This is a genomic window from Paenibacillus mesotrionivorans, assembly GCF_046098205.1.
GTDB classification, from domain to species: Bacteria; Bacillota; Bacilli; order Paenibacillales; family NBRC-103111; genus Paenibacillus_AR; species Paenibacillus_AR mesotrionivorans.
The window spans coordinates 1-57671 of sequence record NZ_JBJURJ010000008.1; the positions used below are offsets into that span (position 1 = coordinate 1).

The 57671-nt window shown below is 52.3% G+C and carries 50 protein-coding genes and 1 pseudogene (1 of these 51 running past the window's edge); 7 read left to right on the plus strand and 44 right to left on the minus strand.

Features of this window, described 5'->3' with window-relative positions:
• Nucleotides 1-18 precede the first annotated feature (18 nt).
• The 8 genes from ACI1P1_RS13170 to ACI1P1_RS13205 form a co-directional block, all read right to left on the minus strand.
• Nucleotides 19-855 carry an FAD-dependent oxidoreductase gene (locus ACI1P1_RS13170; RefSeq protein ID WP_416216860.1) on the minus strand — a complete coding sequence of 279 codons (837 nt, stop codon included), beginning with the start codon at nucleotides 853-855 and terminating at the stop codon, nucleotides 19-21.
• 459 nt (nucleotides 856-1314) lie between these two features.
• Nucleotides 1315-2346 carry a LacI family DNA-binding transcriptional regulator gene (locus tag ACI1P1_RS13175; protein ID WP_416216861.1) on the minus strand — a complete coding sequence of 344 codons (1032 nt, stop codon included), beginning with the start codon at nucleotides 2344-2346 and terminating at the stop codon, nucleotides 1315-1317.
• A gap of 72 nt (nucleotides 2347-2418) precedes the next feature.
• A complete protein-coding gene (locus tag ACI1P1_RS13180) occupies nucleotides 2419-2988 on the minus strand; it encodes a YdeI/OmpD-associated family protein (RefSeq protein WP_416216862.1) in 570 nt (189 codons plus the stop codon).
• A 20-nt stretch (nucleotides 2989-3008) separates the two neighbouring features.
• Nucleotides 3009-3524, minus strand: a complete 516-nt coding sequence (locus ACI1P1_RS13185; RefSeq protein WP_416216863.1) for a DinB family protein — start codon at nucleotides 3522-3524, stop codon at nucleotides 3009-3011.
• An 82-nt stretch (nucleotides 3525-3606) separates the two neighbouring features.
• Nucleotides 3607-4524 carry a helix-turn-helix transcriptional regulator gene (locus ACI1P1_RS13190; protein ID WP_416217131.1) on the minus strand — a complete coding sequence of 306 codons (918 nt, stop codon included), beginning with the start codon at nucleotides 4522-4524 and terminating at the stop codon, nucleotides 3607-3609.
• A 22-nt stretch (nucleotides 4525-4546) separates the two neighbouring features.
• Nucleotides 4547-5050, minus strand: coding sequence for a hypothetical protein (locus ACI1P1_RS13195; RefSeq protein WP_416216864.1), 504 nt, complete (start codon nucleotides 5048-5050; stop codon nucleotides 4547-4549).
• Between the two features lie 26 nt (nucleotides 5051-5076).
• Entirely contained in the window at nucleotides 5077-6102 is a 1026-nt protein-coding gene (locus tag ACI1P1_RS13200) for an SGNH/GDSL hydrolase family protein (protein ID WP_416216865.1), read from the minus strand.
• On the minus strand, nucleotides 6099-7058 hold the full coding sequence (locus tag ACI1P1_RS13205; RefSeq protein WP_416216866.1) for an MBL fold metallo-hydrolase: 960 nt from the start codon (nucleotides 7056-7058) through the stop codon (nucleotides 6099-6101). Before ACI1P1_RS13205 ends, ACI1P1_RS13200 begins: the two co-directional genes overlap by 4 nt.
• Nucleotides 7059-7190: 132 nt before the next feature.
• Between ACI1P1_RS13205 and ACI1P1_RS13210 the strand changes: the two genes are divergently transcribed.
• Complete coding sequence (locus tag ACI1P1_RS13210) at nucleotides 7191-7412, plus strand: cysteine-rich CWC family protein (protein WP_416216867.1); 222 nt, start codon at nucleotides 7191-7193, stop codon at nucleotides 7410-7412.
• Nucleotides 7413-7767: 355 nt separating this feature from the next.
• Here ACI1P1_RS13210 and ACI1P1_RS13215 read toward each other — a convergent pair whose 3' ends face one another.
• The 5 genes from ACI1P1_RS13215 to ACI1P1_RS13235 form a co-directional block, all read right to left on the minus strand.
• Nucleotides 7768-9744 (minus strand): S-layer homology domain-containing protein, encoded by a 1977-nt coding sequence (locus tag ACI1P1_RS13215; RefSeq protein ID WP_416216868.1) that lies wholly within the window; start codon nucleotides 9742-9744, stop codon nucleotides 7768-7770.
• A 36-nt stretch (nucleotides 9745-9780) separates the two neighbouring features.
• On the minus strand, nucleotides 9781-12369 hold the full coding sequence (locus ACI1P1_RS13220) for an Ig-like domain-containing protein (protein ID WP_416216869.1): 2589 nt from the start codon (nucleotides 12367-12369) through the stop codon (nucleotides 9781-9783).
• Nucleotides 12370-12391: 22 nt separating this feature from the next.
• Nucleotides 12392-17062 (minus strand): pectinesterase family protein, encoded by a 4671-nt coding sequence (locus ACI1P1_RS13225; RefSeq protein WP_416216870.1) that lies wholly within the window; start codon nucleotides 17060-17062, stop codon nucleotides 12392-12394.
• Between the two features lie 657 nt (nucleotides 17063-17719).
• Nucleotides 17720-19417, minus strand: coding sequence for an alpha-L-rhamnosidase-related protein (locus ACI1P1_RS13230; protein WP_416216871.1), 1698 nt, complete (start codon nucleotides 19415-19417; stop codon nucleotides 17720-17722).
• A 112-nt stretch (nucleotides 19418-19529) separates the two neighbouring features.
• Nucleotides 19530-21065: a glycoside hydrolase family 31 protein gene (locus ACI1P1_RS13235; RefSeq protein ID WP_416216872.1), complete on the minus strand. Its 1536-nt coding sequence runs from the start codon at nucleotides 21063-21065 to the stop codon at nucleotides 19530-19532.
• Nucleotides 21066-21181: 116 nt separating this feature from the next.
• Here ACI1P1_RS13235 and ACI1P1_RS13240 point away from each other — a divergent pair, with 116 nt between their 5' ends.
• Nucleotides 21182-22051, plus strand: a complete 870-nt coding sequence (locus tag ACI1P1_RS13240) for a helix-turn-helix transcriptional regulator (protein ID WP_416216873.1) — start codon at nucleotides 21182-21184, stop codon at nucleotides 22049-22051.
• Between the two features lie 5 nt (nucleotides 22052-22056).
• Here ACI1P1_RS13240 and ACI1P1_RS13245 read toward each other — a convergent pair whose 3' ends face one another.
• The 9 genes from ACI1P1_RS13245 to ACI1P1_RS13285 form a co-directional block, all read right to left on the minus strand.
• Nucleotides 22057-22557 (minus strand): NUDIX domain-containing protein, encoded by a 501-nt coding sequence (locus tag ACI1P1_RS13245; protein WP_416216874.1) that lies wholly within the window; start codon nucleotides 22555-22557, stop codon nucleotides 22057-22059.
• A gap of 12 nt (nucleotides 22558-22569) precedes the next feature.
• Nucleotides 22570-23091, minus strand: a complete 522-nt coding sequence (locus ACI1P1_RS13250; RefSeq protein WP_416216875.1) for a DNA topology modulation protein — start codon at nucleotides 23089-23091, stop codon at nucleotides 22570-22572.
• A 34-nt stretch (nucleotides 23092-23125) separates the two neighbouring features.
• A complete protein-coding gene (locus ACI1P1_RS13255; protein WP_416216876.1) occupies nucleotides 23126-23536 on the minus strand; it encodes a hypothetical protein in 411 nt (136 codons plus the stop codon).
• Complete coding sequence (locus tag ACI1P1_RS13260) at nucleotides 23511-24083, minus strand: GNAT family N-acetyltransferase (protein ID WP_416216877.1); 573 nt, start codon at nucleotides 24081-24083, stop codon at nucleotides 23511-23513. The genes ACI1P1_RS13255 and ACI1P1_RS13260 overlap by 26 nt, the downstream gene beginning before the upstream one ends.
• A gap of 2 nt (nucleotides 24084-24085) precedes the next feature.
• The gene (locus ACI1P1_RS13265) at nucleotides 24086-25072 is read right to left on the minus strand and encodes a BadF/BadG/BcrA/BcrD ATPase family protein (RefSeq protein WP_416216878.1); all 987 of its coding nucleotides are present in this window, start codon (nucleotides 25070-25072) and stop codon (nucleotides 24086-24088) included.
• 44 nt (nucleotides 25073-25116) lie between these two features.
• The gene (locus tag ACI1P1_RS13270) at nucleotides 25117-25599 is read right to left on the minus strand and encodes a DinB family protein (RefSeq protein WP_416216879.1); all 483 of its coding nucleotides are present in this window, start codon (nucleotides 25597-25599) and stop codon (nucleotides 25117-25119) included.
• A gap of 72 nt (nucleotides 25600-25671) precedes the next feature.
• Nucleotides 25672-26310 carry a hypothetical protein gene (locus ACI1P1_RS13275; RefSeq protein ID WP_416216880.1) on the minus strand — a complete coding sequence of 213 codons (639 nt, stop codon included), beginning with the start codon at nucleotides 26308-26310 and terminating at the stop codon, nucleotides 25672-25674.
• Nucleotides 26311-26583: 273 nt separating this feature from the next.
• Nucleotides 26584-27960, minus strand: coding sequence for a glycoside hydrolase family protein (locus ACI1P1_RS13280; protein ID WP_416216881.1), 1377 nt, complete (start codon nucleotides 27958-27960; stop codon nucleotides 26584-26586).
• Nucleotides 27961-28489: 529 nt separating this feature from the next.
• Nucleotides 28490-30325: a right-handed parallel beta-helix repeat-containing protein gene (locus tag ACI1P1_RS13285; RefSeq protein ID WP_416216882.1), complete on the minus strand. Its 1836-nt coding sequence runs from the start codon at nucleotides 30323-30325 to the stop codon at nucleotides 28490-28492.
• A 255-nt stretch (nucleotides 30326-30580) separates the two neighbouring features.
• Here ACI1P1_RS13285 and ACI1P1_RS13290 point away from each other — a divergent pair, with 255 nt between their 5' ends.
• Entirely contained in the window at nucleotides 30581-32359 is a 1779-nt protein-coding gene (locus tag ACI1P1_RS13290; protein WP_416216883.1) for an aminopeptidase P family protein, read from the plus strand.
• A gap of 58 nt (nucleotides 32360-32417) precedes the next feature.
• Here the strand turns inward: ACI1P1_RS13290 and ACI1P1_RS13295 are convergent, their stop codons facing one another.
• From ACI1P1_RS13295 to ACI1P1_RS13375, 17 genes and pseudogenes are all read right to left on the minus strand, one after another.
• Nucleotides 32418-32927, minus strand: a complete 510-nt coding sequence (locus ACI1P1_RS13295) for a GNAT family N-acetyltransferase (RefSeq protein WP_416216884.1) — start codon at nucleotides 32925-32927, stop codon at nucleotides 32418-32420.
• Nucleotides 32924-33475 carry a GNAT family N-acetyltransferase gene (locus tag ACI1P1_RS13300; RefSeq protein WP_416216885.1) on the minus strand — a complete coding sequence of 184 codons (552 nt, stop codon included), beginning with the start codon at nucleotides 33473-33475 and terminating at the stop codon, nucleotides 32924-32926. The genes ACI1P1_RS13295 and ACI1P1_RS13300 overlap by 4 nt, the downstream gene beginning before the upstream one ends.
• Nucleotides 33476-33632: 157 nt before the next feature.
• A complete protein-coding gene (locus ACI1P1_RS13305) occupies nucleotides 33633-34283 on the minus strand; it encodes a pectate lyase (RefSeq protein WP_416217132.1) in 651 nt (216 codons plus the stop codon).
• 231 nt (nucleotides 34284-34514) lie between these two features.
• A complete protein-coding gene (locus ACI1P1_RS13310; RefSeq protein ID WP_416216886.1) occupies nucleotides 34515-35045 on the minus strand; it encodes a hypothetical protein in 531 nt (176 codons plus the stop codon).
• Nucleotides 35046-35275: 230 nt separating this feature from the next.
• Nucleotides 35276-35767 (minus strand): pyridoxamine 5'-phosphate oxidase family protein, encoded by a 492-nt coding sequence (locus ACI1P1_RS13315; protein ID WP_416216887.1) that lies wholly within the window; start codon nucleotides 35765-35767, stop codon nucleotides 35276-35278.
• Nucleotides 35768-35805: 38 nt separating this feature from the next.
• Nucleotides 35806-36624, minus strand: a complete 819-nt coding sequence (gene coaW, locus ACI1P1_RS13320; RefSeq protein ID WP_416216888.1) for a type II pantothenate kinase — start codon at nucleotides 36622-36624, stop codon at nucleotides 35806-35808.
• Between the two features lie 140 nt (nucleotides 36625-36764).
• Nucleotides 36765-37308: pseudogene (locus ACI1P1_RS13325) on the minus strand (HAD-IIIA family hydrolase).
• 32 nt (nucleotides 37309-37340) lie between these two features.
• Nucleotides 37341-37907, minus strand: coding sequence for a hypothetical protein (locus ACI1P1_RS13330; RefSeq protein ID WP_416216889.1), 567 nt, complete (start codon nucleotides 37905-37907; stop codon nucleotides 37341-37343).
• Between the two features lie 204 nt (nucleotides 37908-38111).
• The gene (locus ACI1P1_RS13335; protein WP_416216890.1) at nucleotides 38112-38582 is read right to left on the minus strand and encodes a GNAT family N-acetyltransferase; all 471 of its coding nucleotides are present in this window, start codon (nucleotides 38580-38582) and stop codon (nucleotides 38112-38114) included.
• Between the two features lie 42 nt (nucleotides 38583-38624).
• The gene (locus tag ACI1P1_RS13340) at nucleotides 38625-38954 is read right to left on the minus strand and encodes a low molecular weight protein tyrosine phosphatase family protein (protein ID WP_416216891.1); all 330 of its coding nucleotides are present in this window, start codon (nucleotides 38952-38954) and stop codon (nucleotides 38625-38627) included.
• 37 nt (nucleotides 38955-38991) lie between these two features.
• Nucleotides 38992-39402: a cytidine/deoxycytidylate deaminase family protein gene (locus ACI1P1_RS13345; protein WP_416216892.1), complete on the minus strand. Its 411-nt coding sequence runs from the start codon at nucleotides 39400-39402 to the stop codon at nucleotides 38992-38994.
• 46 nt (nucleotides 39403-39448) lie between these two features.
• Nucleotides 39449-39814, minus strand: coding sequence for a cupin domain-containing protein (locus ACI1P1_RS13350; protein ID WP_416216893.1), 366 nt, complete (start codon nucleotides 39812-39814; stop codon nucleotides 39449-39451).
• Between the two features lie 676 nt (nucleotides 39815-40490).
• Nucleotides 40491-41051: a GNAT family N-acetyltransferase gene (locus ACI1P1_RS13355; protein WP_416216894.1), complete on the minus strand. Its 561-nt coding sequence runs from the start codon at nucleotides 41049-41051 to the stop codon at nucleotides 40491-40493.
• A 160-nt stretch (nucleotides 41052-41211) separates the two neighbouring features.
• Entirely contained in the window at nucleotides 41212-42009 is a 798-nt protein-coding gene (locus ACI1P1_RS13360) for an SDR family oxidoreductase (protein ID WP_416216895.1), read from the minus strand.
• 99 nt (nucleotides 42010-42108) lie between these two features.
• Nucleotides 42109-43017 carry a helix-turn-helix transcriptional regulator gene (locus ACI1P1_RS13365; protein WP_416216896.1) on the minus strand — a complete coding sequence of 303 codons (909 nt, stop codon included), beginning with the start codon at nucleotides 43015-43017 and terminating at the stop codon, nucleotides 42109-42111.
• A 118-nt stretch (nucleotides 43018-43135) separates the two neighbouring features.
• Nucleotides 43136-45337, minus strand: a complete 2202-nt coding sequence (locus ACI1P1_RS13370) for an LTA synthase family protein (RefSeq protein ID WP_416216897.1) — start codon at nucleotides 45335-45337, stop codon at nucleotides 43136-43138.
• A gap of 480 nt (nucleotides 45338-45817) precedes the next feature.
• Nucleotides 45818-46885: an ABC transporter substrate-binding protein gene (locus ACI1P1_RS13375; RefSeq protein WP_416216898.1), complete on the minus strand. Its 1068-nt coding sequence runs from the start codon at nucleotides 46883-46885 to the stop codon at nucleotides 45818-45820.
• Nucleotides 46886-47099: 214 nt separating this feature from the next.
• Here ACI1P1_RS13375 and ACI1P1_RS13380 point away from each other — a divergent pair, with 214 nt between their 5' ends.
• Nucleotides 47100-48218, plus strand: a complete 1119-nt coding sequence (locus ACI1P1_RS13380; protein WP_416216899.1) for a FecCD family ABC transporter permease — start codon at nucleotides 47100-47102, stop codon at nucleotides 48216-48218.
• Entirely contained in the window at nucleotides 48218-49009 is a 792-nt protein-coding gene (locus ACI1P1_RS13385) for an ABC transporter ATP-binding protein (RefSeq protein WP_416216900.1), read from the plus strand. The genes ACI1P1_RS13380 and ACI1P1_RS13385 overlap by 1 nt, the downstream gene beginning before the upstream one ends.
• Before the next feature lie 46 nt (nucleotides 49010-49055).
• Here the strand turns inward: ACI1P1_RS13385 and ACI1P1_RS13390 are convergent, their stop codons facing one another.
• On the minus strand, nucleotides 49056-49514 hold the full coding sequence (locus ACI1P1_RS13390) for a GNAT family N-acetyltransferase (protein ID WP_416216901.1): 459 nt from the start codon (nucleotides 49512-49514) through the stop codon (nucleotides 49056-49058).
• Nucleotides 49515-49546: 32 nt separating this feature from the next.
• Complete coding sequence (locus ACI1P1_RS13395; protein ID WP_416216902.1) at nucleotides 49547-51523, minus strand: glycoside hydrolase family 31 protein; 1977 nt, start codon at nucleotides 51521-51523, stop codon at nucleotides 49547-49549.
• 128 nt (nucleotides 51524-51651) lie between these two features.
• Here ACI1P1_RS13395 and ACI1P1_RS13400 point away from each other — a divergent pair, with 128 nt between their 5' ends.
• Nucleotides 51652-52539 (plus strand): helix-turn-helix transcriptional regulator, encoded by an 888-nt coding sequence (locus ACI1P1_RS13400; protein ID WP_416216903.1) that lies wholly within the window; start codon nucleotides 51652-51654, stop codon nucleotides 52537-52539.
• Nucleotides 52540-52812: 273 nt separating this feature from the next.
• Here the strand turns inward: ACI1P1_RS13400 and ACI1P1_RS13405 are convergent, their stop codons facing one another.
• Complete coding sequence (locus ACI1P1_RS13405) at nucleotides 52813-54582, minus strand: glycoside hydrolase family 2 protein (protein ID WP_416216904.1); 1770 nt, start codon at nucleotides 54580-54582, stop codon at nucleotides 52813-52815.
• Between the two features lie 149 nt (nucleotides 54583-54731).
• Here ACI1P1_RS13405 and ACI1P1_RS13410 point away from each other — a divergent pair, with 149 nt between their 5' ends.
• Nucleotides 54732-55640 (plus strand): ArsR/SmtB family transcription factor, encoded by a 909-nt coding sequence (locus tag ACI1P1_RS13410; RefSeq protein WP_416216905.1) that lies wholly within the window; start codon nucleotides 54732-54734, stop codon nucleotides 55638-55640.
• On the opposite strand, the gene ACI1P1_RS13415 is transcribed toward ACI1P1_RS13410, so the two are convergent.
• Nucleotides 55630-57444: a sensor histidine kinase gene (locus ACI1P1_RS13415; RefSeq protein WP_416216906.1), complete on the minus strand. Its 1815-nt coding sequence runs from the start codon at nucleotides 57442-57444 to the stop codon at nucleotides 55630-55632. The two genes, ACI1P1_RS13410 and ACI1P1_RS13415, sit on opposite strands and share 11 nt — an antisense overlap.
• A gap of 28 nt (nucleotides 57445-57472) precedes the next feature.
• On the minus strand, nucleotides 57473-57671 hold the 3' portion of the coding sequence (locus ACI1P1_RS13420; RefSeq protein WP_416216907.1) for a helix-turn-helix domain-containing protein. 1268 nt of this gene lie beyond the right edge of the window; only the last 199 of its 1467 coding nucleotides appear in the window; its start codon lies beyond the right edge, outside the window — the gene reads right to left on this strand; the stop codon is at nucleotides 57473-57475.

Consider the following 57671-nt stretch of genomic DNA (forward strand, 5'->3'; position numbering starts at 1 on the left):
CAGGTGACAACGTTCAAATTAACCCATATTTAGGAATATTGGATAATTCCATGTTAGGTTTGACGCATCGCTAGTGCGGGTCAGCTCATGCCGGATATCCTCCGCATCGTGGATGGTATGCCATGGAACTCCAATTTCCAGCCACCAGTAACCGCCCCGCAGCTCCTTGGGAAGCCGGCCGTCCTCATAAAAGTAGCTTGCATCCTCATGTTTTACCGCCCAATCCGGTGCAATGAAGGGAACCGGCCTGCCCATGTCCCGGGCCCGGAAATGAATGGAGTTGCCCATGGTATCCCGGCTGGCTTGCTCCGGCGCATGGTATTCGCCGAATTCCTCACGCCCTTCCGAGCCCATTCTCCATTCGCAGCCCGCCAGATCCGCCACTACCCCGTCCCCGGTGCAATCGATGAAGGCGGCAGCCGTGAAGGTAATCTCCGTTTCGGCATTGGACACCCGTCCGGTAACGGATCGGATGATGCGGTCGCTGCTCTTTTCCAAGGCAAATACGGTGGTGTTAAGCCGAATGGTCAGGTTGGCCGTGCTGGCCGCCATATTGTACATGGTCATATCCCATACGCTGTTGGTCCAGCCGTTCTCCCAGATTTCCTCGTGATTGGCTGCCCGTTCCTCAATCAACAGCTCGGAAATAATGCCCGTTTCCCTGGCATAAGCGTGAAAGGCCGCAGCTCCATGGGGTGTAACCCTGATCTCCGACGAGCTGTTGCCCCCGAAGACGGGTCGATCCTGGATCAGACAGGTCTTTGCCCCATGGCGCGCAGCGGATACGGCAGCACAGAAACCCGCCAAACCGCCGCCAATGACCACTACATCATACTGTTCTGTTGCAGACTTCACATGTAACCCTCCCAAAGTTTGAATTAAAACGTTTTAAATTATGTCTGGATGAATGCTATACCCAATGAACATCTTGATAAACATCCTCTTTCATCCTTCCTGCTTACGATTTTATACGAAGGTCCGGCACGGGGTCAACGAAAATTTTAAAACGTTTTAAACCGGGTGAATTATTCGCCACGCGGCCCTTGCTTTCCACCTGCGAAAAAAAACCCATAAGGGAAGCTACTCTTCCCTTATGGGTTCCACAAGCCCGAAAAACGATAGATAGCGGTATGTTACTTTCCTTTATTCCCCTCATTCACAGCCTTTTTCCGGGATAACACGCCAATAGCGGAAATCCGCCTGGCCTTATTTCGGGTTTCTCTCCAGTTTGGCCGAAATAGAAGAAGTTCGCCTTCCGCTATCCCAGAGCGCCGCTCTTCACCTGTGATACACGGGACGAGACGGTTCTGTACCCTACCCTACCGAACCGCTCCCTCCTGGCACACTTGTGCTCTGCCTTTGGACCAGACTGACATCCACCCAGGTCTCCCTCTCTACGTTGTTCCCATCCAGCAGCCCAATCACGGCTTGGGCGGCGGCGAAGCCGATGGCATCATGTGCAACATGCACCGTGGTCAGCGGCACCTTTAGCAGATGGGTGTTGGGGATATTATCCACGCCAGCCACGGAAATATCCTCCGGCACCCGCAAGCCTGCATCCAGCAGCGCCTCCAGCGCACCGATGGCAATGAGATCATTGCCCCCGATCACTGCACTGGGTAAAGCTGCGCCGGACTGGATCAGCTTCCGCATGGCTAGATAGCCGGACTCCTGATAATAATCGGCATAATAAACCCGGTTTTCCGGCACCGGCAGTCCTGCTTCCGCAAACGCCCTGCGGAATCCGGTCATCCGCAGCTCGGAGGAAGCCAGCTTCGGCGAGTAGCCGATAAACGCAATATCCTTATGCCCCAGCCTAATCAGGTGCCGCGTCAAGAGCTCCATGCCTGCTGCATAATCCGCATTGACGGAATAACCCAGCTCTCCGCATGGCCGGTTAACAAACACCAAGGGTTTGGACTCACCCACAATCCCCACCGCCGTGTCCAATGGCATACGCAGCCCCATGAAAACTGCCGCATCGTACCCCTTGCCTGCCGCTATAGCTTGCAGCTGCTCCTGCTCCATATCCGCTGTGGCGATTTGCAGCATCATATGATAGGGAGATTCCGACAAGCCCCGGGACAAGTGCTTCAACGTTTCGAAATAGAATGGGCTGTTGAAATAGTCGTATTGGGGTCCCGACATAAAAACCAGAACATTATTGGATTTGCCCCCTTGAAGGCCTTGAGCCAGCCGGTTCGGGACATAATTCATTTGTTTGGCCAGCTGCTGAATCTTCCGTTTGGTAGTCAGACTAACCCCTGGCTTATCGTTCAGGGCAAGCGATACTGTGGCCGGCGATACCCCCGCCAGCTTGGCTATATCCTGGATTTTCGATGACATGCTCCACTCCCGCTCCCGCCGTTCTTTTATTTCCTGATTATAAAACGTTTTAAAGCGGGAAGTCAAAGCCCATCACTCCTCCAGCAACCGCCCATTATCATGCCATTGACCAACCATCTTGTTTTCCCTGATGTTGGCAATGAACTTATCCAGTCTGCTCCGGAACAGCTCCGGCTGCTGCTTGCAGCTCTGGATGGTGTCGATCCTGATGCGCCGGTACAGCTCCGGAAACGCAAAGAAGTTGCCATAAACAGCTTCCTCCTCCTGCAACCTTTGCCAGATAACCGGATCAATCCGGAATGCTTCCGGGGACATATCGGGAAGCACCTTCCGCCCTTCCTCTCTCATCAGCCCAAGACGCTCCAGCCGCCTGACGCGCTCCTTGTTCAGCTCCGTCCAAGAGCTGGTTTTACTGCGGGGAGACAGCCGCTGTGCCGTTTGGGTCTCCGACAGCTTCTTTTTCACCCCGTCAATCCACCCGACACATAACGCCTCCTCCACCGCGTCCAGATAAAGCAGCTTCCCCGGCTCCGGCACCATACTTACGATGACCCAGCAGCAGTTCTCCGTAGTGCTATGTTCCGCGAGCCAATCCCGCAAGGATTCCCGCGTTGTAGCCGCAAGCAGATTTTGGACCTCCATACCGGGGCCAGCCTCCTTCTCTATATAGCTTCCACAGACTCCTGATACCAAAAAAAGGCGTAATCGTTCATGGCAGTGGCATACCCAAGCTGACGGAGCATGGTGGATATATTGCCTCTGTGGTAGGTGCCATGATTGACCAGATGGAGCAGTATCTCCGATAAACGGGTTTGGCGCACGCCGGCAAACGGATTATCCAGCAGAAGGGTTTGCTCCAGATCAGTCTGGTCCCGCAGCCACTGTTGAAATAGACCCGACAGCTCCGCGTATAAGTCCATATATTGCTCCACCGTATCCAGGATGCTCGTATTCAGCGGCCGGCATTCCTCGAAGGCTTCCCGCATGCCGGTTCCCGTCACTACCAGATACCACATTTTATCCACGGCATAAATATGGCTGAGCGCATGGGCGAGAGTGGGAAACGAGCTGTTCACCTCCAGACTCAGCACATCGGACGGAAGCTCCCGGATTTTCTCCAAAATCACTTGATTGGCCCACACATGATAGGCGTACATTGTTGCCGGATGATTGGTCATATAACGGTCTCCTTTACGACTCTTGGGATGAATTTCTTGGAACCTGCTCCCATTATAAAAAAAGAAGTATGACAACAGGCTGTCACACTTCTTCATAGAATCGCAAAGCTTGCTGCAGCTGCTGCTTCAGAATTCCCCGCAAGGCAGGCGGCTCCATCACTTCCGCCCCGCTTCCGAAACCCAACAGCATTGACCATAACCATTGTGCTTCCAAAGGCCGGTAAACCCTGAGCCGAAGCGTCATGCTGCCATCGGCATGGAACTCCTTTTCCGACTGATGAAACTGGTCCAGCGCTTCCGCCATTGCTTGCGGTTTTACCCGGACCACCACATCCTCCAGTTGGGCTTCATAAGCTCCGGAAGTTGCTTCAACTTCTCGGGATAATTCCTGCTGCGGCGCAAAGGTCTCCCTTGTCAGGCGCAGATTGAGCATCCGGGATAACCGGAACTCCCGCTGCTCCTTCCGGGAACGGCAGAATCCGGTAACGTACCAGTTGCCGAATTTAAATTGAAGCCCTGCCGGCTCCAGGTCCCGGGTGGTGCGTTCATTCTTGGCACTCACATAATCGAAAGAGACGGTTAGGCGCTGAGAAATAGCCGCGCGCAGCTGCGGCAGAGCCTCCGGGTCTGTGCGGCGGGTGTCCAAATTCACGGCCACGCTGGGAGCTTGGTCATCCGGCCCTAACGTTTGCATCCGCTCAATGGTTCCTTGTGCCCGTTCATCCTCAAAGACGGAGGCGAGCCCTCTGAGAACGGTAACCACCGAAGCCACGTCATAGGAACCAAGCAGCGTTTTATCCATTTTATATCCGTCCATCATGCCGTACCCGCCGTTCATCCCCTGATAGGAAACCACCGGAAAGCCTGCGGCACAAATCACATCAATATCCCGGTAGATGGTTCTTGGGGAAACCTGGAACTCTTCGGCCAACGTGGATGCGGACAGCACCTCATGATTCAACAGCTTGTAGATGATGGAGATAAGCCGCTCCAGCTTGATCGTAAACCCTCCTTTCTTTGGATTATTTCCAGGTTTTAATGAGCTGATTATCCAATCCATAGGCGTTTACGGACTTGACAATAGACGCGGCGCCCAACTCGGACGAATCCCGGTAAATCTCCGGCATTTTCACCACAAAAGTATTCTGGCTTGCATTCACTTCCTGGATATCCCCATTTTTGTACTCCACCAGAAACGACCGCACGGGAATGTCCGTATAAAGCGCCCCCCAAACGAAGTTGCCTCTGTCCGGTTTCTTCTCTGCCACCACCAGAAAAGCAGGACCATTCATGGTACTGGCTGTCCATCCGGAGCTTCCGCGGTCATTTTTATAATACAATCTCCCGTTCCATTCCCGGTATACCCCCAGCACATACTGGGTTTTGTCCTTGAACATAACCAGACGGTTCTGGGCATCCTGGTTGACAATCTGTACGGGCGACTTGAACTCAGCATTTACAGCCTCCTCCAAGGTGCGGAATCCGTAGATATCCTCCCAAAGAATGAAGATTCCTAAAGCTAACATACAAACCCCAATAACCAGCTTTCTCTTCACGCGCGCCACTCTCTATTCCGCTGAGTCAGGATGTTTCGCAGCACCGGGTAAATAGTTTCGGCCATCCGCATAAAGCCCAGATCATTGGGATGGCAGCCGTCCACCGTACAGGCTTCCCTGTCCTTCCGGCCAAAATAGGTTTCCCCGTCGATAAAATAGACATTGAGGTCACCGGAGGCTTGTGCGTTTTCGTAGGTGCGGCGGATGGTACTACGGCGTAGTACGGCCGTTGCCGGGTCCTGGTCGAAGTCTGGCTTCGTTAGGAACAACACCGGCAGCTCCGGCTGCGCTTGGCGGATCGTCCGGAAAAACGGCTCATGGGTTTTCTTCAGATGCTCCGGATCGGGTGCGTTATGGTCGTAATCATAGATAAACACACTCATCTCCAAACCGGCAATATAAGCCGCCAGCTCCGGCTCCCCCTTGGCCGAACCCGAAAACCCCAAATTGGTGTAATCCGCATCCAGCCATTTGGACAACAAAGCCGTATATGCATTGGCTGCCCGGGAGGCACAGCCGCCTTCGGTAATGGAGGAGCCGTAGAAGACCATCGGCCGTTCAAGCCCATACGGAGTAGCCGCCTCCACCCGGGCATCCTCCTCCAACTCGATGAGGACATCCTCCAGCTCTTCATTTCTCGGCAGGTGGATAATAATATCCTCCATTACCTTATCCTTGGTAAAAGTCAGGCTGCCCGTTTTGCTCACATAATCCTTAGGGACGGCGATTCCGGCGTACCGGACAGCGTTGCCCCGCCCCACATACACATCCGCTCCGGCGGAGCCAGATAGAGGAATTGCCCAATCTACCACGTTGGTCCGCAATAACGTCCGGATCGTCACAGTGGTGGAGTCAGTGCGAAACCTGATCCGTCCCCCTGTTGGATGAACGGCTCTTGCCGCCACTCCATCCGATACCTGCTCCAACATGGCTTCCGGAAGCCGCCAAAACTTTCCCGGCAGCAGCTGATGCACCAAGCCGCAAATTTGAAACGGATGCTCTGTACAGGAATATTGCTTCATACGCCGCTTCCCTCCTTGAGTTCTGCCGAATACTGATCGAACAACCAGCGGAAATTCCATTCGAATACATGGGAGCTTCCCCACTCATCATAGGGTTCCGGTATGCCTTGAGCGAGCCAGTGCTCGAGGGATAAACCGCTTGCCGCTGCTTTGCGCGCATAAACCAGGATGTCCTGGAGATAGTTCTTCATATCCGTTAAACTGCCGGGTCCGACTACCTGTCCGTGTCCCGGTATGATGCAGCCGACAACCAGCTCTTGCTCCAGCCTCTCCAGGATCCGCAGCCAGGATGCTGAGTCCCCGTTCAGCATGGCCGGATGGTGGCTGCCCAGAACCAGATCGCCGGCCACCAGCACCTTTTCCTCCGGTACATACACAAAAGCGTCGCTTTGGGTATGGCCTCCCCCGTAGGACATAATCTGGGCCGTGCGGGCAGAGCCGTGTAGGGTTAGCCGCTCTGTGAAGGTAAGCTGTGCCATCACTCTTGTAATGGTTGGAACAGCCAGGAACAGTTGCTCCTTGTCCGCTATTTCCGCTTCCAGAGCAGCTTTGATACGGTCGTCTGTTTGTTTGGCCTTTGTTTCGGCGAATCCGGTGATCTGCTTACGCAGGGCAGACTGCCATACCTCCACAACGGGAACACCAAAACCCTGCAGCAGCTCCTTGGTCCCTTGGGTTGAAATAATGGTGCTGCCCGGGAAGGCCTGGTTTCCATAATGATGGTCGCCATGAAAATGGGTATTCACCACGATGCCCACCGTTCTGCCAGTAAGTGCCTCCGCCGTTTCTCTTAAGGCCTCCCCCGCTTGCGGCAGCATAAAGCTATCCACCACAACCGTCCGGTCGCCCAAGTCCAGAATTGCCGCATTCCCAAGAGCGCCTGAGCCGGGAACCACAATTGCCGCCCAGATTCCTTCCGCTGCCTGCTCTATGGTAAAAAAATCACTTGCTCCCACGTATATGTATACCTCCGCTTTCCGTTGTGTCGATAGCAGGCATCTGCCTCTCTACCTTTCTTTATATCCCTTTTCCGGCCATTTTGCTATACTCAATTTATTAAAGTTACCCCAGCAAGGAGGCGCTTCGATTTGACTCATCCAGACTCCCATACCGGTGAAGACACATGCCCTCTCTGCGGACAGGCCAACGGGTGCGCAGTGACCGCAGGAGAAGATCCATACAGCTGCTGGTGTATGACCGCCCGGATTCCCCAGGCCTTGCGGGACCGTGTTCCGGCAGAGCGCCTCGGGAAGGCGTGTATATGCCGGGATTGCTTGGAGGCGTATCGGAAAGAGAACGGCAGTCACTGATTCTATAGCAGCATACCTCCCCGTTTGCAAAAAAAGAGGACTGTCCCCCGCCATTTGTCATGACTTGGGGACAGTCCTCGGTAATGGTTGCCTAACGGACAGAGAAGCCGCTATTTGGTGAAAATCCGCCGTTTTATGAATCTCGCGGACTCAGCAGCCGTTATTCGGGCAAAAGGAGCCGGCTTGAGCGATTTTCCGGAACAATAGCGCATCCTGTGTCCGTAAAATCCGCAAAAGTACATGTTGGGAGCAAATAACGGCTCTGGAGTCCGGCTCCCCGCCAGCCTGACCAGCTGGCCAGGCTGAACTGCCGACCAACTGGATAGCCTTCCCCCGCGTGCCTCTTCGCTTCTGTCTACAGCTTATTGAAAATTCGGTACATAATCACTGCGGTTTCTGCGCGGGTTGCCTGGTCCAGAGGAGCCAAGGCTTCTCCCTTGCCGGCTACAATCCCGGCTTTGACCATAGCCGCAATACTTTCCTTGGCATATGCAGCCACATCCGCGCTGTCGTGGAAGGAGTCAAGCTCCGCGGCGCCGCCGGATTTGCCGATTACCTCCGCCAACTGAAGTGCTCTGGCGCTCAGCACCATCAGCTCCTGCCGGGTAATGGAATCCCGAGGATGGAACGAATTTCCGTCTGCACCATTGCTGATTCCCAGCTGTTTGGCAATGCCCAGGGCTTCATAATAATAGTCGGAAGGGCTAGTATCACTGAAATTGCCGGTGAAATCGGTGTTCAGTCCCAAGGTGCGGACCAAGAGAACTAGGAAATCCGCTCTGGTAATGGGTGCCGCAGGGGAAAATTCCGATTCCGAGCTGCCCTCTATAATGCCCTTGGAGGCCAATACACCGATAGCCTGCTCCGCCCACTTATAGTCCACGCTGTCGGCGAAGCTTTTCACTACATACGTCAAAGCAAATTGACCGGATGGGGCTGCGGTAAAGGTGACCATACCCGTACCCGCATCATATTTGGTATTGGGGATTTTACGGAGATTGCCTTCCTCATCCGCATATTGGATGACCAGATGCTCCGGGTTTTCTCCAGCTTTAGGCTGGTATGGAATGGAAATCTTGACCCGTGCTGCTTGTTGTCCGGGGTCAATAGCTTTTCCTCCCGCCTTCAGCACCAACTCCAGTACCGGCCGGTCACCTGCTGCAGCTTTTAGAGCAGGATCTGTTATCCCAGATGGGCCGATGGCTCCCATTACAAGGGAAACCGAGGAACTTCCACCCGCCTGCTGCGGTTGAAGCAAATTGCCGGCCAGCTCAACCGCTCCCACGGGTGTGGTCACCTTCATCACCTGGCTGGCATTGCTGCCGGTTACGGCACTTGCCGGAAGCACCGGCTCATAAGCCTTGGCTCCCGCTACCTCACCGATTACGATCTCAACCCTCTTGATGCCATTGCTGTCCGCCGTTGCCTTGGCAAATGCGCTGCTGATGGCATCCGGGGTAATCTCCGCTTTAGCAGTGGTGCCGTCAAGGACAGCAGCTGCCTTAATCGCTGCGGCTCCACTCGGCGAAGCTGCTGGAGTGGCGGCAGGTGTTGCCGTTGGTGTTGGCCCACCCGAGGACGGCTCAGATTCCCCCTCCGAATCAGACGTTGGTGTCGACGTTGCCGTCGGTGTTGCCGTTGGTGTTACCGTCGATGTCGGTGTCGGCGTTGCCGTTGGTGTCGGCGTCGGTGTTGGCGTCGGTGTTGGCGTCGGTGTTGGCGTCGGTGTTGGCGTTGCTGTCGGTGTCGGCGTTGCACCGCTGACAATCAGCTTCAGCTCCACTTTCTGCGCGGTCCCGTTCACCACGCCGGACACGGTGAATTCACCTGGCGTTTCCGTTCCCGGTACATCCGGCCATTGTACGCCGACCTCCCGGTTGGCACCGCTGTCGAACACCGCAATGGCGGTGCTGGGCAGCACAGCGCGGGCCCCTTTTGCCACTGTAACGGCCTTCATTGCCTTAAAGCCGGTGATTGTCTCCTCCTTTTCAATACTGAAATCCTGGAGCATCACCTTCGCTGCCCCCGGGGTGCTGACGTAACCGGCATAATCGCCTTTGGGCAGCAGCGTGGAAAAACGCACCTCTCCGCCCGCTGCTATTCCCTGATCCATATAAGCGATGGACCGGGTTTGCTTCTGCATCACCACAATGGACACTTGCGAGTTGCCTGCCGCGCCTTTTACAAAGAATGATGCCAGATTCTGCTCCACGGACTGGCTGACCGTTACCTGCAATTCCGCAGCCTGCCCTATTCCTCCATTGGCAAAGACCATTGCCATAACCAGCAATGCTGCAAAAGCCCGCATGAGTTGTTGCCCTGTTTTCTTCATACGCCCTCTCCTGTCCTAAAAAACTTGGTCCCTGCTCTATTCCACAACAGCTACATTGGATATGACATCCGCTGCCGCATTCACGTTACTCACAACAAAGGCCTTTACCTTCAGCCCCTCCAGATTCAGCGGGGTACTGAAGCCCGCTTTGACGGTTTTGGTCTGATCCAGCCCAAATTTGGATTTGACATAGGTGGTGCCCAAGACTTCATCATTGGCACCGTACAGTTGAATGGCTATGGCTGCTTCCTCCAGAGCAACAGAGTGATTCTTGACAGTCACCGAAGCGACAGCCGTTAAGCCCGGAGTCAAACTCTCCACCGGTTCACCCCAAGCATCCGTAAGCTTCAGCCCCAGAACGGTGAAGGAGTCTGACAGCCTAATATTGCTGAACTTTGCCGTGTTGTAGTACACATCCCCATTTTGCGGCTGGGTCGCATCGACTGCAAATCCGATCAATGCTTCTTTACCCATAGGGAAGGATTTTTTGGCAAGCTCCTTCCAGGCTGCACCATCGTAGGAGGTGTATGCAATGATACTATCGTCCACTCTTTCAATTTTGAGCCAAATGGGCATGGTGTTATCCGTCAAAGCCGGCAGCCGGTCCTGAGGATAGTCGGTGGTTCCCAGGGTCAACGCATCTGTGCCTTGCTTCATTCTCGAGGAGAAAAAGGTGGCATAAAAGGTGTCGTCCTTGTCGCCATTGCCGTTCTCATCCCGGTCCGCCTTGATAATGGAGGTGCTGATCATCGCTAACGGGGCATCCGGCTCCAGATTTTCCCGGATCATCAGACCCGATATGGCATTATTGTCCAACAAGGCAATGGAATCCAGCTTAGCCGTCAAGGCGGCATTGCCGGTAATGGGCTGATACACATAGTGGAAGCTGTCCGCCTTGCCCCCAATCTTGCCGGATCCCTTCACAGTTAACACTCCAGAAGCTTCCAGACTGCCGCTGCCGTTAACCGGTGTAGTGCCGATATCTGCCGTTAACCAGGGAGCTTCCACCTGGGGTCCGTTCACGTGCACCGGCATGGAGGTGGACTGGCCTGCATTTCCTTTGGTGTCATAGGCCCGGGCGGATATAAAGTATGTTCCCGGCTCCAAATTATCCAGGGTAAAGCTATAGGGCGCTTCCGCATCTTCTCCCACAAGCACATCGTTGCTGAAGAACTGCACCTTGGCTATGCCGTCGGCATCAGAAGCCTCCGCAACCATTTGCATAGAGCCGCTTTTTTCATAAAGTCCGTTATAAGTGGGGGTGACCAGCTTCACAATGGGATTCTCCGGGGCAAAGGACATGTCAACCAAACTGTTCAGGTACAGCTCCAGATTGCTGTAGCCGCTTGCCGTGATGGTTTTTCCATCAGCCGGATTGGTTTTGTCCAGTCCCTTGGTTTCCTCCCAAACATCCGGCATCCCGTCATGATCCGTGTCTAACGGAGCTTCTGCCGATTTCAGCTCGGGATACCCGCCGACCTCGAATTCCCGGTTAATAATTCGTCCGGTTCCGTTGCGGACATCCTCCACCAGCCGGGCATCCACCGCATCTCTCCGGGGCAGAACGGCTCCGGCTCTGGCCAGCACCGCCTGATAAGCAGCTTGGGCATCCTCAATGGTTACATTCGTATAACCAACGTTTTGGAACGGGGTTTTGGACATCACAGTGGTTGAAATCCGGTCCTGAATGCCCTTGTTATTGTCCGCCGTTACCTCCGGACTGCCGAACATATAATTGCCGTTGACATAAAACTCCCCGTCGCCGGGATTGATTACCCGCTCTCTAACTGAACGGAGTGTGGACGGGCCGGGTTTGTAGTAATTGTTGATCACATTGGAGAGCAGAGTGGTCATGCCGCCGTAGGTGTTGTTAAAGCCCCAGTTGTAAATGACATTGTTAGACATGGTAATACTGCCCGGTGTGGCGCCGTTGCCGATTCTGGGCATCCGACTGGTATGAGTGGTCATCAGATTATGGTGGTAGGTAGTGTCCTTGCCGCCCCAGATGCCTCCATAGCCGTGTCTGCCCTTCACATGGCCGGATAAGGTAAGACTTTCGTTGATAATGCTCCACTGCACGGTCACATTGTCATTTTCATAAAAAGACATGGATTCATCTGTTGACCAGCCTGCCGAGATATGGTCCAGCATCAGGTACTTGGAGCCGCGCCCGCCAATGGCATCCGGCTCGCTGGAGATATTAGCCGAGCCGGGACGGAATCTCAGATACCGGATAATGATGTTGGAGGAATTGCTGATATCCGTATTAAAGCCGGCGATGCATATACCGTCACCCGGCGCCGTCTGGCCGGCGATTGTAATGTTCTTCCGGCTGTTGATGCTCAAGGCGCTGGACAACTGAATGGTTCCCGATACACGGAACACCACCATCCGGTTGTCACCGCTGACCGCATCCCGCAGGGAGCCGGGACCGGAGTCCTTCAGATTCGTCACTTCATAGACATCATAACCGCGGCCGCCGCTGGCATACATGCCTCCGCCCTCGGCTCCGGGAAAGGCCGGAATCGTAGCCGGCGCATCCGCTGCCTGGACCGGCAGAGCCCCCGCCAGAAACGAACTGCTTAACAGAGCGCCCATCATAGCTGATAAGATTTTTTTTCGCATAAGGTTCCTCCTGGAATATGCCTTACTTCAGTACAAAAACATCGGATATGGGATGTGCAGCCGACAGGTTATCCCAGACATAGGCTTTGACTGTATATCCGGCCACTTCCCCGGGCAGCCTCAGCTTGGCATAAAGGGTGTCGGACACTCCATTGGCCAGGGTTTCGGCGCTGAATATCATTTTCACCAAATTGTTGTGCTCATCGTAAAGACCGATCACCAGCACAATGTCCTGCGCGGAGGCAATATAGTTTTCCACAGCTGCCTTCACCACAAGCTCCTCTCCCGCCGCCAGCCCGGTTGCCGCTTGGCCGTCTGCCAGATAGAAGCCGATTTGTGCTGCCTTGTAGGTGTATGTCACGGTATACTTTACACTCGACACGTTGCCGTAGGTGTCCACTGCCTTAATCACAATTTCATTCACACCCTCATTCAAAATCAGGGTTGTGCTGAAGGTTCCATTCGCCGGTATGGTGAGGCTGCTGTCAATGCCATTGGGCTTCACGATGCTTCCGTTATTGGTAATGGTCAGTGTGCTGTCCTTGTCTACCGAACCTCTGAGCGGCACCAAGGCGCTGAATACCTGGCTTGCAGGCGCAGCCGATGTCATGGTGATAACAGGAGGCATGACGGCAGCAGCGGATGGGACGACACTCACAATCTCCGAAGCAACACCCTCCCCGCTGGCATTGCTGGCGGTCACCGCGAAGTAGTAGGTTTTTCCGTTTTCCAAACCGGAAATCATCGCCTGATACACAGAGCCGCTGACCGTTTGCGCATCCGTAAACGGGCCGTTTGCGCTGTTGCTTTGCTTCACGGTATACGAGGTGGCCGTGTAGAGCGGAGCCCAGGAGATCAGCGCGCTTTTATCATAGGGTTTGGAAGCTACATTCTTGGGCGCAACCGGCTGGCCTGCATTGGAATCGAACACAACCGTACCGTCCGCCATCACAATCCGGACATCCTCGAAGCTGGCGGTCATGGAGGAAGAGGCGTTGCCGGAGCTTACCATAAGACCTGCATAAAGCTCCTTGGGATTCCCGTTGGCGTCAAGCCCCAGATCCGTGGCCGTGGCTGTGGTAATGGACAAGGTCTCTGAGCTTACCGGATTCTCCGGTATGGGATTGGCGCTGAGAATGGAGACGATTTTGTCGCCGGTTTTGGTGATTTTCAAATAGGCTGTCCCGCCTAACGGCATCGTGGTGTTGGAGCCGTTGGAGGACCCGGTATAACGGAACATTTTTCTGCCGCCTGTGTTGGTTGCGGCCTGGGTATAGTGATAGCTGCTGGGGTCAAGGCTCTCCCGGATGGTTAAGGCCATATGCCCGAACAGACCGCTGTTGTAGGTAGCTTTGGCGCTGATGGAATAATCCCCCGCCAGCTTGACCGCCTTCATGTAGATTTGATCCCGTCCGTTGGCTGCTTTGTTAATGCCTGTTCCGGAGCCGGTAAGAGTGAACACATTGGAATCGTCATTAAAGCTGGAGTAGCCGGCTGTCTTCGGATTGTCAATGTCCATTCCGGTGAAATCCGCAGGGGTGAACTTCAATGAACCTTGTTCTCCGGTTGGAATAACCGTTACCATGTTAGAAGCAGCACTCTCTCCGTATATGTTGGAAGCGGTGACGACGAATTGATACGCAGTTCCGTTCATCAGATTGGAGTAGGTGTATGAGGTTACCGTGGGCGTGGAAACGCCGTACACCAGGTCGAAGACTGTACTGCCTGCTTTCATCCCTTTTACGGTGTAGTAGGTAGCGCCCGTTACCGTGTTCCAATTAATGGTAGCGCTGCTGTCACCGGGCGTAGCCGTAATCACCGGAGCAGCTGGAATGCCTTGAAGCGCAGCAGTAGCAGCATGTACCGTAGAGCTTGCGGCTGTATTGCCCGCTGTATTGACGGCGGTCACCTGGAAGCTGTACGTGGTGCCAGGAGCCAGATTGCCTGCAGTATAAGCTGTGTCAGTGGTGATGCCGACCTTCTGTCCGTCCTGGTACACGGCGTACATTACGGACCCGATACTGGATTGGGCTGGCTGCCAGTTGAGCGCAGCCTGATTTTGACCCGTTACGATGTCCGGGTTTAATACAGGGGCCGTTACGTTACCTTCGGTATAATAAACCGGTATCCAGTCGCTGCCGAAATATTGCCGCACATCCGTAACCGCCGCTTCCCCGCTAAGGAGATAGCTGCTTCTGGCCGAGGTATCCGCCGGGGCGCCGTTATAGGTAGTGTTGTATTCAAAGAAACGTGCGTTTTCCGGCGTATTGCCGCTCATTCCCGCCCAACCCTGGGGTACGATCACGGAAGGCTCCTGGAGCTTGGAGTCCAGGAATTTGGCTCCGGCATTGGTTCTCCACGGCCGACCGAAGAAGCCCTGGGCCTTAAAGCTGCCGTGGCTGGTTCCCGTGATGGTGCTGTCCCTAAACAGGTATCCCATGCGAGAAGGATCGGTGCTTGCCGCTGTAATGTACCCCGACGAATCCTGGTCACTGTACCCGGCGAAATTCAGAATGCAGTTATCGAACACCACGTTGCCGTCGCCGAAAATGTAGTCTGTGTTGCCTTCAATAAAGCTATCCTTGAAGTAGATGCGGACAGCTCCCGTATACAAGGTATCCTGATTGGACAAGAATTTGCTCTTGTAGAACTCGGCGCGGTCGGCTTCAATGGCCATAGCGGCCGCTCTCTCCGTCGCTCCTCTTGAGGTGGCGTCCAAGGCCATGGTTCTGACTGTGGTATTGGTGGGGGAAACCGGGTCTACCTGAACGCCGTCATCGATCTCCTCCTGGGTGATGTACTTGTTGAAGGAGTTTTCGAATACGATATTTTCCGCCCGAAAACCAGTCGCCTTGGAAGTGAGATAAACGGTAGGGCCCCACTTTTCCACGCCGCTCTTCAGGAACTTATCGAAGGCGTGATCCTCGCTGTAATAACCTTTATTGGCGCTGTAATATACGTAACCCACGCCGTAATACCAGGTGATTTTCACTTCCCCTTGCTGCGGTGCGGCATTCACCAGGCTGATGTAGGGGGTTTCAATTTTAAGCTGGGCCCGGTACACGCCTGGGGTGATATGGATGGTAATCCGCTCCTGCTCGCTTTGGGGATTCATCCGGGCAGCGGATGCGAGAGCCTCTTTTACCGTGGAGAAGTTATTTTCCTTGGAGGAGTCGCCCACATACAAATCCTGAACCAGAGGCAGCGCCGGCAGCGGTGTTGACGTGGAGAACTTGATGTCCTTTATGGCGTTGCTTCCGTTGACCACCACATGGCCTACCGTGGTGTACGCCGGATCAGAGGTAACCGCCTTCACTGCATAAGCTCCGTCCCGGAGGTTGGCGGAATACGCTCCATTTAGGGCTGTACCGGAATAAACATACCCATCCTCCACATGAGAAAATGCAATGCTGGAAACGGTTACGGAAGCTGGCAGCCCTACAAAAGCGCCGGTTGCTGTGTAAATTGGTTTCTTGGTAACAGTAATATCCTGCGTGGTGTTTGCGGTGATCTGGACTTGGCTTACGCCTGTGAGATCATAATCATTTACACCGGATATGGTCAGATTGTACGGGATGCCTGATCTCACATCTGCGGAATAGGTCATGGTCAGCTTATCTACCGCCGCTTCAACCGCCGGGGCAAGACTGTCTGCCGGAGGTGTCAAAATCACCTTCAAATTGCTGAGATCATAACCGCTATCAAAGCCTGACACAGGCCCGCTGACCTTGGCCATGGAAATCTTGGCCACATCCAGGGTGATGCCTCCGATTCCAACGGGGATATCCGCCAGAGCGGTCACCACGGTTTTGGACTGGTCGGAGATGGAATAGTCGGAGCTCACGTTCAGCAGGGCAGCGGTGTAGGTGTACCCCGCAGGCAATGTCACATCAAAGGTGCCGTCCGGGTTCAGAGTGGCAGTATGGATACCGGCCGTTTGTTGATTCTGGAAAACCAGCTCATGCTCTGTAAGCGCATACCCATTCAGGTTTAATAAACCGTTGACGTTTACGCCGGGAGTACGGGTGATCCGGGCCACATTAGGCTTATAGCTTCCGGTATTGGTGAAATAAATCTTCAGCGAGCCTGTTTCCTCAGCCGGAAACGTAAATATTTCCCCGTTGCCCAAAACAATATCGCTATTTTTCAAAATCGTTTTCCCAGTCCCAGCGCTGGTTAATGCGAAATTGACAAGAGGTTTTTCTGAACCTGAGGTATTGGTAGAAAACCCGTAAAGGGTGATGATATCCCCTGCCTGTACATTGTCAATGCGGATGTAGCGGGCTGTATCGTCACCTGCACCCGCGGAATAAATGCTCCCCGCATTCGTATAACCATCCGGGAAACTTTTGACAGTGGGATTCTTGGTCGGATCATATGATAAAGGACCTTTGTAATAGAGCCGGTGGTAATTTCCCGGTGTCACCACCGTCAGATCACCGAAGGTAGTGTTTACCTTAAACCATCCGGATTGAACATTGGCGGTTAACCCGTTAAGTGTGCCCAACGTAATATGATTGGTATAATTGCTGCCCGCCGCTTCCACACCGCCAAAATCCCACACATCCGTTTTTCTGCTGTTAGTTGTGTCTCCCGCTGCCCATACGGCGGTACTCCCTGGGCTGACCACTGAAGCAGCCAGCAATACCAGCACCAGCATTTTGCATATAAGCGATTTGGACCGTTTGTACATGTGCGTCTCCCCTAACATTAATAAAATCCTTCCGTTGCCACATCCCCGCCAGCCGAATCCGGGCGTTTTTTTCTTGCTGACTCCGATTATGCCGGTCTTGTTAATTTCATTAACCCCCTCCCTGCCCTAGAATCTGGGATTTTAATCGTTTTGATTATAATGCGGGACATCCTTCCAGGATATAATCCTGGCAACACCTTTGCCCGTTTTGTGCAAGGAGGTTATCTGAAGCATATGGGTTGCAATTGGTTCGGGGGTGGTGAATTCCATTGCTATGGCCCTCAAACCTGCTGGAGGGACAACCCCTAATCTCGTAACGGACCGACGATCCCTTATTTCGCCCATTTGGGCACTTTTGCACAATTCACGGACACAGGGGACGCTAAATCCAACAAAACACCGCCGATCAGGAGGTTTGGAGCCAAATAACGGCTCTACGGTCCGCACAATTGGAAAAGGACCGGGTTTCGAGCAAATAGCGCCTCCTCGATCCGTTAGCTGCCCCGCATCTCCCACCGACCTTCTCCCCCGCCACCCACAGACCTCCCCGGTGTCCCATCTTCCCATCGGTATCCCCCGCCCATCATCAGCTCCCTTCCGCCAAAAACAAAAAAAGCCGCCAATCCCTTGGCAGCTTCGTTGTTACCCCTCCCGCTATTACGCCCTTTGCACCGTTACACCCTCCGGCGCTTCAATCTCCGAATGCACCGTCCCGTCCGGCTGCTTCGTATGCTTCACCTTCACAATCCCGTAAGGGGTGGGGAAGCTCCCCTCCACCCATTCCAGGTCGCCCAATTGGGGTGCAACCCGGATAGTCTTGCAGCCCGGCTCCACCGGACGGATGCCCAGGACATATTCGGACAGCCAGGCTGTCGGGCCGGATGCCCAGCCATGACAGAGACTATGCCTGTACCCCTGGTAGCAATAACCGCCGTAGGCGCCATGCACATCCACCTTGCCCACCGGAGTCAGCTCATCGATCCGCGCCGCATTGTCCAGCCACGCTATATCGAAATCCTCCCAGAAGGTGGTGGCACCGAGAGACAGCATGCCGCCCCAATAAGACCGGATGCTGTCCAGGCTGCCCCGGATATCTCCGGCTTCGCCGCGGGCCTTCAGAATATAGTACCCATAGAAGGTGGAATACCCCTTGGGCGATTCCGGTGCAATCACCTCTTCATTGGTTGCGGCAGGGTCAAGCAAACCAACCAATGCTAATAAGGATGCCGCCTGCCTGCTCCTATTGTGATCCGGCGTCACCGTGCGCAGCTTGGCTTCACTACGGCGGCACAAATCTGCTGTTTCCTGCTTGTCCATCCACCCGCACAGCTTCACTCCAGCCTCCATACACCAAACAAATAATGCATGAGCGCCCGCCCGCACTCCTTCGGGGTTGGTGGAGGAAGGCCAATCCAGGAACGGGTTGGGGATATCTACCGTCCCGTCCTCCCGGATGCAACCGGCCAGTTGGCGCAATAGTCCGGTCATATACTCCCGCTGCTCCAGCAAGTAGCCTAAATCCCCGTTATGCATGTACCAGTCATGGTGCACCAGAATCCACCAGATGGAGTAGGTGGGGAAGGTGGTCATCCAGCCCGGCAGAGGGCTTTCATTGCGGATAAAATCCAGGCTCCGCGGCACCACCTCATGATAACCAAATACCGCTTGCAGCGTCGAGGTTTCCGGGTGCATATCTCCTGTCCACACCAGCCTGTCCCGCTTGATCCCGTCCCACAGATAGTCCTGCATGTTCAAATGAACCGTATAGGCTCCAGTGTCCCATATTCGGTTCAATAACTCATCATTGCAGCGGAAGCTGCCTTTATACTCCGCATCATGCATCACAGCAACAGCACGAACACTGAGCACCTGCACAAAATGTCCCTCATCCAAAAAGTCGATGCGCACAAACCGGAAGCCGCTGTTCCCGATCTCTTCCGCACCCATGAAGCTGACCTCGAACATCCCGTCCCGCACTGCATGGTTATTGGTGGCATTGGCCTCTCCGCCCAGTTCACTCATTGCTTCCATGGCGGATTCCCCGAAACGGACACGGAACCTTGCTGTCCTTCGGGTTTTATTATCGCCACCTACGATACAGATCTGTACACCGCCATGAAGCTCCGTACCAAAATCCAGCAGGAATCCCGGTGCGCTGCCCTTGTGGCTCATGATACAGGTCTGGTCCATAGCGGCGCTGAGCAAGGATTGACCGTCGCGCCCGGCAAACAGCAGCTCAGAGCGTTCCAGTACCGCACCTGGCTCCTCGGATTGCCAAACCATTCGCACGGGATTTACATAATAACGGGTTCGCGGTTCCTCTTGAATCTTGAGATGTTGCCATGAAGGAATCATAGGTTTACTCCTGTCTCCATTAAATTCCAATTTCACACAATATGCAGCTTTACTCCAGATTGTACAAATCTGGGGCATGTTACGTAAACACCTTTTTTAAGCGGGCAGTTTCTTATGTGCGTCTCCTGTACCAGGGTAGTCTCCTCAATGGAACTTCAATCTGTTGTACTCCCGGCCCCTCCACTACACTTCCGTCGTCGCCCTCCCATCTGCCTGTGGGAAATTGTACCGTCCTGCTCCTCATTTCCTTGACCAGTACAGGCGCCACCAGCACTTCGTCGCCCAGCATAAACTGGTCCACCACCTTCTCCATCCCCTCTCCAGGGAACACAAAAGCCATATGCCGCAGGATCGGTTCCCCGGTTACAGCGGATTGCTTTGCCAGCTCCAGAATTTCTTGCCCGAACCGGGCGTGAAGCTGTGCCGCCTCCACACAATATTGCTCATGCTCCTGATCCAGAACCCGCCACGGAGCAGCAGAAAATTGCATCATCGGGAACAACGCCGAGCATTGGGCGGAACGCACAACCAGCTCCTGGTCCAGCTTGGCTCCGGTGAAGCTGGAGATTTCCCCTCCCCCGATCATATCCGGACAGGTGTAGGCATATCCAAGCAAACCCTGGGCCAAGCCATCCGGAAGCACCGCTCCCAGCCCGTTGACCTGCCAATCATGGCGCTTGTCCTTCAGACGCTGGGCTAAGGACTGCCCCGCCAGCTTCCAGCAGGCCCGGTACTCGTTCAATTTGTACTTCAGCCCAACTCGTGCCCATGCTTCACTTTGCCCGCTGGGGGTTGTTCCTTCCACATAAGTCTGATCCCCGGGAGCATAGAACTCCACATCTCCGGCATCCAGCTTGAAGCCATCTACACCATATTCATCCCGCAAAGCGTCCAGTTGTTCGTGAATCCACCGGACGGCATCGGGATTCGTGCCATCCAGCACAGCACTGTACCCGTTCCACCATTTGCGCAAGGCGGTTTTACCCTCCTTATCCTTCAACAGAACGCCGGACGGCTCCAGTTGGCGGAACACTTGTGAATCCGGGCTGATGAACGGGCATACCCACAGCATCACTTGAAAGCCCATGGCATGAAGCTCATCCGTCATTCCCTTGGGATCGGGAAACCGTCCTGAATGGAAAACCCAGGTTCCATACGGCCCGTGCCAGTTATCGTCAATCATAAGCACACCCGGGGGCATGCCATGAGCCAGCACATTCCTCGCATATTCCAGCACCTTCTCCTGGGTAGGCTCGTATTGCAGCTCAATCCACAAATTATACTGCGGTGCAGTGAACAGCAGTTCCTCCGGGATGGTCTGTGCAGGAGGGAAAAAAGTCTCGGAGACATGCCGATACACTCCCCGCAGAGTTTCATATCCCTCTCCCGTCAGCAGCTCTTGTCCCTTATCTCCGTTAACCAGCAGCGTACCTCCCTTAAATTGAAACGCAAACGGCTCCGCACTCCATACGTATCTTCCTTTGCTGGAGATCAGCAAGGGGCTTGCCTGGTTTCCTCCATGGTTGATGTTCAAATCCGCTTGGAACAATGCGTCAGCACCGTAGGGCATATGGCACCCGTCCGCCGCACGGCCTCCCCACCAGAACTCATCAGGCATTATTTTTAACATCAACTCGCTCTGTTCCATCCTAAGATCACTCCTTCATATACACCGATCTTACCCCTGCGCAAAAGGGATGACAATCTTAAAGATGTGATCTATACTATAACAAAATTGACTTTTTCGATTATGGAGGTCATCTTATGCTTGAGCCTTCCTCTTATGCATTCCGGAATGAAGATAAATCAATATTGACTATTGACTCTATTGGCTGGCAGATGATCTCCAGCACGGAATACAGCTTCCGCGGTGAAGAAAGGCCGGATTGCGGGCATGTGATTTTCCAATATACCCTAAGTGGCCAAGGTTTTATTGAATATGAGAACCAAGTCCATGATTTACCGAAGGAAACGGGGTTTTTGGTAAAGGTGCCCAGCCAACACCGGTATTATTACAACGGACAGAAGGAGCCCTGGGAGATTATCTGGCTGAATTTGCGGGGGGATGAAGCCAATCGAATCTGGGATTATGTCATAGGATTGGACGTTCCCATCCTGAGGCAGGACTCCGACTCTCCCTTAATTCAAGGCTTCTGGAGACTTATGGAGAAGATAGCGGTGGAAAAGATAACCGATAAATACACATTGTCCGCTCTTGCTTATGAATGGATGCTGCTTCTGGTGCGGACATGCAGGGAGCAAAGCAAGGAGATCAGCGTTACCTCCAGCACGATTATTGAGAAGGCAAAGAAATTTATGAGAGAACACTATCCTTCCGAGCTGACATTGGACATTCTCTCGGAGCATTGCGGCATTAACAAGCATCACTTATGCCGCCTCTTCCAGAAGGCGGAGCAAACCTCACCGCTGGCCTACCTGAGAGACAGGCGGATGGAAGCAGCCATCGCCCTGCTTCGGACAACAGACACCCCCATCCATGAGATTGGCCGGCTATGCGGCTTTGACAGTCCCAGCTACTTCGGCAAGATATTCCGGGAATACATGTCCATGACCCCCAAGGAGTACAGGATGAAAATCCTGGAATTCCCTTACAGCGCCATTTATTATGAGTAACCCGTTCAAAACATCATCGGATCCTTCAGCTTCGCCCATTGGATATAAGGCTCCCCATTATCGCCGATGGCAATAGTGCCTACCTTCACCTCGGTACCGGCAGGATCTTGGAAGTAATCCTCCAGCATCAACCGGTTAATCGTGGACATATGCAGTTGGGCCAGCTCCTCATGCTTGATCCAGAACAGTTCTCCTTCGTCGGATGGAGTGCAATCCTTCCGGTCTGTCTGACCGAAGTAGATATATTGCTGACGGATCTCATCATCCTTCAAACGCAGGAGAATGTAGCGCAAGGAAAACTCCTTGATCTCCTGCTGAGCGATCCCGGATTCTTCATATATCTCTCTCAAAGCAGCAGTCTTCGGGTCATTGATTTCCTCCGGCTCTATATGGCCGCCAACACCGCTCCAAAACTTGAAATTAAAAACCCGGCTGGAGCTGCGTTTTATCATCAGCACCTCGTTTTCGTGAAACAGATACGCTGTGGTCATTTGCCGTACATGCATGAGCTGGCTCCTTTACCTATTTGCATCCGATTCCTTTATCCGTTGAAGGAACCGCTTTGTGTCTTTTGGCGACTTCAGAATGATAATGTGCTTGTCCGGGTGTTTCGCTAGCTGCTGCATGATGCCGGGTATTCTGGTTTTCCTGAAGCTCCACACCCATTTCAAAAACTGGAGATCCAGGGATTCCGGACAATCCAGGTTCATATCAGGCCTCGTTTTGCCGTGATACATGACCCGCCTTTTTAGGACCCGGTAAACCGTTATCCATCGTGAATAGTCCAAGAGAATAACCGTGTCCGCCCGCTTCACCCGGATATCCAAGGTCCTGCTGTAATTCCCGTCAAGGATCCAAGCTTCTTTTTGCACAAGCTCCTCCAAAAAAGCATCCCATTCCTTATTCGGAGTTGGTGTCCAACCGGGCTTCCAATAATAGGCGTCCAGATGGTATAACGGGAGCTTGAACTCCTTCTCCAGCTGCTGGGCCAATGTGGATTTGCCTGAACCACCAGACCCAATGATCAAAATCCGCTGCATGAACTCATCTCCTGACGGCCATAAGCATGAACTCCTACGGAACGTAAATTTCAACAATGGCCAAACATTCGGTACCGTCAGTTTTCACACGGAATGGTTTGGAGGCATAATCTGCGAAATGCTCCCGGAAAAACGATTCATCTACTTTTTTATACTTGGTTGTAAATTCCTCAAATTCAATCACATAGATTTCCAGTTCCCTGGAGGGAGCGTATTCCACAAATTGCGGATCCACATACTTTTTAACATACAGAATAGCTTTATCGTCATAATCAAAAACTGCCTCCTGAAAGCCTATCTTTTCTGCGGCAAGCTGCACATACCCTGTTCGTGTATCCGGAAACTTCCCTTCGATCTCCTCTTGGCTGAACAGCTGGCCGCCGCTCTCACACGCTGTGCCCAGCAAGAGAATGAATAAACTAATTAAGACCCCCAACTGCTTCATCGCTCGCTCCCTTCCACTCATCCCGCAGTAAACCGTAAACAACATGATCATAATACTCGTCATGGTAATAGCTGACGCTTCTTAAGATTCCTTCTTCTCGAAATCCGAGTTTCAAAGGAATGGCTCTGCTCCTGTTGTTGTCCGTTCTCGCTCTTATTTCGATTTTATTCAACCCCATGACTTCGAATCCGTGATGGATCAGAGCCCGACAGCAGGAAGTCATAATTCCTTTTCCTTCATAATCGGAGACCAACCAATATCCAATGGAAGATAGTTTGGTGTTCCAATTCACATCATGAAAGCTAATATTGCCGATATACCTGTCTTCATAAAAAATCCCGGCAGAAAAACCATTGTTCTTTGCATATCTGTGGAGTTCGGCTTCAATGAATTTTCGGATGGCCCCGGAATCTGTTGTAAGCTTTACCCAGGGAAACCATCGTTCAAGATGGCTCCTGTTTCTGTCCACACATTCATAAACCTCATCTGCATGACAATAATGGAGAAGGCGCAAATCCAACTGCCCATTGATTTGGTGTTTGAACATATCTACACTCCCTTCGCATTCGGATGAAGCAGGAGATTGCTCCTTATCTCCGGTCCGATGGGGATGGAGAGCTGCTTGTACGCCAACAAAACCGCTCCTGCTACCGGGGAAAAAACGGGCTGAACGATGGAATACGTTTTGTTTTTTCCGGAATTCAATATGGAATGAAGCTGCTGCCGGAAATACCCGCAGTTGGCCACACTTCCAATGAAGGAAACCTTCACCTCCGGTTGGCTAAAGTACAAGCCCAGCATTTCGATTCCCACTATAATTTCATGGATGGCTCGGTCACAAACCGCTTGAGCCAAAGGACTGCCCGCTTCAGCAGCTCTAGTGATGACAGGCGCCAGATCACCAAACACCCGGTTCCGCTCCCGGCGGTCTTCCACAAACCCGCGGCGGGCAAGCCCGGATAATTCCCCGACGGTGGATACCTTCCAATAAGCAAGAATATCCTCTACCAGACGCTGGTCTCCTCCACTGCTGTTACCCGCTAACAGCTCATAAACAGCGTTATACGCCAGAAACCGGGCAGCACTAGTCGCATAATGATGAAGATCATAGTTGCGGACCTGTTGACCATCCTCGGTAGCTGCGTAAATAATAGATCCGGTTCCGGCTATGACAATCATGCCCGGTTCTGTGCCCAATGCTCCGCTATGCGCCACCACCGCATCATTCACATGTTTCTTCGGGCAATCCAGACCCTCCACCTCTGTCAGGGGAAGCACCCAATCCAGATCCGCCTCCGCATCAAACCCTGCAATACCCGCGGTCAGCATGGCTGCTTGCGCCACATCTTTTTCCGCCAGATCAAGTGCCCTCTTGATTGCCTGCTGCACATTCCGGCTTGCATTCACGTCCTTATGTACGGATGAGGCGCCATTCTCTATGTAGGAAAGCACCCTTCCGTCCAAATCCGCCACCATCACCCGTGTCTGTGTACCGCCTCCGTCAATCCCAATGACAACCTTATCCCGTGTCTCCATCGTTGCCCGCGCCTCCCCCAGTCATCTCCGGCTCTTCTATGACACTATTCCGTGAGGCTTTTCACTATGATCTGCTTCATGTGATGCAGCAGGTGGTTGACATAATCTTCAATCAGCCAACCTAACGTGATGGTAATTTCGTCATCCAATATGACAGGTTTGGCGAGGTCCTCAGCACTTCCATTTTTCAATACATACAGCAGCTGTCTATTCAAAAGGGTCCACAGCATGATCATTTCCCGATATGTATAATTGGTTGAATAGCCGTGCAGCGCAACCCATTGATTTTGTTGATACTTTTCGATCCGGACGGGATCGGAGGCCAGCTTAATTTTCACAAACCGCATATGATTATTCGTAGCGGAATCACAGAGATGGCCGAGAATTTCCTGCTTGGACCAGCTCTCCTGGTTTGTTTTCTGAAGCGCTTCCTCTTCCGCATTTTCTTCTAAGCAGGATGGAATAGTTAGAATCAGGTGTTCCAGTTTTTGCACGACACTCATTTCGATTCCTCCTTTATTCTTCATACGGATTGCCCCCAAAAGGCGTAAAACAGTTCAGCCCAATGCTCCTTTGGGGGCATCCGCCTGGTACGGCATTTACTTCCCGGGGTCTATCCGGAGAATGGAGCTGATCTGGTTGAACAATGCGGGTGTAATCCCTTCTGTTAGACCAAATTTGCGGGCAGTAGCGGGTGTAACCTGCAAAAAAGACTCTACAAAAATCTCTTCCCCCACTTTCAGACGGAGGCTCTGTGTGACAGCTCCGCGGCTCAGCTGCAACGGGTATTTGATCAGTCCCAAAGCCACAGTACCAATAGCGGAAACAAATATTTCATTGTCGCTGATTGGAGTAAACACCGGCTGACCATCTGGCGGAGCTTCGATCACTGTATTTCCGATACGGACCGCTATGTTTGTACGTGAAACCGGTTTGGCCACGAAGGTCATACTCCGGTCGGCCGTGTTATACCGGAGGCGATACCTCCGTTTGTTGATCAGACCCAATGTCCGGGCCGTTGCCCTGCCTACCGAGATCATATTGTCGATACATTCGGAAGCGTCATTGTTACCAAGAATTACGGTTGCTCTTGCATTGCCTTTTCTCAAAATGGTTCTGCCAGCGGGAATCTCTACTCCAAAGGAAGGTAAGGGAGAACCTCCGCAATTGCCTAGCAGCTCTGCTTCTTTCCCCAAATCCTTATCAATTACAGCATCGAAGATTGCACGGTAAATCATTGGAATGCGCCACATCCTTCACCGTTGTGAAATTAGGGCTCCCCTTTTGCTAAAAAGTGAAAGCTCATAATAGGGTATGTGACCATTCGTCTTCTTGCGCTCAATTTGCCGGTAAAGGGGAATCCGTTAGACGTAGAACACTCCTCAGTGTAAATGAAACGCTTCCTAAATTCTATATTTTCTCATAAATTTCAAACTCCTACAAAAAAAGAGCCTTCTTTGTCCAAAAGAAGGCTCCTCCTTATGAAATTTGGGCTGGTGCAATGTGGCCGCTTAATGGAGTCCTCTCATATCGGAATGTACCCGGATGGCTCCCGTTCCCTGGTTGATAACAGCGGAGAAGTTCTCCTCCATCTCCACACTGCCGGACGTCAGCAGACGAATTTCCTTGCCGTCCACCTCATTTTCCACCAGCAGCATCTGTCCTTTCTTCTGAAATACACATCCCGTCAGTTGGACCGTGGTAGGCGGATATTGCTCCATTGCCTGGTTCCCGGTGAAACGGATGACGTTGTCCCGGAGGACGGAATGGAGGATGCTCACCATGTCCACCGGCGTGTTAATGAGCAGGAACGGCGTCGGGTGGCTGTGTAGCACACGCACTTGCTCGAACACCAGATGCTCCTGCCGGGGGACAGGTGCAGCGGGGTAATAGGAGCGGCTGAACCTGTCATTGTCAAAATGGATGGAAAAGGCAGGCCGGGCTTTATGCAGATAAATATGGCGAAAGGACACATTCCTCACTCCCGCCGTATACACCGGATCGCGCTGGACCATAGTCCAGGAGATGCCGTCCAGGACGGCCGTACCCTGTTCATGAGTCGGCCTGGTTCGGGAAATGTAACGCTGCCCATCCGGCTCCGCCTTAACCCGGTAAAGACGCCCTCCAGATACCACCGTATCGGACTTCTGGACCTCCATGCTCTCCCGCCAATCCGTCCATGCCCCGGCCAGAATTCGGCAGAAATAACCGACGCAGGGCTGATTCTCCTCCCCGCCGGACAGATCGTAGCAATGCTCGATAACCCCCTCTTCGATCCAGCCCAGCTCCGGATTGCCCACATCGTAATCATGGCCGTTCAGGGCTACCGCATCGTCGTAGGTGTCAAATCTGCCGTCCGTGATCCGGAACCGTTTGCCCCGGCCGAGATGAATACCGTCCTTCATCCCCTTAATGACCGTATCCTGGATCAGCAAATCCTCAAAAGTGCAAACGTGTATGCCATATTGGGCGCTCCCCAAATCCAAACAGCGGAACCCGGTAATCCTCACATCCCTGGCGTAGAAAAAAGCAAGCTGCCCGTGCAGGCCAAACACATCCCGGAAGGTCCGGATGTCCATGCCGTTTACCTGGATATGGAGATTTTCAATGGAAATATGCTCATCCCAGCTGCGGGTTAACGCCCCTTTATTCAGCAGCACATGGGAAAATGCCACGGCCTCGTTCACCTTCTGCACCGTCGTTCCGTATCCGAAAATGAGGCTGGTGTTGCTGCCGATATACACCGTCTGCGCCAGCTTGTATAGACCCGGCCGGGAGACGGTAACCGTGCCTCCCCGGTCCAACGCGCGCTGCAGCGCTTTCGCGTTCTCTATTCCTGTGGCTTCCGGATGAAAGCCATAATCTGCGGCATCCGCCCATCGGTTCATAATTGAAGCTCCTTTCGGATTTACAATGTGGGGTTGCGTCCCGTCCCATAGAGGATAGCGGAAGGCAATGTTCCTCTATTGCTGGAGGAGGGCGAGAATTGGGCAATAACGGAAGGCATTCTTCCGTTATTGCCTTGGTTTCGCGTGCGTACGCCGGAGCCGGAGGTCAATAGAGGAAGGTCCCCTTCCTCTATTGGACCCAATGCGGCGGCGGAGCTATAAACAGCGGACATCTGGGTTCCGCTATCTCGGGGTACGAGGATTTGACTTGGCAGCAGCCAAGGCTTTAGGCGGCTTAGCCATTAGCTTCGGCGGAATAGCGGAAGCGTTTTTCCGCTATTCCACAGCCTGTCCCCATTTCCCTTGGATAACGGAAGCGTTTTTCCGCTATCTCCCCCACAGCGAGCTGGCGGATGCTGTACGGTGGCTATTAGCGGAAGAATATTTCCGCTATCCGGACAAAACAACAGCATCATCAGCCAATAGCGGAAATCTGCTTCCACTATTCTAAATTACACAGCCCCACCTCCTACTCACTCCCGAGCCGCATCTCACCGCTCAGCTCCAACAAGTGATCGTCTACCCGAAGCATTCCCGGCTGCCCCGCGAAGCTGTTCCCACTGGCCTCCAACTGGCCGCATGCGCGCAGCTCCACCGCCTCTACCGCTCCGCCATGCGGCGGATAAGTACCTGACGGCTCCACCCGGTTATCCCGGAACACCAGCCGCTCCAAAGAATGGCCCCGCACCAGCCCCCGATCGAAGGTGCGAAAGGAATTGCCCTCAATAATAACCTCCCCGTGGTAATATCCGTGCCGGGGAGCCAGATTTTTCACAACGGGGTCGATGTCGATGACCGCCTTGCCCCAGCTGGGATAGGCGTAATTGCAATCTCCGAAGCGATTGTTGCGGATAACAATCCGGCGTGTCGCTCCCGACTCAAACCAGAAATTCACATCGCCGCAGATTTTGATGCCCGCGCCTGGCGCGCTGATATCATTATCCTCCACTAACACCTCGCCCGGAGTGGTCAACAGCAGCCCCCTCGCCCGATTCTTGCGGACGGTGCAGCCCCGGATCACCACATCCGCCGAACGCCCCCGGTTTTCTACCGCATCCCCAGGCCCAAACTCAGCCGGAATCTCTCCGGCAAACACCATCACCATATACTCCCGGTTCACCCGCTCCACAGCAGCCAGCTCCAGAGCGCCACAGGCCTGCAGGGTTTTCCCGCTGACAAAGGTGAGAGATTCTCCCGCCTCCGCGATCTCCATTCCCTGCTGCTGCCCATGCACCAGCCGCACGAGAAGCGTATCCGATGCCAGCAGTCTGACAATGCTGCCATAGATGCCGTGAATATTGCACGGGTCATCCAATTGGTACTCCAAGAGACAGTCGGTCAGAGACACTGTCCCGCTGCAATACACAAAATGAGTAGCATCCGCTTTGGTGCTGAATACCCTCGATGTTCCCGGCCGCAACGTCACCTGAAACCGGTGCAGGCTAACATCCCTGCTGTTTTGGGCAATCACTCCCATACCCAACGCATGGTAGATGGTCACATCCTCCACCCGGATATCGCTGCACCTGGAAAGCGCGATTGCCGGATGGTCCCGCAAACCGCAGCGAAAGATCATCTTGTTGCCGTTCACCGGGCGCCGAGCAGACCGGTTTCCCGTATACCGTATTACACCTGGCCCTCGCTCCTCCACGCTTAATCCTCCGTAGCTGTCATAGCTCCACTGGTCTGCACTGCCATAGGCCGTCGCGCGTGTGAGCGGATCAAACTCCAGCAGTCCCCAAACGTCACGCTCCCATTCTTCACCTTGAACCACCAGCTTTCCATCAGCCACCCGGTAATGGTAGCCTTCATCCAATGCAATGTCGAACCAATTCCCATCGGCTGCCACGACTGTTCCTTGGCCCATCATGGGAATGTCCCAATCCACCTTGAAGCCGGTGAGTCGCACATTTGCGCTATTTTCCAACCAGAAGGGAATAATCAGCGAATGAAAAATAAACTCCGCTCCTTCGGCATCCAGAGTGAAGTTCCGCATCCCTGTTAACGGAAATGCCACACGGCGGCTACAATCATTATCGTGGTTGGAAATCGTGAAAACTCCTTCATAAGCCAGCTCCGGCCAAAAATCGTACCTTCCCGGCGGAAACCACAGAACAGCTTCCGGTATGGTTCGGCAATGCTGAATGGCCCGGTACACGGCCAAGGCCTGATCCTCCCCGGTATCCGGCATAATACCGAAGGATGCTGCATCCACGATCTGGGCTTTTCCCGGATCAGCCCACTTTTGCAGCCCCTCCGCATCTGAGGCTTCCCGCACCGTTTGCCCGTGTTTTATATCAGCCAACGTGTATCCCTCCTAATCCGCACGGAATAACTATAACTTCCCCCTCCACTATAACCCGCTAACGCTGTGTCCTTCTTGTATGAAATTTGCGCAGGCTAGTGTGAAATTTCAGGAATGGTGTGAAAAAACAGCATCTGACTACACCGCTTTATCAAAGTGCCGTTTTACCCCAATGAAGTGAAAAACGGTATTATTCTGTTATACTTCTCGTAGAGAATCATTATCTGTTGAAGTCAATCTGAGGAGACGTTGCACATGAATACCAGCGAAAAGCTAAGTCAACTGCGAGTTTGGATGGAAAAGGAAGGCATTGATGCTTGCCTGGTGCCCAGCGCAGACGCTCACATGAGCGAATATGTGGGTGAGTATTGGAAAGGCAGGCAGTGGATTACCGGCTTCACCGGTTCAGCCGGAACTGCTGTAATTGCCCGGGAGGATGCAGGCCTGTGGACTGACGGCAGATATTTTATCCAGGCGGCCAATCAACTGGAGGGCAGCGGCATTCGGCTCTTCAAAATGGGTGAGCTTGGTGTGCAAAGCCATGAGGAATGGCTGGCGGAGATTCTGCCCCAAGGCGGCTGTCTGGCAGTGGATGGCAGAAGCCTATCTGTGAGTGCCTTCAATAAACTGTCCGCCCTGCTTGCAGACAAATCGGCGAGCATTCGCACGGATTTGGATCCGGTTGGGGCAGTGTGGTCAGACCGGCCAGCTATTCCCGGTGATAAACTCTACATACATGATGCCGTTTATGCAGGTAAAACCCGGCTTGAGAAGCTGGCGGAGATCCGCCAAGCAATGAAAGCCCGCCATGCGGACTTCTATCTGCTGCCGGTGCTGGATGAAATCTGCTGGCTGTTTAATATCCGGGGCAATGATATTCCCCATAATCCTTATGTGACCGCATATGCCGTGATTGGCGAACAAAAGGCTTATCTTTTCGTTGAGCCGCACAAGGTTGGTCAGGCGGAACGGGAGCTTCTTATGCAGGATGGCATCCATATCCAAGGGTATGGAGAGATTTACAGCTTCCTGGGCAAGCTGGACGATAACACCTCTATCCTGCTGGATCCGGAAAAAACCAATGCCAGCCTCTACCGCGCCATTCCCGTGTCCGCCCGGAAAATCATCTCCGAAGGACTGGTCACCCCAATCAAAGCCATCAAAAACGAAGTGGAAATCGGCAATATTCGCGATTCCTATATCAAGGACGCGGTGGCGTTGGTCAAGCTGTTCAAGTGGCTGAAGGAAACCGTGCCGCATCAGGACGTAACTGAAACCGACGCGGATCTGAAGGGACTGGAATTCCGCAAGGAGCTGCCGCTGTTCGTTGACCTCAGCTTCTCCACCATTTCCGCTTATGGTGATCACGCTGCTATGATGCATTACCGGGCTCTGCCTGATGCCCAATATTCCCTGATGAATGAAGGGTTCTATCTGTTGGATTCCGGTTCGCATTTCCTGAACGGCACCACAGACATCACCCGTACCCTTGCCCTGGGCAAGCTGACGGATGAACAGATCAAGGACTTTACGCTGGTGCTGAAATCGGTTATTGCTTTATCCACCGCTAAATTCCTGTACGGCACCACCGGCTCCCATCTGGATGTGCTGGCCCGGAAGCCCTTGTGGGATAACGGACTGGACTACAAATGCGGCACCGGCCACGGGGTCGGTTATTTCTCCAATGTCCATGAGGAGCCTCACCGGTTTAACCAGAAGCTGCTGAACGTCCGGCTGGAGCCCGGCATGAGCATCACGGTAGAACCCGGTGTATATAAGGAAGGGCGTCACGGCATCCGTACGGAGAATACACTCCTGGTCATCCAGGATGAAACCACGGAGTTTGGCTCCTTCCTCCGGTTCGAAACGTTGTGCTTCCTGCCCATCGACCGGAAGGCCATTGACGCTGCACTTCTCTCCCCCTTCGAGCTGGAGTGGATCAATGCCTACCATCAGCAGGTGTACGATAAGCTGTCCGTTCATCTGGACGATGCCCATAAGGAATGGCTCAAGCAGGAGACTGCTGCGCTCTAGTCCTTTGTTTATCAAAAACAGACCGTCCGCTTCCGCAGATGGTCTGTTTTACATACGCTCACACCTTATTTTTACTATACAAACAGGTCAGCACATCCCTGTTTCTTGTGTTGATAAACTCCTTTTCCAGCTGCATGCCCAGCTTTTCAGCCACCCTCCGGGAGGAAATATGCTCCGCCGGCATATTGGCGCACAGCCGCGGCAGCTGCAGTTCCTCAAAACCATACCGCATGATTTCGGCAGCAGCTTCTCCTCCATAACCATGTCCCCAATATTGGGCATGAATAATGTAGCCTAGGTCGTATTCCGGGTTGCCGTCAAGGACCTGGTTCACAATGCCCGCATCTCCAATAAGGTCTCCCGTTTCCTTCAACAGGACAGCACATCGCCCGATGCCAATACCATAATTTTCGATGCCTCTATGTTGAATCCAATCCTCTACTTGGGCCAGGCTGAACGGCTTCGGCCAGAAGGCTATGGTATCCGGGTCGGACAAAATCTCATACAGCTCGTGGACATCCTCTGTTGTGTAGGGCCGGATGAGTAATCGTTGGCTTTCCAGTATCATGTTGGTTCTCCTTTGTCGCTTCCACAAACATACTCACTCTCGAGAATTGAATAAAGGTAGGAATCCTGCCACTTCCCATTTTTCAGAAAATGCTCTCTCAGGTGGCCTTCCCGTTTCATACCGATTTTCTCCATAACCTTATAAGAACCGGTATTCTCCGGCCGGCAGGTGGCATATATCCGATGGAGCTTCAATTCCCGGAAGCCAAACTCCAGCATGGAACGGGCCACTTCCGTGGCGATGCCTTTGCCCCAATGGACTTTGGAGATGGTATACCCAAGCTCCGCATTGGATTTCTCCGCTTTGAGACAGCAATTTCCCAATACCTCACCGGTTGATGAATCGACAATGACCATTTCATAAGTGGTCCGGGGCAGCTGGAATTGGCTTTGAATGGCAGCATTAACAAATTGCCTGGTCTCTTCTTCTGTATTCGGTCCCCAAAATGTATACCGGGTTACCTCTTCGTCAGAGCAATAAGTATGAATCTGAACCCAATCCTCTTCCACAAAATCTCTAATCATGAACCTTTCCGTAGCCAGCTTCAAAAACTCCCCGCCTCCCTGATCCGCTCTCACACGTTTCCACTATAAACCAGTCTTTCCCTGTTCGTACAGGAAATTTTAGATATAACAAAACAGCCCGCTCTTCTAGAAAAAGAAGAACGGGCTGCCCCTGTCAATTGACGATGGCTAAGTTAAAACCTTAGTATTTGGTATTGCCGGACTGGCTGGTTTTACCGCTTGCAAAACCCTTGAACAACGTAGGCATATTATGATAGCGGGTATTGGTAATTTTTGCAGAGCTGGAGCTGCTGTCCGTCCGGAAAATGGAATCCTTCACATCGGAGATGTCCGAGTTATCTAGCGTAAATACAACCGTATAGGACGTGCCTCCATTCTGCCGGGCCAGCTTGCCGATATCATTGGCCTTGAAATTTTTAATGTTAATGGTGCCGGACGCATTCATCTGAAACACCTTGTCATAGGCCTTGTACGCTCCCCCGCCTGTAATATTCACAGTGCCGGAGGACTTCAGCGTAAGGGCATCCTCCCCTACGTCCAGCCAGGTGACATTCGAGATGGTGGCGTTTCCATATACATGGACGCCATCTGCGGCCGGGGCGCCAATATAGACGTTCTTCAGTGTTGCGTTATTTTCCAGACGGAAAATGGGCTTTTGGTTCTCCGCTTGGCTGCCGTCGCCAAGCGTACTGGGATTGGCCACATATGTTTGACCCTTACCATCGAAGGTCTCCCCTGCCTTCACCAAAATGGTGCTGTTAACGACAGTGGGGGCTGCGCTTGCGGAATGAACCCCGATGCTGAGAAACACCAAGCATGCGGATAACATCATGACTAACCATTTTTTCAATGGACATTCCTGCCTTTCAATCCGATTTTCTGATTCACGTGTGCATGTACCGGGGATTCCCCGCCATGCCATGCAGCAGCCGCAAAATGTGCACCTTTTACGCTGCTGGTTCATATCTATTCCTATTCAGAACTTGACAGAACAGGTTTTTATGTAATTTTAATACAATAACACAAGAAAGGATTCAAAACTTTGCTTTATTTGTCCCTCTGACTATTTTCTCCGGAAGGAGCTTGAGGTATAGCTTACGACAACTTCCCCTTTTCCCCGCACATAGCGCAAATGCCAGGGCAGGAAAAAGAAGAAAAACAGAAAATACAAAGGGATGGAATACCAGACCTGCCAGCCCTTCTGCGTAAAGAACCCAACCGTTACCAGCCAGTATTCCAGCGCAACGGCCAGCAATGTAAAGCCGATACTCATCGCCCACTTTATGTTCGGCTTGTAGAAATTCAAGAATAACAAGGATATGCTGGACGGTGCGAAGGTAAATACGATGATATCCGCAATGCCGCCGATGGAGGGGTCCCCGGAATCAAGCAGATCCAGCTGAAAAAATAAGACAATGTTACCCAACCATGCTGCCGTTGAGATAATTCCGAAGGTCACGTAGTATTCCCGCCAAGTCAGTTTTCGTTTCAAAAGAAGAGCAAGCAGGAGGAGCAAAGCGCCTGTACTGTATACCACCCAAGCACCTTTGGCATGAAGATCCAAACGGTTCATTACCTCTGACCAATATTCCACCCATCATCACCTCTACACCTTTTAATATTACTATGGGCAATTTAGGTAATAATTATAATAAGGCGAAAATAAGAAAAGACAAGGCAATAACGGGATATCGGCTCTATCCATCAATGTAAAAAGAGAATTATTAATCTTATTTCTCTTTTTTTACCATATTGATTTTCCCGCCGTCCCCATGAAAAAAAGCTCCCCCTATGCAGCGGGAGAGCTTGATGTTCATTTAGTCTCTAAAATATACCCCCATTTTCCATGTGGGTCTTATTCACAAAATCCATGTGGTATAATTTTTCCCAATGATTGATGTTTAAGGTTCCCTTTGTAAGATGGATGGCTAAGATGCAGCAATTTTCGTCTTTTTCATTGTTGGCCATATCGTACCATTCAGAAAACGCTGTACGGAGCTTGGTTCTTATTTCGGCATTATTGGGATCAAGTACCCATCCCAGGTTTTCTGCTATTCCACTAGCGGTAAACATCTCTAAGCAACCTGCAATTGATACCTCCGCGTTGTTTGCGATTTGCTGCATTTTGTTTGATTTCCCATAGGTAACCACATAAAATGTGCCGTCCTCGTAATAAGCGTCTATACTGCGGACAACCGGGCGTTGCATCCCGTTGGCTCCTGGCTCCCGCGCAATCGTCGCAAGGGAAATTACATTGTCTTTGCCATTGCCGAACTTTTCTTCGATTAATTGCAGCCCTTCTTCATAATTGCTCATTGAATCTCCTCCAGCTTTTAATCTCGTATGGGTAGTTCTTATTCCCCTAACGACAACAACGCCCCGATGGCTCCGCTGTACTCCCCTTTATCCAACAGGATGGGAGTTCCACCCCGCAGGATGGTGTAATCCACCACGACCTTCTTCAACAGATCGTTCCCAATGAAGGATGAACCGATATAGACGACTGAGGAAACGCCATATTGCAAGGCCGCATGTACACTTACGGTTGTGACGGTTTCCCCCACCAGCCCGATAACAGAGGCCAAGAGATCGGATGGATTTAACTCCTCGGGAGAATGAGGGATATGGCCGAAATTACTCGCCGTCAAATCGCCAGGAATCGGAGGCACCGCCCCTTCATAAATATGGCTGACCTTGAGATCCACCTTCTCGCGCAATCCGTGGGGAGCCTCTTGGACAATCTCGCCGAATTCCCCTGCTCCGGTCAGGAGCTTGGATAACCCCAGCATCGTTCCTCCCCCAACTCCCGTTCCGCCGATCCGGAAGTGCTCCTCCGGTTTCACAATATGTATAGAGGTGCCGGTTCCCACATTGGTTAGCACGAATTCGGGAGGAGCGTTCTCTGTGTCCTGCAGCAGCCGGAGTACACCCTTGCAGGTGGCTTCGAACTCCACAATTTGCTTGACGCTCTGTTCCAGCCGCTTTTGGAGCACCTCGCTTTTCCCACCCGTGATACAATACTCCGCCTGGGGAAAATGCTGTTTCAGCCAATCCACAGCCTTCGCCATCTGCCGGGTCGGAAACTTAACCAGCTCCAACTTCCCTTGATCTATGTAGGCAATCTTAATCAGCGTTCCACCTGCATCAATTCCAATCTGAGTTAAAGCATTCAAGATAGATCCCTCCTGGTGTCATAGAAGCTTCGGAGCCGCGGCGCTTAATAACGCTCCAAATCTATTACAACTATAAACCAGTCATATCCGAAATGGTAGCTCAAATATACATGAAATTGGGAATTTATCCTCTGAATCGGTTATGGATTGGCGTCTTGCAGGAGCCAACGAACAGCCTCCAACACATCACTTGCGATATAATCCGGCTCCGTCTGTGCCCATTTCGTCCTAAATTTTGTCAAAAAAGCCTTCCCCCCAACCGGTACGGACCAGAATTTTGGTGGCACCAACAGCGTGCGCAGCTAGCATATCGGTATCCCCTACGTCACCGATCACGACACATTTCGTTAGATCGAGGCCGTGCTGGTGGGCTGCATCAAGCAGCATTCCCGGCTTTGGCTTGCGGCAATTGCACTCTTCTTCATGCGGGCATATGAAGGCTTGGTCAAAGCCAAACTGTCTGAACTGCTCCTCAAAATCAGCAACCGTCGCTTCTCCCCGGGATATCCGGTATTGATTGGTAACGGCAAATACCGGGATTCCGTTAGCTTTAAGAAGATCAATAGCCCCCTGAGCCATGGGGTACAACGTAAAGTCTCTGGGGTGGATAAAATGTCCTGTCCCCCCAATTGTTCCATCCAGGTCCATAAACACGGCTTGAATATCCAGCTTCCCTTCGTACATCGACGCTTAACCTCCTCAGAGATCTACGACAGTTATGGTTGAGTTATTGGTTTTACTGTTACTTGATTGGAATCGCTCAATAGATATCCTTGAATAAAATATTGGTGTCTTCCATAGCGGTCCGTAATTTTCATGTTACCTGAGGATATTTCAAACTGATCGGATTCATGATCATTCACAATCCCGCTCATAATCAGGTAACCACGGATCATGGTGGACCGCAGTCCTTTATTATGGACACTGCCTTTCATTTTGAAGCTTAACTGCCCGCTATTCAACAGCTTGTAACGGTCCTTTTCCTTTACATAGATAATCGAGTTATTGGACTCTCCCGTTTTCTTATATTCATAGGAATACACATATACGAGCATGTCCCCGACCTGCTTGCTTGTTTCGATTCGAACAGCTTTCACATTTTTCTTGCCGCCGGCACTAGCATAGACGCGGCTGACAATATCATCGGGAATATCCTTCAAAGCGTAGGTACGGTCTCCCACGTTCATTTTGATAACCAACAGAACCAAAGCCATGAAGATAAAGGCACAGCCGAGAATGAACCGTGTGTCGGGTTTTGTAATCCGGTTCAGTTTATTCATCATTGTGCTTCCCTTCCTGTAACCCTCTTAGGTTAAACATTGAAATACAGGCCTTTACCAATTTCGATATTTGATTATCTCATTTCCCTCAAGTCTCCAATAACAGCTGAGTCCAAATACGGATAAACCTGATAAGTGTTCTCCTATGATGAAAATACATTGCTTTTTACCACAGCCTCGATGGAGTTATATAGGTTTTCAAAAATCCTATTCAGTGACCGAAAGCTCCTTCAACATAATAATGTCTCTTCCAAATTCCTCTGACTCGATCACCTTTATCGCTTTATAACCAAGCTTCTCATAAAAGCCTTGCCCCGTAATACTGCTTGGAAGTTTAAGCTGAGCAACTCCGGATTGGAGTGCAATTTTTTCCACATGCTGAATAAGCTTTCGCCCAATCCCGGAACGATGGTACTGAACATCTACAAAAACAGTGTAAATCGTGTCCTTATCCAGACTTGCAGTGCCGACTATTTCTGTCTCCCTGACAATCACAAATACGCTTCGTGTTTTAGAAATTTCGGATATATATGCCGGAGTAAAAAGTCTGCACATATTGTTTATAATTTCTACGGGATAATCTCTACTGTTAACATGCCGTAAGTTATCATGGATGATGTGCGTAACCGCCACGCAATCGTCATCTGTCATTTTTCTGATATTCAAATGATCGTTCAAGGGTTCACCTCATCTCTCTTGACCCTTTCTAACTGCACGGTATTATTCAGGAACCTCTATATATTCAGACACCCTCGATTTTAATATTTCAATCAGATCTTCGTCCATAAAAGAATAATCATCAGGTACATCTAAACATATTAATCGCTTGTTGATTAGTTTCTCCGGAAACTTCTGCCTCAGCTTGGACGCATGTTTCTTTTCCATCACAAACACGTAATCCGCCCAGCCGATGTGCCCCTCAGTAACTTTTACTCTTGCCCCATCTTCTGTTCCAGCGGATCTCACCTCATAGCCATTGATACCATCAAAGATTTTTTCCGCGGTCAAACTTCTCCATTTGTTCCGACTGCAGACAAACAGAAGCTTCATATTTAACCCCCTATAATTAAATCCGGAAAAGATGGATCTAGCATTTCACCCTGGCATAAGCCAACGGCAATAAATCCCTAATTCCAACTTTTACAATATTATTGTTCGTATCATTCAAAATCACCTTTACATCTGGACAGTAATCCAATAACATCTGCCTGCAGTTCCCGCAAGGAGGGATTAAGCCATTTAACGCTTTGTCATGAACAGCAACAACAGTATCAAATTCACGCTCTCCTGCAGTAATGGCCGCGCCAATGCTGATAAATTCTGCGCATGACCCATGAATTCCATCACAATTGACACCTGTGTATGTATTACCACTTTTGCACCGGATGGCGGAACCTACAGTGTGACGATACACCCCATCATCGAAATTTCGCTCCAAAACCTTGAGCGCCGCTTCAATCAGTTCTTTATCCTGTTCTGTCACTTCATAAAGTTGCATGGCTAATCCTCTTTTCGGTTTTTTCTACTCCAGTTCGGATTCCGATTTATAATTCACTTTGATAGGCCTTTTTAAAGTTAAGAGGAGGTGAAGTTACGGATATGTATATGAATTCATCAGGAGAATCATTTAATAATCCATGGGTATCTCCATCACTAAACCGAACCACATCTCCAGCAACAAATTCTACAATCCCATCATTTACAATCAACAACTTCCCTTTTCCCTTGACTGCATACCAGATTTGCTCAGAAGTTTTATGCTGATGCCGGGGTTGTGATCCTCCTGGGGCCACACGGACCTCTGTTATGGTAACCCGTTCACTTGACGAGTTTCCCGGCCATAAAAGCTGTGTAGATTCACATCCTGGGTTAGAAAGAACCTTCATCATTTCCCGTTTAATATATTCCACACTTTTGTCCTCCTGATTTTGAATTTTTGGTTTGCCTTGATTCCTACTCCAAACACGCAAGTGATGCCGCAAAATTGTAAAAAAACATCAGGCTGATTACGTTCCACATACTCTATAAATAACTTTTTCATATTTTCCCGCATAATCCCCCCTTGTGTGTTCTAGGCATGCTATAGGAGGGAATTTCATAACACTCCATTTTGGAAAATAAATTAGCAAAGCTTACTGCTTCATCCATCGGGGCTTCCAGCGCATATTAGACTATTCACTGTTCCACGCCGACTCCGCCAGGTGATTGAGGGTAACGGAAGTGAGAGCCGTTATTCCGCCGAAAAACAGGCAGTTCCATTTCTAACGGAAGTGAGTGCTCTTATTGGAGGCTTTTCCGGTCCAAACTAGCTGCCTGAGCACAAATAGCGGCCCTGGCCGCCGTTAGAATCCGGGGGACCCACATTTCGGGCAAATAGCGTCTCTTACCGCCGTTAGCACAAGGGCTCCGCCCACCACATACCGCGAATTGGCTCCGCAGACAGCCCTGCATAACCAACCCTCACCGCTCATTGGCTTTTCATGCCAATAGCCCCCCTCAGTATACAGGCATAACCATTTTTTGCATATGAAAACATCTTGGACTGCAGGCTCATGCATAAAGCCAATAAGAAAAACCGCTCATTCCCTAAAGGAATAAGCGGCCACATCCATAATGCGAATCCTGGCGCATCAACGTCATACACAGCTCGTTTTGCTCCGTTGCTCTGCGCGGCGGGGTTTCGGTAAAACCAAACTTCCGGACACTTGCGATTGACGCCTTGTTTTGGGGATGGGTAAGAATGTATATACACTCCGCTTGAAGATAATCGAAGCAAATTCGGATCAGCTCCGGCAGAACCTCTGATACATATCCCTTTCTCCAGAAATCCTTCCATACATCATAACCAATTTCCACCTGCTTGCGTAAAGGGTCCCAATAGTGATAACCACAGGTGCCTATAAAAACTCCGTTTATTTTATCGAACATGCCATAACGCAAGTAGCCTTTCCCTTCCGGCTCCTGATAATGCCTGATAATGTCCTCCGCTTCCTGCAAACTGCAGGGAGGCTCACTAAAGTAGGCGCACATTTCCGGATCGGAAAACTGTCTATGAATAGTGGGTAAATCGTTCATCTTTAAAAACCGCAGTTGCATTCGGTTGGTTTCAAGTGAAACGGGCAGCATTCTTACGGTCACCTCATTCACGAGGCAGCCGGCTCCAAGCGAAGGCTAATTCGTCAGGAGCTTCTCACCTCATAGTTTGTTGATAGCATTGCGCATCATCTCCTCTCTTCCGTATTTAGCCAATTCAAAACTACCATCTGAATAAATAAAAATCAATAACCGTTCTAACCCTCCCACCCCATCAAACACTCCGGATAATTCCCCCGTCAATGGTATGCTCCGCCCCGATGATATACGAGGCCCTGTCGGATACCAGGAAAGCTACCAGCTCAGCCACTTCCTCCGGACGCGCAGTCCGGCCGATGGGAATGCCACCCAGGGAGTCCATCAGATTCTGCCGCGCACCGTCATAATCCGATCCCAGCCGCTCGGCCATCCGGTGGATCAGTCTTTCAGCGGCCTTCGTCTCCGTGAAGCCAGGTGCCACCGTATTCACACGTATCCCCTTGGGTGCCAGCTCAGTGGCCAGCCCCTTGCTATAGTTGGCTAGCGCCGCTTTCGCCGCTGAATAGGCCATGGTATTTTCACCGGGCAGCCGCCGTTGGATAGACGTAATATGGACGATCACTCCGCTCCCCTGTTGGAGCATCGCCGGAAGCAGTCCCCGGTCCAGACGGACCGCTGCGAACAAATTCGTTTCAAAGGCAAACTGCCAGTCCTCGTCGCTTTGAGCTAACACCCCGCCGGTTGGGGCGGAGGAGCCGCCCACGTTATTGACCAGAATGTCTATCCCGCCAAAATGCTCCAAAATCCCATCCACCAACCGGGTTGTGCCTTCGGGAGTGCTGATATCCGCCGGAATAAACAGGTCCGCTGCCCCCGGCTCCTCCGGCATTCGTCTTGCCGTCGTGGCTACCTTGGCCCCCGCAGCAGCAAGCCGCTTTACAACCGCTTCACCGATACCGCCTCCCGTGCCGCCAGTCACCAGAACCCGTTTACCCGCCAATTCCTTCTCATACATAGACTTTTCCGTATTCATTCCCGCCATCTGCTCCTCACCCTTTTTCAGGTACTATGGTTTCTTCGCATCACCATGGTCCCCATTATACAGGGGGTAACTTGACGGCATCGTGTCAGGTTATCCGGGATACCTGTCCAGCATTTTCACCAATTCAGCTTGAAGGCTGCTCCGCATATGCGGTGGAGACAACACCTCCAGCTCCGCGCCGAAGGATAAGAGATAGTGGAGCAGCCAGCTGCTTTCGGGCAAGGAGGTGTCCACGGTGCAGGAGCCATCCTCATGCCGGGTAATCTGCTGCTCCTTAAATTCATCGTACACCCGGTAGGTGCCGCGCAGCGAAAACCTCAGCTTCAGATCAACCCATTGCTGTGTTGGCGCGGGTGGTTCCGGTTCATGCGTTTCCTCCGGCGGTCTCTCCGGAAAGCTTTCCCCGGTTATTTCAAGGTCCGACATACGGGAGAGCTTAAAGCTCCGCAGCTCCTCCTTGACCAGGCAGAAGCCCTGCAGATACCATGCATTTACTTTAAAAATCAGCTTCACGGGTTCCACCCGACGATTACTGGTGTCACCGGCGTTGTTGACATAACCAAATTCAATAATCCGGCGGCCCAAAATGGCGTTTTTGAGCGCAGTAAACTCCTCTGTTTTCCGTTTGCTGCTGCCCCAAGGAGCCAAATCCACCTCAATCCAGCTATCCGCATTTTTATGGAATAAGCCACTCAGCTTGGAAAGTACACGCTCTGCATCGGAATGCTGTGCGGCCGTCAGGCTTTGCAGGGCGAATAACACTTCCTTTTGCTCCGCATCCGACAGAAGGGACTTGTTCAGCACATAATGCTCCATGAGCTTAATTCCGCCACCCTTGCCTTGACTGGCGTACACAGGGATTCCCGCCGCGGACAGGGTTTCGATATCCCGGTATATGGTCCTGACGGAAACCTCAAAGTGCTCCGCCAGCTCCTTGGCCGTGATCATTCTCCGGTCCAGCAGCAGATATACGATTTCGAACAGCCGGCTGATCTGCATCCTTCCTCACCTCAAGAAAGTATATCTCACTTAACTTGACATCAACATGTCTTGTTTATACCACAAAAAAAGCCGCGCATCACACGCGACTTTCTGTCCTTTCCTTTGGCCACACCCCTTAACCTGCTTGCTGCCCATAAATTTCGAAGGCGGAAGCCCCCGTAACCTCCTCCGGTTTGTCCATGGGAAAATGAACGGTTAGCCGGTTCACCTTGAAGGTGGCCGTATTGGCGAACATGCTGGCCCTTAACGTAAAATTATAGGAGCCCCGCTCCTCTTCGTTGTAGAAGGTATACACCAGCTTGTTCTGGCCTTCCATGGAGGAGTCCACCGTTTTTCTCCCCAGGCGTTCCGGATTCGACTCCGCATCCAGATAGAAGCTGATTTCATCCCCTTCGGACGGGCTCATCCATTCGTAATCCATAGTGATGGTCACATACGACCGGGCGGGGAGGGTCAGATACTGCCCGCCGGTAATGGAGAAATAATCCCCCCATCCTGCTGTGAAGGATTTGTCGTTAATAATCACCAGCTCCTGATAGGGATCAATGATGGACTGGTTGAGATATTGTTTATACATGGTCAAGCTTTGTTTCATCGTATTGTCCGTCACCCGGGTGCGCGTATAATCCTTGGAGAAGAGCTGGCCGTTCCGGGAATGGATGGCATACAGCCTGTTGCGGTTATCCAGTTGGAACACCTCCCCCTTGGCAGCCAGATAAAACACATCCCCGCTGTAATGGCTGGCGAACAGGACCGGCTCCTCCTTCTGGTAGGAACGGAAGATGCTTCGGCCCACGGCCTCCGATTCCGTCTCCTGATCCACATAATCCAGGATAGAACCCTTCAGATCCTTCAGCCCGTAAGCCCCGTCATTAACAATCTCTCCGGTGAAGGTGGGAGAATAGACCAGACACAAGCCCCAGTTGGAGCCATAGGGCTGGCCGGTCACACCATGGGATTCATCCGAGGTAAAAATCACCATCGTATCCTTGCCCACATCCGAGGTCTGGAGATATTCGATAAACCGGGACAGGGATTCGTCCAGATAACGGACGGAGGCTTCCTTCCGGTCCGGATACATCGCTTCCAGCTCCGCCGGAATGGCATAAGGGTGATGGGTCCCTACCGTCAGCAGGGTGGCAAACCACGGGTCATCTCCTTCATTCATCTTTTCCAGATACGCCGGAACCTGTTCGAAGAAAGCTCCGTCATCCACACCCCAGCCGAAGGAAATCTTGGGGGTGAAGCCCTCTGAGCCGATGATGGTATCAAACCCGGCGGTGCTCATAAATTGGTCCTTGGACATATAATCCAGCGGTGCCGCTTGAATAAACGCCGTTTGGTAGCCCCGCGCCTTCAGCTCCTGAGGAAGCATACTCACGCTCTGCGGATTCTGGATATATTCGTAGGCATCCGGCGTAGACGCGTCCAGCTTGGGATATCCCCCGCTCAGGAGGGAATACAGCCCCCGGATGGTCTGATTGTTATGGGTCAGAAAATTGGGCACCAACAGCGTTTGGTCCCGAATCTGCTCCAGACTGGTCAGACTTACCTTATGATCCGCGGCAAAATACTGCTGGTTCGCTTCCAGATAAGCTCCCGGAATCCCTTCCATCGCCACGATCAGGATATTCTTCGGTTGGGCAGCATCCGCGGGCAGCAGGTACGCGCCATCCTTGATCTGCGAAACCCCGTAGATTTGGCTGTCGATGTCACTGGGGAAATCCGAGAATACCATTTCCTTCTGATAAAAAAGGTCCACCATGCCGTTATGAAGGGAGGCTTGGGTGAAGCTGACCCGCTCCCAGTTATTGCCCATCAGGAAGATAAGGCCCGTCTCCGCTGTAAGCAAAACAACCGCATATAATAGAAGCTGCCGAAGCGAGATCCGGTAGGAGCGGAAGGCGATTTTCCGCCGGTCCACTGACAGAATCATGAACACCAGACTTGCCAGAAGCACTGCACTGTATACCGGGAAGCTCAAATGGGAAAAGGTCCCCTGCACAAATTGGGCATCTGCCGCCTGAAACAGGTCCCGGAGATTAATTACATCCCCCATGGCGTAGATATACTCCATATTGGCCAGAAATAACAGCAGCATGGGAATGGCCAGCACATAGGGAAGCACCCGGTTCACCTTTTTGGTGACATAAACAAACGCCATGACGAACAGTCCAAACAGCACATCCGACCCGATGGCCATAAGCAGATTCCCATTCAAATGAAGCAGCTGGCTTTCGCGCAGCAATAGAAACCGCCCGGCAGCCAAAACAACGACGAACAACAGACACGATATCCAATACCGTTTTACTTTCATCCGCTCTCCTTTCCCTATTAATCCGATTTGAGATGACCTTCAATATAACACCCTAACCTTAAAAAAAGCTTAAAGTTATCCTGTAATAACATGTTTCAAGCCGCAGGCTGGATGTGTTAGACCCGGTGTGAACACGAAATTTCGCATTTAAAATGGGCAAACCCGGTTCAGCGAAGGGTTAAAGACGATTTTTCAAGTATAAACCTGCTAAGTGGAGCGGTATGTACATATTGAATATGAAAATTCGAGTAGAACCAGCTATTTTATGATATTTAGGAAATTTATATATGATATTTCGAGTCCAGCTTCTCTGGTAAGGACCTGCTCGGAGAGATCAGGCCATCAAATAGCAGCAGCAAGCTGCCTGACAGCCGTGCCAGGCAAACAGACACAAAAAAGCTGGGCAGAAAAACGAGCGTTTTTCCGTCCAACTTTTTTTGTGTGACAGCCCCATAGGGTCCATACCCGGGCTAACCCTCTTTATTTGTTGGCAGCCATGTCTGCGGCCAATTTCTCCGCTCCATCCAGAATGGAGTAGCTGTAGCCCCAGAACTGGTTGAAGTCGATGACATAGATGGCTTTATTCTGAATGGCCTTGATGTTCTGCAGGGTGGAATCGGCATAAAACGCTTTTTTGGAGATCTCGGGATCAATGCCTCCCGAATATTTGGAGATGAGCAGCACATCCGGATTGGTGGCGATCAGCTGCTCCTTGCTGATATTGCCTGTCACATCGGCATAGCTGTTGGTCAAGCCCACCAGACGCAGTACATCTCCTGCGAAGGTATCGATATTGCCGCTGTACACGGCGATCGCGCCGTTGCCGCCGTCGGACACATAGGCGAAGGTCTTCTGGATGCCGGCGGACTTGGCTTTCAACGCATCCGCCCGTTTTTTTAACTCGGTTATGTAACCCGACGCCCGGCTCTGCACATCGAAGATCTGGCCCAATTCTTCAATATCCTTATACAGGCTTTCCAGAGTAGCCCCCTTAACGCTGGTATGCTGGATATAGGTTTTGATGCCAAGCTCATTCAAACCCGGTACAGTCCCCGTACCCCAATCCGCATCGGCGAACAGGTCCGCACGGCCCATCACCAAATCTGGACTGGCGCCTACCACCAATTCCTTGCTGGCATAATTCTGGGAAATAACCGGAAGCTTCTTAAACTCCTCCGCCACAGCAGGGTCACCTGCTCCATACAGGGCGGCAACACCGGCCACCTTATCCGTTAATCCCAGCTTCACCATCAGTTCACCGGCCCCTTGGGTGTTGGCCACCACACGGGCAGGAGCCTTATTGAAGATTTGTTTCTTCGCCTGCCATGGAGTACCCTCCCCATTATTGGTGTAATTCTCGATGGTTAATGGGTAAACTGTCGAAGCTCCTGCCGCTGCCGCGGAAGGGGCAGTGGATGCGGCAGCGGAAGCCGCCGGAGCTGCTGTACCCCCGGGGGTGCCTTCATTGGTTGAAGAGGAGCAGCCTGCCGCAATAGCAAGGGGAAGCGCCAGCACCACCGGCAGTAGGGATCGTACAAGCTTGTTCATCAATCAAACCTCTTTTCTTATGGGATAAACGATAATCATTCTCAATGCACAATACTGTTAGTATATGGCTTGTACAAATTCAAGTCAACGTGTTTTTTTTAGTGATTATCAGGGGTTTCTTCTCTTTTTAGAGGATGATTTTTCGTTATTGACAATGAGAATCATTAATAATATAGTGAAAACAACCTTGGAATTTTTAGGAGATTATTAATCTATGGATTCTTCGATTGCACATTCGCCCCGCCAAACCGGGGATCTCAAGCATGCCTTCCTTTACACCCGCAAGGGCTTTTGGCTCATCACGGGAGTTTTGCTGGCCGTACTCCTCCTGTCCATCGGCGCGGCAGTATCCTTCGGCCAGGTGGAAATCCCCATTTCCCAGTCGTACCGTATCTTGCTGTACCACATGACCGGCATTCAGATCGGCGATGTGCAGGAATTAAGCTCCGGCTCCTTCGTGGATATCATCTGGAAAATCCGCTTTCCCCGGGTACTGATGGCCATGCTCATCGGCATGGGGCTTACCCTGTGCGGCACCATTATGCAGGCGGCTGTGCAGAATCCGCTGGCGGACCCGTATATTCTGGGGATCTCCTCCGGGGCCTCCTTGGGGGCGACCTTCGCCATTCTGGTCGGGTTCGGCAGCTTGGGCGTTTTGGCTCAAACGGGCATTGCCTTCTGGGCATTCGCCGGTGCGGTAGGAGCTTCCCTTCTGGTCATGATATTGGCCAGTGCCGGCGGCAAAATGACCTCCGTCAAGCTGGTGCTCTCCGGTATGGTGATCAACGCGCTTTGTACCGCATTTGCCAATTTTATTGTGTATCTGGCCAATAATGCCGAAGGAATCAAAACCGTCACCTTCTGGACCATGGGCAGCCTGGCGGCGTCCGGCTGGAGCAAGCTTCCGCTGGTGGCCGTATTTACCCTTGGCGCCAGTCTCTTCTTCATGCTCCAATCCCGGATCCTTAATACCATGCTGCTGGGTGATGAAGCGGCCGTTACGCTGGGGATCAACCTGAGCGCCTGTCGCCGCTGGTACATGGTCCTCACGGCGCTGGTCACCGGTGTGATGGTTTCCGCCTGCGGGATGATCGGCTTCGTCGGTCTGATTATTCCCCATGTGGTCCGGGGCATGGTTGGCTCGGACCACCGCCGCCTGCTGCCGGCAGCTGTGCTCAGCGGCGCCATCTTTCTTGTATGGGCGGATGTTCTCGCCCGCACCATCGTTCCCAATGTGGAATTGCCTATCGGCATCATTACCGCATTAATCGGCGCACCGCTGTTTATGTACATGCTCGTCAAAAAAGGGTATGCGTTTGGAGGGAAATCCTGATGCACTTACATGTGAACCGGCTCTGTGTGTCCTTGTCGGGGACCGACATAGTCCAAGAGGTAACGCTCCGGGTGGGGGCAGGCCAGTTTGTGGGACTCATCGGCCCCAACGGCTGCGGGAAATCTACCCTGCTGAAAAGCATCTATAAGGTGATCAAGCCCCGCCAAGGCAGCGTAATGCTGTCGGAGCTGGATGTGCTCCGTGCAAGTCCCAAGGCGGTGGCCCAAAAGCTGGGAGTCGTCGGCCAGTTCAACGACCTCAGCTTCGACTTTACGGTACAGGAAATGGTGGCGATGGGCCGGACTCCCCATAAGGGGCTGCTGGAGGCCGATAACCGTCAGGATTCGCTTATTGTGGAGGAGGCTCTCCGCAGGGTGAATCTGGAGCATTATGCCCAACGCAGCTACAACTCCTTATCCGGCGGGGAAAAACAGCGGGTCATTCTGGCCAGAGTGATGGCTCAGCAGCCGGAATTCCTGATCCTGGATGAACCCACCAATCACCTGGATATCAAATACCAGCTGCAGATTCTGACCATCGTGCGGAATTTGGGCATCGGTGTACTGGCTGCTCTTCATGATCTGGTCCTCTCCGCCAAGTATTGCGACTATCTGTATGTGATGAAGAAAGGCCAGGTTGTGGCCAGCGGCATACCGGAAGAGATCCTGACCAAAGCATTAATCGGGGATGTATTCGGAGTGGCTTGTGAAACCTACATCAATCCGGTAACCGGAGAGCTGGGTATTGCGTATCTGGATTCGGTTCCCCAGGTTCGTGAACAGGTGCATTAATAAATAACAAAAGCCGTGCTGCCTGCACGGCTTTTGCATGTAAGGCTTACAGCTCCAGCCGCAGCCTGATCATATCCCTGCACGGAATCCCATTTTCGAAGATGGGCTCCGCATAATGCCTCACGAAGAAGTCCGAATCGACTCCCACCATCCGGAAGCCGCATTTCTGATAAAGGGCCAGCTGCTGAATGCTGGAATTGCCCGTTCCGATCTCGACGGTTTTGGCGTTCATCTCGCGGGCGGCTTCCAGCGCCTTTTGCACCAGCCTTTTTCCGATGCCCCGGCCCTGCATATCCTCTTTTACCGCCACATTCACAATTTCCACCGTTTCCGGACGTGTCCGCAATAACACAAACACCCCTACGCATTCGTCTGCCAGTGAGGCCGTATAGCAGCTTCCCCGGGCCAGGTAATCCTCCACAATCGGCTTGGACGGGTCGGCCAAAAGCAGCAGATCATAAGGAATCCGCTCCCCATCCTCCAACTTTTTAATAACAGGCTCCACAGATGGTCTCCTCTCCGATCAATAAGCTTTGCTTATTTTACCATAACGAGAGGGAGTTGGGCTCCATTCCGCACAAACAGGGGGATTTGTTCCAGAGGGGCATCCACGGAAATCCATTGTCCCCCCGTCACCACCGCGCCGCTGAAGGCATGTGTCCATTCTGCTCCGGCAGGCAGATATACGCTGCGGCTCCGCTGTCCTCCGTTTACCACCGGTGCAACCAGCAGGTCCGGGCCAAACATATATTGATCGTCAACCTCCCACGCGACGGTATCCTGCGGGAAATCGTAGAACAGCGGACGCATAGGGGGTGTTCCCTTCACATGGGCTTCCCGCATTAAATCCGCGATATACGGCTTCAGACGTTCCCGCATCAGCATATAATCGCTGAAAATGGCATATGCCTCATCCCCGTAGCTCCACACCTCATTGTCTGACCCGCTGCCGCAAACACCGCCCCCGGAGGTTCCAGTTGGCGGGACGAAGGGCATCCGATCGCCGTGGAGACGGAACACCGGGCAGAAGGCGCCGTATTGGAACCAGCGCACGATACATTCCCGGAAGGCCGGGTCATTCGGATTCCCTCCGTGGAAACCGCCGATGTCCGTGGTCCACCAGGGGATGCCTGCAATGGCCATGCTCAAGCCCGCTTTAACTTGAATAGCCAGGGTTTCGAAGCTGGAGTGAATGTCCCCCGACCAGACAAGAGCACCGTAGCGTTGGCTTCCCGCCCAGGCACAGCGCACCAGATTGATAATATTCTCCTGGCCTTCGGCAGCCATACCATCGAAGAAGGTCTGGCTGTATTTCACCGGATACAGATTACCGATTTGCTGGCTGGAGCCCAGGTGATAGCGGTAGATGTCATGGTCATAAACACTCAGCTCCGGCTCTGCCTCATCCAGCCAGAACACGCGGATGCCCTTGTCGTAATAGTTGCGCTTGATCAGCTCCCACAGATAGCGGCGTGCCTCAGGATGGGTGGCATCAAAAATCGCATTTTGCCCGAGGAACTGAAATTGGGTGCGCACCCCCCGGTCCGACCGGAGCAGATAGCCCTTGGCCAGCATCTCGGCATAATGCTTGCTCTCCGTCTGTACCGTAGGCCAAACGGAGACCATCAGCTCAATGCCCATCTCCTTGAGCTCCCGAACCATCCCCTCCGGGTCCGGCCAATACTCCGGATCAAACTGCCAATCCCCCTGATTGGTCCAATGAAAAAAATCAATAACGATCACGTCGATGGGCAGCTGGCGGCGCTTGTATTCCCGTGCCACCGTAAGCAGCTCCTCCTGTGTGCGGTACCGGAGCTTGCACTGCCAGAAGCCCATACCGTACTCCGGCATCATGGGTACCTTGCCCGTGGCGTCGGCATAAGCCTCTTCGATTTCCGCTGGGGTGTCTCCGGCCGTAATCCAATAATCCAGCTGCTTGGTGGAAGGAGCGCTCCATTCCGTCACATTCAGACTGAAGTGGACCTGCCCTACAGCCGGGTTATGCCACAGAAACCCGTAGCCAGCGCTGGAGAGTACAAAGGGTACACTCACCTGGCTGTTCCGGTGGGTCAGCTCCAAGGAGCAGCCCTTGAGATTCAGGAACGGATGCTGGTACTGGCCCATGCCGAAGAGCTTTTCCTGCGAATCGGATTCGAGACGAAGTCTGATCGAGTAGTCGCTGCCGCCAGGATGAGCCTTAAACTCCCGCCCGCCATACTTCAGCTGATAGGTATGCTGCGTTTCATTCAGAAGCCGCTTGCCGTGCTGGTTGTAGAAGAACAGCTGGCCTTGTTTCGTGATTTCCGCTTTTATTTTCCCGTTGGTAATCGTCGCTTTTTCCGTTTCTATGACGGTAGCAGCGTTTGACTCCGCGGCAGGCAGCAGCGCCCAATCCTCCTCCCGCATCTCCGAGCAGGCTGCCCGCACCCGCAGCGCATTGGCTCCCCAAGGCTCGATCCATACCAGCTCATGATCATATTCCCAGACTAACCGTCCCTTCTCTATTCGGAACATAGCTGTTGGCCTCCATTCAGTTTATAATGAAGCTACGCCCCCATTATAACGAAAGCCAACAGACGGCACGACGTGCTCCATTACGCGTTACTCATACAATATTACGTTTTTTATCGGGAGGAAAAATCATGCAACCGGCGGACGGCAGCCTCTACTCCTGGAAGCGGGAGCATACGGAAATACCGGATCAAACGTTTCCGGTTAATCTGTTTCATATTCATTTTCCGGACCGGATGATAATCCCGCCCCATTGGCATGAGCATATAGAATGGATCCTGGTGACTCAAGGCAGCTTCCAGGTGCAGGTTGGCGCCGTCTCCCGGGAGCTGGCCGCGGGAGAGGCCGCCTGGATCAACCGCAGGCAGATGCATGCGGCTTATCCCACAGAGCAAAACAGTGAGCTGTATGCGGTGGTTTTTAACGAAGCGCTGCTGAAGGGAGCGCATGATTCTACGGAGGCTCAATACATCCGCCCGCTGCTGTCAGAGGACGTCCGGCTTCCCGCCTTCTACGGAAAGGAGCTGCTGGTGACCGATTCTCTTCAGGCCTGCCTGGAGCGTATTTTCCATGCATTCGCCCATAGAACCATAGCCCACGAGCTGCGGATCAAAGGGGAGCTGCTTGCCGCGTTGGGGCTTATTTATCCGTACGCGGAGCAGATTGCCCGTTCCCAACAGCGGACTGGGCGTCCGGAGAACGGCATCGGTGCCCTGCTGGTTCATCTGGGCGGGCATTTCCGCGAGCCCATTACCGTGGAGCAGGCCGCCCGTATTTGCTGCCTTACTCCCAACTATTTTTGCCACCTCTTCAAAAAAACCACCGGCAAAACGCTGGTGGAATACGTCCACATGCTGCGGATACATGAAGCAACCCGCCTGCTTCAGCTCCGCCGGGATTCCATCCAAGGCGTTGCCGAACAGGCGGGCTTCTCTAATCCCACTTATTTCGGGAGAGTATTCAAGCAGGTTACGGGAGTGACACCAAGCGAATATATGAAGCGTTTTCCCCGTGAATGACCGATTGCGCGAGGCTAAAATAGAATTTGCGCCAACAGAGTGCTTGACGCTGTTACGCCCCCTGGGCCACGGGAAGTATTGCGGACCGGGGGGCGCTTATTCACGGTGAAAACGATGTTTGTTCAACCTAACGGACAGGAGATCCGCTATCTGGGCAAAAAGCGCAGGTTTGGCGCGGAAAAGCAAGCAATAACGTCCTCTGTGTCCGCGAAATCCGCAAATGTACGCTTTGGGGCGAAATAGCGGCTTCTCTGTCCGTTAGCTGTACGTTCCTTAGAAATACCGGTTTTTCCCGCCGAAAATCTCCTTGATTTTCTCCAGCGGCACCTTGGGCACCCGGTCATAGGTCAAGAGGCCGTTGATCTCTTGCTCCACATCTGTGAGCTGGGTGTAGCAGAAGCCTTGGATCACGGGTGTTTCCAGCAGGGGTTCCACCACAGCCGCGAGCTTCGCCAGGAAATCCTCGTCGTTGTCCGCGCCGGAGTAGCCCCAGCCCTCCCACTCGCTTTTCTTGTAGGCAATGCCGCCGAATTCGGTGATCAGGAGCGGCTGGCCTGCATAAACCGTGCCGCCAACAAACAACTCTTTGCGGCTGGGCTTCATACCAAGAGCCTGCTCCAGAGTGCTATAGCGGCTGGCCAGCTCCTCGCGTTTCCACTCGTAATCATGGATGGTAAGCAGATCCGTGGTCATTTGCTCCCAGCCGTCATTGGAAACAACGGGACGGGTATCATCCAGGGATTTGGTCAGATAGTACATGGCCATGGCATGGCGCTGCTGCCGTTCGTCAATGAGGATGTTGGGCACACCCCAGCTCTCATTCAAGGGAACCCATACCACAAGCGCCGGATGATTGTAATCCCGCTCCACCGCCTCCTGCCATTCCGCGGTTACCTTGCGCACATATTCCTCCGAATAGGCATAAGCATTGGCCATTTCGCCCCATACCAGATAACCCAGCCGGTCGGCCCAATACAGATAACGCGGATCCTCGATCTTCTGGTGCTTCCGCGCACCGTTAAAGCCCATTTCTTTGGCCAGCTCAATATCCTGCTTCAAAGCCTCATCGCTGGGGGCAGTCAGAATTCCGTCCGGGAAGTATCCTTGGTCCAGCACCAGCCGCATAAAATACGCCCGGTTGTTCAGCATCAGTCTGCCCGATTCCACAGCAATCTTGCGCATGCCGAAGTAGCTTTCCGCCTTGTCCGTTTCTACTCCGTCCACCAGCAAGGTGATGATCACCTCATATAAATTGGGACGCTCCGGAGACCACCACCGGCCCAGGCCATGATCATTAAAATCATGAAGACTTACGGTGCGGGCTTCTTCGGAATGGTTCAGCGAGAAGGTGGTCACCGAACGGTACTCATCCTTGAAGCGGATTTCAATTTGCGCCTCTGCCTTGCAGCCGGCAGGGACCTGGCTCAGGAAGGTGCGGATCTGGATTTCATTGCGGTCAATATCCGGCTTGAACTTCAGCTTCTTGATATGAAGCTCGGCAACCGGCTCCAGCCATACGGTCTGCCAGATCCCGGTAGTCCGGGTATAGAAAATGGAGGCGGAGTCTTCCTTCCAATATTGCTTGCCCCGCGGCAGGGTCACATCCTTGCTGAAGTCCTCAACGCGGACAACAACCGTGTTTGCCCCATCCTGCAGAGCCGGGGTAATATCCGCCTGGAACGGCGTATGGCCGCCTTCATGATACGCAACCTGCCGTCCGTTCACCCATACGGTGGCTTGGTAATCCACTGCGCCGAAGTGCAGGATCACTTGCTGACCTGCCCATTCCGCCGGAACCGTGAAGCTGCGTTTGTACCAGACCAGATCATGGAAGCCAGTTTCCCCGATGCCGCTTAATTTGCTTTGATAGGTAAAGGGCACCTGGATTTGCTTGCTGAAAGCGTGGTTTCCTGTATGCCACTGCCCCGCATCTCCAACCCGGTTATCATCGAATTCAAATTCCCATGCTCCATTTAAATGCTGCCATGCGGTTCTGGTAAATTGGGGACGGGGGTATTCCGTCCGCAGAATAGGTTGTGTCATGACTCACATTCCCCTCATTTACGTAATGTTATGATTAACTTAATCACTTTACAGTTAATATGATAAGCAACCTCTTCCTTTATGTCAACATCAAGTTGATTATTTAACTTTTAGGTTATATAATTGAAGGATCTAGGAGGAGTGAATGGATGAAACTGGATGTCACTACAGCCAACATGCGGGTTTTGGAGTGTTTCTCCTCGGAAACCCGGGTCCGCATAATCGAGCTATTGAATGAGAAGGCCTACAATATCGGGGAATTGGCGGAGGCCCTTGGTCTTTCCTCCGCCATCATGACCAAGCATATCCAGAAGCTGGAGGAAGCCGGACTGGTGGCCACAGAAAATTTGGTGGGCAAACGGGGCACCCAAAAACGCTGCACACTGAAGCTGGACCAACTGACCCTCATGCTTCGGACCGACAGCGGTACAGAGGAGCAGTCTAACCGCAACAGCTTCACCGTCGACCTGCCGGTTGGCCAATACAGTGCCTATGAAGTCCGCCCTACCTGCGGACTGGCATCCTCGGAGAAACGGATCGGCATGATGGATGACCCCCGTTACTTCGATGACCCGGAGCGCACCCAAGCCGAGCACCTGTGGTTTGCCAGCGGCTTCGTGGAATACCGCGTACCGAATTATCTGGTGGGAAACCAGGCTGCCACCGGCTTCACCGTTTCCCTGGAGATTTGCTCTGAGGCTCCCCGCTACAACGAAAATTGGCCGTCTGACATCACCTTCGCTGTCAACGGCCTGGAGGTTGCCACCTGGACCTGCCCTGGCGACTTCGGGAGCAGGCGGGGGCTGTATACCCCTTCTTGGTGGGTGGACACACAATATGGACTGCAAAAAACGCTATCTATTACCGAAAACGGAACATTCATCGACGGTGTCCAATTTTCCGGCATCCGGATCAGCCAGTTGAATATCCGGGCCGGACAGGAGCTGCGCCTGCGTATCTCCTGCCCGGAAACCGCCGCCCACTGCGGAGGCGTCAGCCTGTTCGGCAAGGGCTTCGGGAATTACCCCCAGGACATCCGGGTGGCCATTACGGTGTAGAGGGCAGCTGCGGCAGCCGCAAGGTTACCGTTGTCCCTTGGCCGGGCTTACTTTCGATGGCAATGCCATACCGCTCTCCGAACAAAAGCCGCAGCCTGTTATGGATATTGGACAATCCGATGCTTTTTCCGGGTTGTCCATTTTGCGCAGGTTCGGCATTCTCCATGCTCAGCTTGGCCTGAAGGGCGGCCAGCTCCTCCGTCTCCATTCCCTTCCCGGTATCGGTAATCCGAAAGCAAACATCCCCTTGCGCATCCATACTCCCGCTGACCCGGAGCTGACCGCCGGCATCCATCCGCTCCAGCCCGTGATACACGGAATTTTCTACAATCGGCTGGAGAATCATCTTGGGGGTGCTCATCTCCAGCAAAGCCTCATCCACGTGAATCTCCATGTCAAACTTGTTCTCGTACCGGATGGAGATAATGTTCATATACGCTTGGATGCAGTCCAGCTCCTCCCTGATCCGCACAAGCTCATCCTTTCGGATGCTGTACCGGAAGATCTTGGACATGCAGGAGGTAATCTGCGCAATTTCCCTGCTTCCGTATTCCAACCCGATGCTGCTGATGCAATTCAGCGTGTTATACAGGAAGTGGGGATTAATCTGGCTTTGAAGAGCAGAATACTCCGCCTGCTTCTGGCTCAGCTCGGATTCATATAACCGGGCCTGGGTGCTTACCATATCCTTCGCCATATCCTCCATTTCGTCCATCACCCGGTTAATATCGCAGGCCAATAGCCCAACCTCATTGGTAGACCGCACCTTAATGCGGAAGCCCATATCCCGCCTGCCCACCTTCTTCATATCCATGACAAGTCCCATCACCGGGCGCATCAGATTGCTCATAAAAAAGCTGCCCATCAAAATCAGGCTGAGTATAGCCCCGATCCCTACAATAATGCTGGCCTTGCGCATTGGATTCATGTCCGCAGTCAGCTCATGCACCGGGATCATACTGACAATCCTCCAGCCCTCCGCCTGCTCCAGACCTTTGACCTGCACCAAAATTTCTTCCCCGTCGATGGTGGTTTTCACACCGTTCAGCAGGATGTTCTTGTCCATGGCAAGCACATCCTGGAATAACGTGCCCCGGGCATTGGAGCTGGTGGAGGCAATCACCTCATCGCGGTTATTCAGAATGTACAGGGTGGAATTAGGTGTAAGCTCCGTATTCTCCACAAGACCCTGCATCCTCTCCATATTGACCATAACCGTGCAGAAGCCGGTAACCTGCGAGAAATAAATCCCCCCAATGGTCTCCACAATCGGCGCTATATAAAAGAACTGTTCCGATTCTGTTCTGTCGTCTTTTAGAATTGTCGTAAACATCCCTTTGTCCCGCAGCGAAGGGTCATCCTTATACATGCGGATAAAGGATTCATAGGAAGGGAGAAAAAATATATCGCCGCTGGAGGACGTCAGACTGTAAAGCCGCCTTCCCCGGATGTCGTTAATCACAATTCCGTTCACATACGAATTAAAGGATCTCATATATTCCATAAGATCCAATGCATATGGCCCGCTGTCAAACGCCCGTTTGTAATCATCATCCACAACAGAGAATTCCTGAATCAGCTTGCTGTTAACTGCAATGCTGGTGCTGACCCGGATATCATTAAACACCGAATCAATTTTGCTGCGGGTCTGATCAATCATCTGGTTCCCGTAATTGGCTGCCCGCTTCTGGGTCAACGTAGAGAAGCTATTAAAAAAATAAAGCTCCATAACCGTAAATATCACAATCGAGAAACAAAAGATAAGCCATATCTGATGCTTCAGTTTCAGCTTGCTGATTTTCATGACCCGCCGCTCCGATCTTAGGGCGTGTTTATAATCCGCTTTTTCTGAATTTGGTGGGCGTCATCCCGCAATGCTTCTTGAATACCTTATTGAAATAATAATAATCCACGTACCCGGCCTCAATGGCAATTTCCTCAATGGACAGATCCGTTTGCTTCAACAGCTCACGGGCTTTCCTGATTCGAAGCTCCGACACGTATTCGGAGAAGGTTTTGCCCAGATGTTTC

Excerpts from the sequence above, each read along its gene's own strand:
- ACI1P1_RS13215 (WP_416216868.1), bottom strand. The coding sequence starts at position 9,744 with ATGAAGAAAACAGGGCAACAACTCATGCGGGCTTTTGCAGCATTGCTG.
- ACI1P1_RS13220 (WP_416216869.1), bottom strand. The coding sequence starts at position 12,369 with ATGCGAAAAAAAATCTTATCAGCTATGATGGGCGCTCTGTTAAGCAGT.
- ACI1P1_RS13395 (WP_416216902.1), bottom strand. The coding sequence starts at position 51,523 with ATGTTCCGAATAGAGAAGGGACGGTTAGTCTGGGAATATGATCATGAG.
- ACI1P1_RS13195 (WP_416216864.1), bottom strand. The coding sequence starts at position 5,050 with ATGTTAGCTTTAGGAATCTTCATTCTTTGGGAGGATATCTACGGATTC.
- ACI1P1_RS13400 (WP_416216903.1), top strand. The coding sequence starts at position 51,652 with ATGCAACCGGCGGACGGCAGCCTCTACTCCTGGAAGCGGGAGCATACG.
- ACI1P1_RS13235 (WP_416216872.1), bottom strand. The coding sequence starts at position 21,065 with ATGGAACAGAGCGAGTTGATGTTAAAAATAATGCCTGATGAGTTCTGG.
- ACI1P1_RS13405 (WP_416216904.1), bottom strand. The coding sequence starts at position 54,582 with ATGACACAACCTATTCTGCGGACGGAATACCCCCGTCCCCAATTTACC.
- ACI1P1_RS13305 (WP_416217132.1), bottom strand. The coding sequence starts at position 34,283 with ATGATGTTATCCGCATGCTTGGTGTTTCTCAGCATCGGGGTTCATTCC.
- ACI1P1_RS13360 (WP_416216895.1), bottom strand. The coding sequence starts at position 42,009 with ATGAATACGGAAAAGTCTATGTATGAGAAGGAATTGGCGGGTAAACGG.
- ACI1P1_RS13180 (WP_416216862.1), bottom strand. The coding sequence starts at position 2,988 with ATGGAGGTCCAAAATCTGCTTGCGGCTACAACGCGGGAATCCTTGCGG.
- ACI1P1_RS13340 (WP_416216891.1), bottom strand. The coding sequence starts at position 38,954 with ATGAAGCTTCTGTTTGTCTGCAGTCGGAACAAATGGAGAAGTTTGACC.
- ACI1P1_RS13185 (WP_416216863.1), bottom strand. The coding sequence starts at position 3,524 with ATGACCAATCATCCGGCAACAATGTACGCCTATCATGTGTGGGCCAAT.
- ACI1P1_RS13230 (WP_416216871.1), bottom strand. The coding sequence starts at position 19,417 with ATGATTCCTTCATGGCAACATCTCAAGATTCAAGAGGAACCGCGAACC.
- ACI1P1_RS13175 (WP_416216861.1), bottom strand. The coding sequence starts at position 2,346 with ATGTCATCGAAAATCCAGGATATAGCCAAGCTGGCGGGGGTATCGCCG.
- ACI1P1_RS13375 (WP_416216898.1), bottom strand. The coding sequence starts at position 46,885 with ATGAACAAGCTTGTACGATCCCTACTGCCGGTGGTGCTGGCGCTTCCC.
- ACI1P1_RS13365 (WP_416216896.1), bottom strand. The coding sequence starts at position 43,017 with ATGCAGATCAGCCGGCTGTTCGAAATCGTATATCTGCTGCTGGACCGG.
- ACI1P1_RS13265 (WP_416216878.1), bottom strand. The coding sequence starts at position 25,072 with ATGGAGACACGGGATAAGGTTGTCATTGGGATTGACGGAGGCGGTACA.
- ACI1P1_RS13410 (WP_416216905.1), top strand. The coding sequence starts at position 54,732 with ATGAAACTGGATGTCACTACAGCCAACATGCGGGTTTTGGAGTGTTTC.
- ACI1P1_RS13415 (WP_416216906.1), bottom strand. The coding sequence starts at position 57,444 with ATGAAAATCAGCAAGCTGAAACTGAAGCATCAGATATGGCTTATCTTT.
- ACI1P1_RS13315 (WP_416216887.1), bottom strand. The coding sequence starts at position 35,767 with ATGAGCAATTATGAAGAAGGGCTGCAATTAATCGAAGAAAAGTTCGGC.
- ACI1P1_RS13200 (WP_416216865.1), bottom strand. The coding sequence starts at position 6,102 with ATGAAGCAATATTCCTGTACAGAGCATCCGTTTCAAATTTGCGGCTTG.
- ACI1P1_RS13345 (WP_416216892.1), bottom strand. The coding sequence starts at position 39,402 with ATGCAACTTTATGAAGTGACAGAACAGGATAAAGAACTGATTGAAGCG.
- ACI1P1_RS13260 (WP_416216877.1), bottom strand. The coding sequence starts at position 24,083 with ATGTTCAAACACCAAATCAATGGGCAGTTGGATTTGCGCCTTCTCCAT.
- ACI1P1_RS13240 (WP_416216873.1), top strand. The coding sequence starts at position 21,182 with ATGCTTGAGCCTTCCTCTTATGCATTCCGGAATGAAGATAAATCAATA.
- ACI1P1_RS13370 (WP_416216897.1), bottom strand. The coding sequence starts at position 45,337 with ATGAAAGTAAAACGGTATTGGATATCGTGTCTGTTGTTCGTCGTTGTT.
- ACI1P1_RS13330 (WP_416216889.1), bottom strand. The coding sequence starts at position 37,907 with ATGATGAATAAACTGAACCGGATTACAAAACCCGACACACGGTTCATT.
- ACI1P1_RS13250 (WP_416216875.1), bottom strand. The coding sequence starts at position 23,091 with ATGCAGCGGATTTTGATCATTGGGTCTGGTGGTTCAGGCAAATCCACA.
- ACI1P1_RS13270 (WP_416216879.1), bottom strand. The coding sequence starts at position 25,599 with ATGAAGAATAAAGGAGGAATCGAAATGAGTGTCGTGCAAAAACTGGAA.
- ACI1P1_RS13280 (WP_416216881.1), bottom strand. The coding sequence starts at position 27,960 with ATGAACCGATGGGCGGATGCCGCAGATTATGGCTTTCATCCGGAAGCC.
- ACI1P1_RS13295 (WP_416216884.1), bottom strand. The coding sequence starts at position 32,927 with ATGATACTGGAAAGCCAACGATTACTCATCCGGCCCTACACAACAGAG.
- ACI1P1_RS13290 (WP_416216883.1), top strand. The coding sequence starts at position 30,581 with ATGAATACCAGCGAAAAGCTAAGTCAACTGCGAGTTTGGATGGAAAAG.
- ACI1P1_RS13275 (WP_416216880.1), bottom strand. The coding sequence starts at position 26,310 with ATGATTTACCGTGCAATCTTCGATGCTGTAATTGATAAGGATTTGGGG.
- ACI1P1_RS13255 (WP_416216876.1), bottom strand. The coding sequence starts at position 23,536 with ATGAAGCAGTTGGGGGTCTTAATTAGTTTATTCATTCTCTTGCTGGGC.
- ACI1P1_RS13225 (WP_416216870.1), bottom strand. The coding sequence starts at position 17,062 with ATGTACAAACGGTCCAAATCGCTTATATGCAAAATGCTGGTGCTGGTA.
- ACI1P1_RS13245 (WP_416216874.1), bottom strand. The coding sequence starts at position 22,557 with ATGCATGTACGGCAAATGACCACAGCGTATCTGTTTCACGAAAACGAG.
- ACI1P1_RS13380 (WP_416216899.1), top strand. The coding sequence starts at position 47,100 with ATGGATTCTTCGATTGCACATTCGCCCCGCCAAACCGGGGATCTCAAG.
- ACI1P1_RS13385 (WP_416216900.1), top strand. The coding sequence starts at position 48,218 with ATGCACTTACATGTGAACCGGCTCTGTGTGTCCTTGTCGGGGACCGAC.